Origin of the sequence: Cyanobium sp. Candia 9D4 (assembly GCF_024346155.1) — a bacterium.
Classification (GTDB): Bacteria; Cyanobacteriota; Cyanobacteriia; order PCC-6307; family Cyanobiaceae; genus Cyanobium; species Cyanobium minutissimum.
Genome location: NZ_JAGQCK010000002.1, coordinates 54180 through 110523 on the forward strand (window position 1 = coordinate 54180; position 56344 = coordinate 110523).

Below are 56344 nucleotides of genomic sequence, written 5' to 3' on the forward strand. Positions count from 1 at the left end.
CAGAGCAGATCCTTCACCTCCTCCTCGGGCAGTTCCACCGCCACCGCCAGTTCGCTCAGGGTGGGGGTGCGGCCGAGCTCCTGGCTGAGTTCCCGCTGGCCCTTCTTGAGCTTGTTGAGGGTTTCGGTGATGTGGATCGGCAGGCGGATGGTGCGGCTCTTCTCGGCGATCGCCCGGGTGATGCCCTGGCGGATCCACCAGTAGGCGTAGGTGGAGAACTTGTAGCCGCGGGTGGGATCGAACTTCTCGACGCCCCGCACCAGGCCGATGGTGCCCTCCTGGATCAGGTCCAGGAGCTCCATGTTCCGCTTGGTGTACTTCTTGGCCACACTCACCACCAGGCGCAGGTTGGCGGCCACCATGCGCTCCTTGGCGCGGCGGCCGGCGTGCAGGCGCTTGCGCAGCACCTCCGGGCGCAGGCCCGCCGCCGCCGCCAGTTCCTGCTGGCTGGGATCGGAGCCGCCGGCGCGCATCTTCAGCTCCTCGCGCAGCTCCTCAAGGGTCATCAGCTCCTGGACCTGGCGGCCCAGGGTGATCTCCTGCTCATGGCTGAGCAGCGGCACGCGGCCGATGTCCCGCAGGTAGGAACGGACCAGATCGCCGTCCACTGGCGGCATGGAGCGGCCGGGCGAGGCGCGGACCACGGCCTGGACCGTGTCGGACACCTGGAGCGTCTCGGCCATCTGGACCGTATCGGACGTCGAGGGCTGGGCGAAGGCGAGGGCGACGACCATGGATCCGATCCATAACTGTCTGTAAAGCGTAACATCACGAAGTGTGAACTCCTCTCAGAAACGGGAGTGGTCCAAAAGCCCGTTCCGATGGGGCCCATGGGGCGTCGCGGCCCCCAGCGCAGGCCCGGATCAGCCGCCGCCGAGCCGGGGCAGCAGCAGCTGGGCGGTCCTGAGGTAGATGAACACGCCCGCCACGTCGGTGGCCGTGGTGATGAAGGGGGCCGACATCAGGGCCGGATCCAGGCCGAGGCGGTCGAACAGCAGGGGCAGGGCCGCACCGGCGGTGGCGGCCAGGGTGGTGATGGCCACCAGGCTGATGCCCGCCGAGGCGGCCACCAGCGCACTGCCCCCCATGGTCCAGGCCCAGGGCACCACCACCACCGCCAGCAGCCCACCCAGCAGCGCCCCGGCCACCAGTTCCCGGCCGATCGTGCGCCATGGTCCCAGGGACTGCAGTCGCTGGGTGCTCAGACCCCGGATGACCACGGTGGAGCTCTGGGCGCCCACGTTGCCGCCGGTGCCGATCAGCAGCGGAATGAAGGCCGCCAGCAGCACCACCTGTTTCAGCACATGCTGCTCAGAGGCGATCACCGCCGATGTGCCGGTGTTGGCCACCAGCAGCACTAGCAGCCACACCACCCGGCGTCGCGCCACGGTGAACAGGTTGCTGCGGAAATAGTCGTCCTCGTCACCCGCCTGCACGGCGCCGGCGGCGTAGAGGTCGCGGGTGGCTTCTTGCTGGATGACGTCGATGACGTCGTCGACGGTGACGATGCCCACCAGGCGCTGCTCCCGGTCCACCACCGGCACGGCCAGGAAGTCGTAGCGCTGGATCACCCGGGCCACCTCCTCCTGGTCGGTGTCGGTGCTGACGCTCATCACCTCCCGGGTCATCACGTCCCCGAGTCGGTCCTCCGGATCGGCCGTCACCAGATCCCGCAGCGACAGCATGCCGCTGAGATGCCGGGAGGCATCGGTCACGTAGAGGCTGTAGATGGTCTCGGTGTCCCGGGCCCGACGACGCACGATGTCAAGGGCCTGCTGGGCGCTGTGGAATTCCTTGAGGTCGATGAACTCGGTGGTCATCAGGCGACCGGCGGTCTCGGCCTCGTAGCCGAGCATCTGGGCGGTGACCCGCCGCTCCGCCGGGCTCAGCTCCGCCAGCAGCCGCCGGACCACCTTGGCCGGCAGTTCGTCGAAGAGCCGCACCCGGTCGTCCGGGGACATCTCCTCCACCAGTTCCAGCACCTCGCCGGAGCGCAGCCGTTCCAGCAGGCTCTGCTGCACCGAGCCATCGAGGTACTCGTAGACCTCGATGGCCTCGTTCTTGGGCAGCAGCCGGAAGGCGAGGGCCTGGAGCGTGCGCGGCAGGGTGCCGATCGCCTCGGCGGAATCCACCGGCTGCACGGGTTGCAGCAGCAGCTTGGCGCCGTCGTAGTTCCCTGCCTGCAGCAGCCCCTCCAGCTGGCGGGCCACCACCTCGGCGACGGCGGAGGCCTCAGCCATCGCTCCTCGGATGCCGGTGGGTACGAGTGTATGGGCTGGGCCGCTAGGGTCCGCGGCGTTCTCCCCTTCCCAGGAACCCATGGCCGTGAACGTGAGCGACGTGGTGGTGCGTACCGCCGCCGGCCAGGAGCGCCGGCTCGGTGAGTGGGCCGGCCAGGTGCTGCTGATCGTCAACGTGGCCAGCCGCTGCGGCTTCACCCGTCAGTACGCCGGCCTGCAGGCCCTCCAGGACCGCTTCGGCCCCCGGGGCTTCGCCGTGCTCGGCTTCCCCTGCAATGACTTCGGCGCCCAGGAGCCGGGCACCCTGGAGGAGATCCAGCAGTTCTGCTCCACCACCTTCGGCGTCGGCTTCGAGCTGTTCGACAAGGTGCACGCCACCGGGACCAAGACGGCCCCCTACGACACCCTCACCCAGGCGGAGCCGGCGGGCGACGTGGCCTGGAACTTCGAGAAGTTCCTGATCGGCAAGGACGGCACCGTGGTGGCCCGCTTCAAGAGCGCCGTGGAACCGGACGGGGCCGAGCTGACCGCCGCGATCGAGAAGGCCCTGGCAGCCTGAATCAGCCGGGCAGCCAGCCCCGGCTGGCCCGGCCGTCGGCGGTGGAGGCCTCCACCCGCAGCCAGCGGCGCCCGCCGGGCTCCAGCCATTCCCGCAGCACCCGCAGCGGGGCGCCGGTTTCGAGGCGGACCAGCACCGGTGCCTGGCAGCGGGGGGCGCAGTGGAGGCCGAGGCTGCCGCTGCTGATCAGGGGCTCGGCCTGGCGCTCGCGCCGCCTCACCTCCGGCAGGCGTCGCTCGCCGCCGCCGGCGGGCAGGGTGGCGGGGGCCATCAGGGCGAATCCCAGAAGGGCGGCCCAGCGCCAGGCCGGCAGCGGCATCACAGGACGCGGGCGCATCAGATGTCGAGCTGGGCGAAATCCAGCTCGGCGCTGTGGGTCTCGATGAATTCCCTGCGGGGGGCGACCTTGTCGCCCATCAGGATCGTGAAGATGCGGTCGGCCTCGAGGGCATCCTCGATCTCGACCCGCTTCATCATGCGGGTCTCGGGGTCCATGGTGGTTTCCCAGAGCTGCTTGGGCATCATTTCGCCAAGGCCCTTGAAGCGCTGGATGTTGTAGTTGGCCTTCTCACCGAACCCTTCGAGCACCTTCTTGAGCTCGTTTTCGTTGTAGCAGTAGTTGTGGTTCTTGCCGCGCTCCACCTTGTAGAGGGGCGGGCAGGCGATATAGATGTAGCCACCCTCCACCAGCGCCTTCTGGTAGCGGTAGAAGAAGGTGAGCAGCAGGGTGCGGATGTGGGCGCCGTCGACGTCCGCGTCCGTCATGATGACAATGCGGTGATAGCGGAGATTCTTCTCCTCGAAGTCCTCCCCCTTGATGCCCAGTCCCAAGGCGGTGATCAGGGCCTGGATCTCGGTGTTCTTGTAGATCTTGGCGTCGTCGGTCTTCTCGATGTTGAGGATCTTGCCGCGCAGGGGCAGGATGGCCTGAAAGCGGCGGTCACGGCCCTGCTTGGCGGAGCCGCCGGCCGAGTCCCCCTCCACGATGTAGATCTCCGATTCGCTGGGGTCGCGGGAGCTGCAGTCGGCCAGCTTGCCGGGCAGGGTGGAGCTCTCCAGCACCGACTTGCGCCGGACCAGTTCCCGGGCCCGGCGGGCGGCCTCGGCGGCGTTGAAGGCCTGGATGGCCTTCTCAAGGATCAGGTCGATCACCTGGGGATTGAATTCCAGGTATTCGCCGAGCGCCTCGCCCACGGTGGTGTCGACGATGCCGCGCACCTCGGTGTTGCCCAGCTTGGTCTTGGTCTGGCCCTCGAACTCCGGATCCGGCACCTTCACCGACAGCACGGCGGTGAGGCCTTCGCGGATGTTCTCCCCGGCCAGGTTGGCGTCGGCGTCCTTGCGCTTGCCCCGCTTCTTGGCGAAGGTGTTGAGGGTGCGGGTGAGCACCGTCTTGAGGCCCTCGATGTGGGTGCCGCCGTCGACGGTGCGGATGTTGTTGGCGAAGCCCAGGATGCTGTCGGAATAGGCATCGACGCACCACTGCAGCGCCGCCTCCACCTGGACGCCGTCCTTGGTGGCGTTGACGTAGATGATCTCGGGATGGAGCGGATCCTTCTCCGCATTCATGTAGGCGACGTACTCCTTGATGCCGCCTTCGTAGTGGTAGATCTCCTCGTGGGCTTCCCCATCGGCGCCGGCGGCGGCGGAGCGTTCGTCGCGGAAGACGATGCGGACCCCGCCATTGAGGTAGGCGAGCTCCCGCAGCCGGGCCGAGAGGGTGTGGTAGTCGAACTCGATCCCGCCGCTGAAGATCTCGATGTCGGGCCGGAAGCGCACCGACGTGCCGGTGTGGGCATCGGGGGCGTCCTCGGAGGCGAGGGTGCCGATCGGCAGGCCGCGCTCGAACCGCTGGCGGTGGACCTGGCCCTGGCGGTGGACGGTCACCTCCACCCACTCACTGAGGGCGTTGACCACCGAGATGCCGACGCCGTGCAGGCCGCCGGAGACCTTGTAACCGCCGCTGCCGAACTTGCCGCCGGCGTGGAGCACGGTCAGCACCGTCTCCAGGGCGCTGCGGCCGGTGCGGGGATGAATGTCGGTGGGGATGCCGCGGCCGTTGTCGGTGACGCTGGCGGAGCCATCCCCATGCAGGGTCACCAGGATCTCGTCGCAGTGGCCCGCCAGGGCCTCGTCGACCGAGTTGTCGACGACCTCATAGACGAGATGGTGGAGACCCCGGGGCCCGGTGGTGCCGATGTACATGCCGGGCCGTTTGCGCACCGGCTCCAGGCCTTCCAGCACCTGAATCTGTTCGGCGCCGTAGGCCGCTTCGACTTTGATGGCGTCGCTCATTCAGAAAAGGGGCTCCCCAGGGGGCTGACAAGGGCGGCGAATCCCAGGGGCGGTGGGGCGGCAATGGGGCGAAGCGGCTCCCAAAGGACGCTGCGCAAAGGTCAATCTACCACCGCCGTCCCGGAGGGCCCCAGAGGCGCCTCTGAGCACCGATTCGGGCCGGGGGTGCAACCGCCCTCCGAGCCCGCCTCCGGCAGGATGGCCCGATCCCCCCGCCCAGGCCACCCGTGGCGCCCCTGGTGATCGCCCTGCTGGGCCCGACGGCCAGCGGCAAGACCGCCCTGGCGATCGAGCTGGCCGAAGCTCTCGACCTGGCCGTGCTTTCGGTGGATTCCCGCCAGATGTACCGCCACATGGACGTGGGCACGGCCAAGCCCAGCGCCGAGCAGCGGGCCCGGGTGCGGCACGAGCTGCTGGATCTGAGCGACCCCGACCGGCCCCTCACCCTGCAGGAGTTCACGGCCCTGGCCAGCGCCGCCATCGAAGCGGAGCATCGCCGCCGCGGCGTGGCCCTGCTGGTGGGGGGCAGCGGGCTCTACCTCAAGGCCCTGCTGGCCGGCCTGCGGCCGCCGGCGGTGCCGCCCCAGCCTGCCCTGAGGGCCCAGTTCGCCGCCCTGGGCCAGCCGGTCTGTCACCGGATGCTGCGGCAGGCGGATCCGGCGGCGGCCGGTCGCATCGCCGCGGCGGATGCGGTGCGCACCAGCCGGGCCCTGGAGGTGCTCTATGCCACCGGCAGGCCCCTGTCGGCCCAGCAGGGCCAGTCCCCTCCCCCCTGGCGGGTGCTGGAGCTGGGCCTGGATCCGGCCGATCTGCCCCAGCGCATCCACCGCCGCACCGCCGCCCTTTACGCCGGCGGGCTGGTGGAGGAGACGGCGCAGCTGGTCGAGCGCTTCGGGGCCGACTGCCCCCTGCTGGAGACGATCGGCTACGGCGAAGCCGCCCGGCTGCTGCGGGGGGAAATGGAGCCGGCGGCCGCCATCGCCCTGACGGAGCGGCGCACCCGCCAGTACGCCAAGCGGCAGCGCACCTGGTTCCGGCGCCAGCACCATCCCCTCTGGCTGACGGATGGCGTCGCGGGCCCGGCCTCGGAGGCGGATGTGCTTCAGCGTGCTCTGGGGGCGACCGCGGGCGGTTTAAGGTGAAGGACTAACCGCCCCTGTGAATGCCTCCCCGTCCCCGTTTTGATCGCCGTGCTCCCGTGCGGGAGCTGCCCAACATCAACGACCGCATCAGCTACCCCAACCTTCGTGTGGTGGATGCGGACGGCAGTCAACTGGGAGTCATCACCCGAGAGGCGGCCCTCGATGTCGCCCGCGACCGGGAGCTGGATCTGGTCCTGGTGAGCGAGAAGGCCGATCCGCCGGTCTGCCGGATCATGGATTACGGCAAATACAAGTTCGAGCAGGAGAAGAAGGCCAAGGAGGCCAAGAAGAAGTCGCACCAGACCGAAGTCAAGGAAGTGAAGATGCGCTACAAGATCGATTCGCACGACTACCAGGTGCGCATCGGTCAGGCGGTGCGCTTCCTCAAGTCCGGCGACAAGGTGAAGTGCACGGTGATCTTCCGGGGCCGGGAGATCCAGCACACGGCCCTGGCCGAGCAGCTGCTGTACCGCATGGCCAAGGACCTCGAGGAGAACGCCGAGATCCAGCAGCCCCCCAAGCGGGAAGGCCGCAACATGATCATGTTCCTGAGCCCGCGCAAGCAGGCGGCCGGCAAGACGGCGGCCGCCGCGGCCGGCTGACGCGCTGCAGCTGAGCCGCCCTCGGGCCGAGATCCCCCGGGCTCCTGGCCAGGTCCGATTCAGCCTCCCGCCTGGTGCCTTTCCGGTCCCAGCTGCTGCGCGAAGGTGTCCAGCAGCAGCGACCATCCCGCCGCCGCCGAAGCCGGGTGGTGGTCGGAGCGGGCCGCGCACATGAAGCCGTGCCCCCCCTCCAGCACCTCCAGCCGGTGCGGCCGCCGGGCCGGCGCGGCCGCGGCACGGGCGGCATTGGCCGCGGCCAGGGCCGTTTCGATCGCCGCCACGTCCGCGGCCGGGATCAGGGGATCCTCCCGGCCGCAGATGCACAGCAGGGTGCCGCCGATCGTCGGCACCAGCTCCAGGCTGGGGGGCCCGCCGCCGGGACGGCCCGAGGCCACGCCGGCCCCGTAGAAATCCACCGTGGCGGCCACCGCCGGCAGGCTGGCCGCGAGCAGGGCGACGTGGCCGCCGAAGCAGAAGCCCACGCACCCCAGGCCCGCGCCCGCGGCCTCGGGGGGCAGCTGGCTCCGCAGCCAGTCGGCGGCCAGGCCCACGTCGGCGAGCAGCGCTTCGGTGCGGGTGCGCTCCTTGTGGCTGCGCCCGAGGGCCAGCGCATCGGGGTCGTAGCCCAGCTCCAGATCGGGGGCGGTGCGGGCGAACAGGGGCACCGCCAGCGCCGCATACCCCACCGCCGCCAGCCGCTCCGCCACGCCCCGGATCCAGCCATTGAGGCCGAACACCTCCGGCAGCACCAGCACACCGGCCCGGGGCGGCCCGTCGGCGGGGCGGGCCCACCAGCAGCGCAGCGGCACCTGCTCCGGCCGCCGGGGGTCAAGGGTCTGCCAGGAGGCGACGCAGGCGGAAGGGGACAAACCGGCACAGGGCAACCGGCACATGGTCGTATGCCAACGAGGGAATTGTCACGGGGCCCAAAGCTCCTTAGGGTGGCGGCCAAGGACACCTTGGCCACACCGGCGTGCGTTTTCACATTCAGCAGGAGAGCGACATCCCGGCGTCGACCCAGCTGTACAACCAGATCTGCTTCGCCATCGCAGCCCGGCACTACCCGCCGGGCCACCGGCTGCCGAGCACGCGCCAGCTGGCCATGCAGACCGGCCTGCACCGCAACACCATCAGCAAGGTCTACCGCCAGCTCGAGACCGACGGCGTGGTGGAGGCCATGGCCGGCTCGGGGATCTATGTGCGCGACCAGCAGAACCCCCGCGAGATCAAGCCGCCGCCGGGGCTGCGCAGCAAGGCCCTGCCGGACATCGACCGGGAGGTGCGCCAAAGCGTCGACGGCCTGCTCAACGCCGGCTGCACCCTGCAGCAGGCCCGGGAGCTGCTCACCCGCGAGATCGACTGGCGGCTGCGCTGCGGCGCCCGGGTGCTGGTCAGCACCTCAAGGGAGGACATCGGCGCCTCGATCCTGATCGCCGAGGAGCTCAAGCCCAGCCTGGAGGTGCCCGTCGAGGTGGTGCCGATCGAGGAGCTCGAATCGGTGCTGGAGACCTCCAGCAAGGGCACGGTGGTCACCAGCCGCTACTTCCTTCAGGAGGTGGAGCAGATCGCCAAGGTGCACGGCGTGCGGGCGGTGCCGGTGGATCTCAACGACTTCGGCCACGAGCTGGGCATGCTCAAGGAGCTGCGGCCCGGCAGCTGCGTGGGCCTGGTGAGCATCAGCCCCGGCATCCTGCGGGCCGCCGAGGTGATCCTGCACAGCATGCGGGGCAACGAGCTGCTGGTGATGACGGCCAATCCCGACACCAGCAGCCGCCTGCTGGCCCTGCTGCGGGCCTCCAGCCACGTGATCTGCGACAAGCCCAGCCTGCCCCTGGTGGAGCAGACCCTGCGCCAGAACCGCGCCCAGCTGATGCGCCTGCCCATGGTGCACTGTGCGCAGAGCTACCTTGGCAGCGCCACCATTGACCAACTGCGCAAGGAGATCGGCCTCCTGGCGGCCTGACGGCGGGAATCCATGCTCGATGCACTCCGGGCCGACCTGGCCATCATCCGGCAGAGGGATCCGGCCGCCCGGGGCACCCTGGAGATCCTGCTCTGCTACCCGGGCTTCCACGCCCTGGAGCTGCACCGTGTCAGCCACCGCCTCTGGCAGATGGGCCTGCCCCTGATCCCCCGGCTGCTGAGCCAGCTGGGCCGCCTGCTCACCGGCGTGGAGATCCACCCGGGGGCCCGGATCGGCCGCGGGGTGTTCATCGACCACGGCATGGGGGTGGTCATCGGCGAGACCAGCGTGATCGGTGACAACTGCCTCCTCTACCAGGGGGTGACCCTCGGGGGCACGGGCAAGGAGCACGGCAAGCGCCACCCCACCCTGATGGACAACGTGGTGGTGGGGGCGGGGGCCAAGGTGCTCGGGGCCATCACCGTGGGCACCAACACCCGCATCGGCGCCGGCTCGGTGCTGCTGCGCAACGTCGGGGCCGACAGCACCGTGGTGGGCATCCCCGGCCGGGTGATCCACCAGGCCGGGGCCCGGATCGATCCCCTGGCCCACTCCGCCCTGCCGGATGCGGAGGCGTCCGTGATCCGCAACCTGATGGAGCGGATCGACAGCCTCGAGAACGACGTCAACCGGCTTCAGGCCTGCCTGCAGGAGGTGGCCGCCGGCCGGCCCCTGAAGGAGCCCTGCAGCGGCACGGCCCAGAACCTGCGCGACCGGGAGATCCTGGAGTTCCTCGGCGAAACCGCGAACGGCGAGGAGACGCCCCTCAGGCCGTGACCGCCTGGGGCACCTGGGGCTGGAACATGAACATCGAGTAGATCACGTTGCGCCGCATCTGGGTCATCATCTCCAGGAACATGTCGTAGCCCTCGTTCTTGTATTCGATCAGGGGATCCTTCTGGCCGTAGCCCCGCAGCCCCACCGATTCCCGCAGGGCCTCCATGGCCTGCAGGTGCTCGCGCCAGAGGGTGTCGATCTGCTGCAGGATAAAGAAGCGTTCCGCCTCCCGCATCAGGCCCGGCCGCATCTGCTCGATCTGCCCCTCCTTGATGTCGTAGGCATTGCGCATCTGCTCCTGCAGGAAGGCCTTGAGCTCCTCCATCGACAGACCGCTCACCTGATCCGGGGAGAGATCCGCCAGCAGGTAGATGAACTCCTTGACCTTCTCCACCAGGCGGGTGAGATCCCATTCCTCGGGCGGCAGATCCGGGTTGACGTAAGCCTCGACGATGTCGTCGATGGTGCGCTCGCCGTAGCCGATCACCTGCTGCTTGAGCTCCCGTCCCTCCAGCACCCGGCGCCGCTCGGTGTATACCGCCTTGCGCTGGTTGTTCATCACCTCGTCGTACTCGAACACCTGCTTGCGCATGTCGTAGTAGTACGTCTCCACCTTCTTCTGGGCCCCCTCCAGGGAGCGCGTCAGCATGCCCGATTCGATCGGCATGTCCTCCTCCACCCGGAAGGCGTTCATCAGGCCCGCCACCCGGTCGCCGCCGAAGATGCGCAGCAGGTTGTCCTCCAGGGACAGGAAGAAGCGGGTGCTGCCGGGGTCGCCCTGGCGGCCGGCCCGGCCCCGCAGCTGGTTGTCGACCCGGCGCGACTCGTGGCGTTCGGTGCCGATCACGTGCAGGCCGCCGGCGGCGCGGACCTGGGCCTCCTCCTGCTTCACCACCACGTCGTACTCGGCGCGCACCTGGGCGATCAGTTCCCGCAGCCGCTGGATCTGGGGGTCGTCGGTGGGGGCCTTCTCGGCGGCCTGGGCGATGCGGTCCTCGAGTTCGAGCACCGTGAGGGTGCGGTCTCCCCAGGCCGCCACCAGATCACGGGAGAAGCCGGCGAGGGCCTTCTCCGTTTCTTCGGAGAGACTGCAGGGATAGAGGTTGCCGATGGCGCGGGCCTCACTGGCCGGCCGGGAGCTGGGGGCCACGGCGCCGCCGAAGCCGGCCGGCGCCTCGGTGGAGCGCTGCAGGGGCACCGGCGGGCGATGGCCTTCCTCGGGGCGCACCAGCCGGGGCAGCAGCACTTCCCGCAGCTTGAGGCGGGCCATGTAGTCGCTGTTGCCACCCAGGATGATGTCGGTGCCCCGGCCGGCCATGTTGGTGGCGATGGTGACGGCACCGGCCCGGCCCGCCTGGGCCACGATCTCGGCCTCCCGCTCCACGTTTTCCGGCTTGGCGTTGAGGAGGTTGTGGGGGATCGCCTGCTCCTGCAGCAGGGTGGAAAGCAGCTCGGACTTCTCGACGCTGGTGGTGCCCACCAGCACCGGCCGGCCGCTCCTGTGCACCTGGGCGGTCTCGGCGGCCACGGCCTGCCATTTGGCCGTCTCGGTCTTGTAGACCTGATCGGGCCAGTCGGAGCGGGAGCGGACCCGGTTGGTGGGCACCACCGCCACTTCCAGCTTGTAGGTCTTCTCGAACTCCACTTCCTCGGTCTTGGCGGTGCCGGTCATGCCGGCGAGGCGGGGGTAGAGCAGGAAGAAGTTCTGGTAGGTGATGCTGGCCAGGGTCTGGGTCTCGGGCTGGATCGGCAGGGACTCCTTGGCCTCGATCGCCTGGTGCAGGCCATCGCTCCAGCGACGCCCCGGCATCACCCGGCCGGTGAACTCGTCGACGATCACCGCATCGGAGCCCCGCACGATGTAGTTGACGTCCTTGACGAACAGCTCCTTGGCCTTGAGGGCGTTGTTGATGAAGTGGGCCCAGGGGTCCTGGGGGTTGAAGAGGTCCTGGACGCCGAGCAGCTGCTCGGCCTTCTGGTAGCCCTCATCGGTGAGGGTGACGTTGCGCTGCTTCTCGTCGACCTCGTAGTCGCCCTCGGGATCGATGCCGTCCTTGCCCATTTCGGCGGCCCGCAACAGCTCGGCGGCGATCCGGGCCGCCTGCATGTACTTCTCCTGGGGCCGCTCGATCTGGCCGGAGATGATCAGGGGGGTGCGGGCCTCGTCCACGAGGATCGAATCCACCTCGTCGATGATGCAGTAGTGGAAGTCGCGCTGCACCACCTCGGCGATGTCACTCGCCATGTTGTCGCGCAGGTAGTCGAAGCCCAGCTCCGAGTTGGTGGCGTAGGTGATGTCGCAGGCGTAGTTGCGGCGCCGCTCCGGCGGGCTCATGTCCTGCTGGATCAGGCCGACGCTCAGCCCAAGGAAGCGATGGATCTGGCCCATCCACTCGGCGTCACGCCGGGCCAGGTAGTCGTTCACCGTGACCACGTGCACCCCGGCCCCCGTGAGGGCGTTGAGGTAGGCCGGCAGGGTGGCCACCAGGGTCTTGCCCTCGCCGGTCTTCATCTCGGCGATCTGGCCGTTGTGCAGCACCATGCCGCCGATCAGCTGGACGTCGAAGTGGCGCATGCCCAGCACCCGCTTGCCCGCCTCCCGCACCACCGCGAAGGCCTGGGGCAGCAGCTCATCGAGCAGGGCCTTGCGCCGGGCCGCCGTCTCGGGCTTCTCCAGTTTCTGGCGGAACTCGGCCGTCAGGCCCCGCAGCTCCTCGTCGCTGAGGGGCTCGATCTCCTCCTCCAGCAGATTGATGTCGGACACCAACGGCTGGTAACGCTTCAGCTTGCGGGCATTGGGATCACCCAGCAGCAGCTTGAGCATGGAAAGGGCCTGTCCGTAGTTGCTTACCCTACCATCGCAAAATGGTGACCGGCGGCGAAGAAGTGAGCTGCAGCAAGGGTTTTCAGCGCCCCTGCCGTCGGGGATCCGCACCCCGGCGCCGGCCGCAGAGCAGGATTCGCAGCTGATGCGTCCCACCCCGGTCCGTTGAGCAGCGCCCCCCCCAGGCCCGAGACCCCCTCCGTCGCCCCGATCCGGCTGGTCCGCCACGGCCGGCTGCGCCTGCGCCTGCGCTGGCAGCTGGCGGCCCTCGGCGCCCTGCTCGATGGCCACAGCTTCTGGGCCACCGGCCGCCGGCCCGCCCAGCTGGGGCGGATGCTCAGCGGCAGCCAGGTGGTGGTGAGCGCCTGGCAGGCGGGCACCCTGGTGGGCTTCGGGAGGGCCACCAGCGACGGGGTGTTCCGCGCCGTTCTCTGGGACGTGGTGGTGGCCGAGGACCAGCAGGGGCGGGGGGTCGGCCGGCGGATCGTCGAGGCGCTGCTGGCCAGCCCGCAGGTGACGGCGGCCGAGCGCGTCTACCTCATGACCACCACGGGGGAGGGCTTCTACGAGAGGCTGGGCTTCAGCCGGGTGGACAGCCAGCGGCTGATGCTGAAGACGATCGTGAAAAAGACAAGCGGATGAAGAGATTCGAACTCTCGACCCTCTCCTTGGCAAGGAGATGCTCTACCACTGAGCTACATCCGCAGGATCGGCCACTGCCGGGTTCCGCGCCGGGCGTTGCCGGCTGATCGAGCATGCCCCATGGGGTGCCCCTCGGTCAAATGGGGCGGCCGGGACCGGGTCCGGCAGCGCCCATAAAGTCGAGCGGAGGCGGAGGCGGCAAGGCATGTGGTGGCGGACTCCCTGGCTGAGACAGCGGCGGCTGCTGCTGGGGCTGGCCCTGTTCGACACCCTGCTGCTGCTGGGGACCTACAACACCCTGTTCCTGCAGCGGTTCGACCGCTGGGCGGGCATCACCGGCTCGATCGTGGGCCTGGCCCTGCTCTGGGTGGGAACCTCCTACCTGCTGGGGCGCTACTCCAAGCCCGACCAGGGGCAGCGGGATTCCCAGCGGCGACGGCTGGGCGCCACCGCCGTGGTCGCCCTGCTGGTGCTGGCGGTCGTCGTGGTGGGTCTCAACTGGGGCCTGAAGGTGGAGGATCCACGGACCTTCCGCAATTTCGTCCTTCCCCTGCTGGCGGCGGTCACGCTGGCGTCAGGGACGGCGCAGCTGCTGGTCACCCGGCTGCTGAGCCGGCGCCAGGCCTGGCTGCTGGTGGGGGAGGCGGCCGAACTGACGGTGGTGCAGCGGGAACTGGAACGGGACGGCGGCCAGAACCTGCTGGATCTCCATTACTGCGACTGCCGTGCCCTGGAGCCGTCCTTCGAGACCATCCTGCTGGCGGTTGACGGCATCGCCGTGAGCGAGGCGGCCGAACTGAACGATGCCCTGCTGCAGCGGCTGCTGGCGCGACGGGAACGGGGCGCCAGCGTCTGCAGTCTGGTCATCTGGGCCGAGCACCACCTCCAGCGGGTCCCGCCGGAGCTGTTCTCGAGCCGCTGGCTGCTGCAGGCCGACGGCTTCGAGCTGCAGCCCAACCGCTGGGGATGGCGGCTCAAGCGCATGGGGGATCTGATCGTCGCCAGCCTGCTGCTGATTCTCACCGCCCCGGTGCTGCTCGTCTCCGCCCTGGCGATCCGTCTCGAGGGCGGGGGGGGAATCCTCTACCGCCAGGTCCGGACCGGTCTCTACGGAGAGGCCATCGAGGTCTGGAAACTGAGGACCATGTGCGAGGAGGCGGAGGCACGGGGGGCCCGCTGGGCCAGCCGCAACGACCCCCGCATCACGCGGGTGGGGGCCCTGCTGAGGCGGCTGCGCATCGATGAACTTCCCCAGCTAATTGCCGTGCTCAAAGGGGAAATGAGCCTGATCGGCCCGAGGCCGGAACGGCCCGAGATCGAAGCCACCCTGGAGCAGCAGATCCAGCATTATCGGGTCCGCCACTGGGTGCGGCCCGGCCTCAGCGGATGGGCACAGGTTTGCTATCCCTACGGAGCCAGCATTGAGGACAGCCGGATGAAACTCAGCTACGACCTCTATTACCTGCGCAATGCCAGCCTGATGCTTGACACACTGATCCTGATCAAGACGATTCGCCTGCTGGCCAGAGCCCGGGGTGCCCAGCCGGTTGTGCATCACCGGGCCACCATGGCGAGGCTGAAGACCCTGCACTGAATCTCCGGTAGTGGGTGACCCATAGCCGCCTAGGATTCTTTCTCACGGGCCATGGTCTTTGGCGACTGTACTGATCACGGGAGGGGCTGGCTTCATCGGCAGTCACACCTGTCTGGTGCTGATCGGTGCCGGCCATGACCTGGTTGTCATCGACAACCTCCACAACAGCAGCCTCGAAGCACTCCACCGGGTGGCCGAACTGTGCCAACTCAGCCCCTGCCGGCACGCTGTTCACCAGGATTGGGTTCATCAGGCCTGGGAAAGCGCCGCGGGTGATCGCCGGCTGGTCTTCGTCCACGGCGACATCCGCAGCCCGGCGGCCCTCGATGGGGCGTTCGGCTGCAGCGGCAGTGGCGGGGGCGTGACCGCCGTCCTGCATTTCGCCGGCCTCAAGGCGGTGGGAGCCTCGATCCAGGAGCCGCTGAGCTACTGGCATGTGAACGTCGAGGGCACCCGCTGCCTGCTGGAGGCGATGGGACGCCACGGTTGCCGGACGATCGTGTTCAGCAGCACCGCAGCGCTCTACGGCTGCCCGGAGACTCTGCCGATCGGTGAGAACGCCGGCATTCAGCCAGCGAATCCCTACGGGCAGACCAAGGCGGCGGTGGAGCAACTGCTGGCCGACACGGCCGCCAGCGAACCGGGGTGGCGCGTGGCCAGGCTGCGCTATTTCAACCCCGTGGGAGCGCACCCCAGCGGACGCATCGGCGAAGACCCCAACGGGGTGCCCTCCAACCTGTTCCCGCTGATCACCCAGGTGGCCATGGGTCTGCGGTCCCACGTGCAGATCTTCGGCTGCGACTGGCCCACGCCCGACGGGACCGGCATCCGTGACTTCATCCACGTGATGGATCTGGCCGAGGGCCACAGGCAGGCCTTGGACGTGCTCCTGGCCTCAGGCGATCAGATCCTCACCCTCAATCTGGGCAGCGGCCAGGGACACTCCGTGCTGGAAATGATCGAGGCCTTCCAGCGGATCAACGGCTGTCCGGTGGCCTACGAGTTCGCACCGCGCCGGCCCGGCGATGTGGCCGAGAGTGTGGCCGACGCGACGGCGGCACGGCACCTGCTGGGCTGGTCCACCACCCGCAATCTCGAAGACATCTGCCGCGATGGCTGGGCCTGGCGACAGCAGAACCGGCACGGTTACCGCAGCTGCCGATAGAGCCACTTCTGCAGGGCCGCCGGCAGGAGGCGAAGGCCGAAGGCCGCCGCGGCCCACGCCAGGTTTGGCGCTGAGAACAACGCCAGCTCCCGCATCGCCCTGAGCCGCACATGCAGGTCGGCCCAGGCCTGTTGCCAGCCGCCACGGCGCCGAAAGAATCCGGAATCACGCTGGAAGTTCAGCAGCGGTTCGGGCAGGTTGGCGAACACGAAACCCGCCCCCGCCGCCGAGATCCAGAGGTGGTAGTCCTCCGTGCGTTTCACATCCTCCCTGTAGCGGAGCCCGGAGTCGAACACGCGGCGGCGCAGCATCACCGTGGGGTGGTTCAGGGGATTGCTGCGCGGCAGGGCGGCCACGATGGCGCGATGGCCGAGGGGCATGCACTTGAGCTGCAGATAGGCACCGTGCTCATCGACCTCATGGCAGGCCGTGCCGAGGATGTCGACCTCCGGGTGCTCCGCGAGGAAGCGGCGCTGGCGCTCCATCCTTCCGGGAAGGGATTCGTCGTCGGCATCCATCCGGGCGATCAGGCCGATGGCGGGATCACGCAGCACCTCCTCCAGCAGCTGGTTGAGGCCGTGGGCCAGCCCCCGGCCCTCGGCCGCCTCCCGGAGCACCAGCCGGGCCGGGGCGGCGGCGGCACGGAAACGCCCGGGATCGTCGAGGGTCCCGCCGTCCACCCGCAGAACCAGCAGATCGCCGGGGGCCAGGCTGGCGGCCGTGCTGCGGATGGCCCGCAGGGCCAGGGCGGTCGGGGTGTCCCCCCTCATGCAGAGCAGGGTCGCGATGGCCCCACTCACGGCGCCGAAGCGGACTGCAGCGGAAGCTCGATCTCCTCGTGGGCGGCCCGGGGGACGAAATCCTTCAGGGCCGCCACATCCACCCGCTGCCCGGCCAGGAAGCGCTCCAGCAGGGCCTCGCTGGAATAGTCATCGGAGGCGCCGGCCCGGTTGTCGAGGATCGTCTGCACCTTGTTGATCGGCGCGCAGAAGGCCACCGACCGGTCGAAGCAGAGCAGGTCGGGCTTGCCCAGGGCGAAGAGGGAGCTGGAGGAGGAGAGCACCTGCTCGAGGCGGTTGGGGTTGGCGTAGGGAAGGGTGCGCAGCAGCCCGATCAGATCGGCGAGGCGGTAGACGGAACTGGACACCTCGATCGGGTAGCCGAAGTCGCCGGTCTGGCCCACCCAGCGAAACCGCAGCCCCGACGCCACCGGCTGGAACTCCGGCAGGGGCTGGGCGCAGTTCATCGAGTAGCAGCGCGTGGTGTTGCGACCGACGCGCAGGGAGAAGCCGATGGCGGAGGGCTGCTGCTCGAGGGCTTCCGCGATCGACCGCAACGAAAAGGGCCGCACGAAGATGTTGTCGTCGACAAGAAACAGCAGCTGGTCACAGCGCGGACGCCAGGAGCGCAGCCGCAGCCGATCCAGGAGCCGGCGCCAGCGGGACGAAGGCGGGGGCTCCCGCAGACAGGCGAGCAGGTCCCGCCGGAAGGAGCGCTCCTCCACCCAGTCGATCAGCAGCCGGCCCCGGAACTCCTCCCGCAGCTGGGCGTACCCCCGGGAGAACGCCGCGGAACTGGCCCGGTAGAGCACCGTGATCGGGGTCTGCGCCGCCTCCCGGCAGTGCAGGGCGAAGGAGGCCAGGGTCCCCTGAAGCTGCAGCGGCCGGTCCTTGGAGAAGATGAGGGTGAGGACGCGCATCAGAGCTGGGGGGGGGCCGGGAACTGGTCGTGGATCGCCTCACCATCGAGCAGCGAGCGGTAGAGCCGTTCGTACTGGTCGGCGATGCGCTCCCAGGTGAAGTGGGCCTGCCAGGCCCGAAAGGCGGAGTCGGCCATCCGGCGGCGGCCGGCGGCGTCAGCCACCAGGGCCTCCAACCGCTGGCTACCGGCGGCCACATCGGCCCGCACGCTGCCTTCCCGGTCGGCGCAGCGCTCGCCGGGCAGCAGCTCCCCTCCCCCGGTCCAGGCGATGATCTCGGCCGCGTTGCCCACCGGCGTGACCAGGAACGGCGTGTGGGAGGCGGCGGCTTCGAACAGCACCAGGGGAGAGCACTCGATCCAGGAGGGGAACAGCAGCAGGTCGGCCTCGAGGAAGGCGCTCACCGTGTCCTCCCGGGAAAGGGCATGGCCGAGCACCTGGCGGCCGGCCGCCGCATTGCGACGCCGGTTGAGGCGCTTCATCACCTGCAGCTGGGTGGGGAAGGCCAGGGCCCGCAACCCCTTGCCCCGCAGCAGGTGGTAGAGGCCCCGGGCCAGCTGCCGCGGCGTCAGGGAGCGGGCCAGGGACTGGGAGAAATCCGGGCTGACCAGCAGCAGGGTGGCCTGCCGCAGCTGGGAACCGGAGAAGATCTCGAGGGCTTCAGCCTGCCCCTTGGCCACCGACAGGTAGCCGGAGACATGCAGGATCAGCAGGTCGTTCTCGGGAATCCCGAGCCGGGCCCGCAGGCCTGGATCGCGGGGGCGAACGAACTCTTCAGCCGCCGCCCCATTGGGAATGATGGCGATTCGGTCGACGCCCTCGCGGCGGGCGAAGTCGATGTCGCGGTAGGAGTCGGAAAGGAAGACGCAGGTGTCGTAGCTGCGCATCCATTCGCCCATGGCGGCGAAATAGGAGGCGAAGGTGGGATCCCCCAGGGCGGAGAAACCCGTGGGAACGAACACCTTGCGGGCCTTCAGCTGGGGCAGCAGCGGCAGCATCAGATCGGTGGCCCACTGCTGCGCCGCAAAGTTGACGATCACATCGGCATCGGAGGCGAGCAGATAGCGCTGGTAGCCGGAGACATCCCCCCAGACCCCCACCGCACTCTTGCCCTGCACATCGAAACCCCTGACCTTCACCCCCTCGATGCTGTCGCCGGTGCGCGCCGGGTCGGAGCGGGTGGCCACGGTGACGTCGTGGCCCCGGGCCACCAGCCGCTCGGAGATCTGCCGCACCACCTCCGACATGCCATGGCGGGCCGGCAGGTAGGACTCGACCGTATGGAGAATCTTCATGGGCCGGCGGGGCTGGGGCGAACCTACGCCGCAGCGGGGGCAGCGGCGTAGAGCAGGGTCATGCCCGGCAGGCTGAGCCCGGAATGCACCGCCTTGAAGCGGCCGGGACAGGCGGCCAGGGACTCCTCAACGGCCTGACGGGGCCCGACGTTGTAGCCGGACTGGGGGGACTGGAGGAAGGTGTCATGGAGCAGCAGCACCGGGTCTGGGACCGCCGCCAGGATCCCGTCGATCTCCCGCCTGACGCTGGCGTGGCTGTGGTCGCCATCGAGGAAGAAGAGGGGGGAGGGGGGACGCCCCGCCCGCTCCCAGAGGCCGAGGGAGGTGGTCAGGCCGTCCCCCTGGTGCAGTTTCACCCCCGCCAGGCCCCGCACCATGGCGCCCCGCTGGGCGTGGGGATGCTCCACGTGGTCGACATCGTCGGGAAGGTCGCAGGAATGGATGGTGGTGCGGATATGGAAATACTGGGCGATTTCATGGAAGATCCGCGCCGATTTGCCGATGTTGGTGCCCCACTCGAAGATCAGGGAAGGCTGAAATCGGCAGACCGTCGCCGTCATCAGCATCAGTTCCTGAAGGGGGAAGGGATGGACGCCGACCACGGGAACCAGGGTGCGGGCCACAAACGCCGAAGTCACCCAGCCGTCCACCTCAAATTCCCCACAGGCAGGATTGCGGGAGGGGTTGGCGGTACTGAGGAAGGGATCCAGGGATGTCGAACGTTCGGCGGAGGACCCGCGAAGATCCAGCAGCCGAGTAAGGAGTCCCATGGTGGTGAATCGGGCGGGCAGGGGTTGTCCTCAGGTGGCAGAGGACATCGTCAACGCATGATCCCACATCTCTGCGAGGCCCTGCTGGAGAGATACATCCGGACGCCATCCGGAAGCCAGGCGAAGCTTGCCGGCATCGAGCACATTGGCCTCCACATCGAATCGCCGTGAAGGCAGATGACGCACCTGGATGGAGTGGCCGGCCGCCTTAGCCAAGGGGCGCAGCATCGCCATCACATCCAGATTGCTGGCACCGATTCCGGTGCCGAGGTTATAGATCTCACCATCGCCTCCGCAATCCAGGGCCGCCAGAATCCCACTGGCCACATCCGTGACGTGAATGTAATCACGGATGGTTCCCGCCTCCCCATAGATCTCGATCTCTCGATGCGAAAGGATGGCGTCGATGGCGGCGGCGAGGAAACCCTGCCCGGTCCGGGAACGCTGCTGGACGCCGTAGGCGTTGGCCGGCCTCACCACCACCACCGGCAGGTCGCGGGTGTGATGGAACATCAGGGCGTAATGGTCGATGGTCAGTTTGGTGATCCCGTAGGGGCTGATAGGGGCCGTCGGGTGGGATTCCGGAATGGGCAGGGTGCAGGGGGGGCCGTAGACCGTGCCTCCGGAGGACACGAGCAGCAGACGGCGGACCCCCGCGGCCATCGCCTCCTCCAGCAATCCGACGCTTCCCGGCAGGTTGGCGAGCAGATCGAAGACGGGGTCGCCGTAACTGGTCTTGGGAACGGTGGCGTAGGCCAGATCGATCACTTCACAGCCCGGCTCCAGGATCTCCCGCATCTGGGCCCGGTTGCCGAGGTCGGCACAGCGGTAGGTGCAGCGCAGGGCGGCCGTGTGGGCACCGGGGGGACGCCGTCCCACGACGGTCACCTCACGGCCGGAGGCGATCAGGGCCTGGCTGACGAGGGAGCCGATGAACCCGGCTCCGCCGATGACGATGGTCTTCATTGCGGACCCCTGAGCCGTTGCGCCAGGCGCCAGAGGCGCTTGGCCAGATTCCGGAATGGTCCCGCGGTATGCAGAAGTTCATAAGCGGGAGACGCTCGAACCATCCAGGCCCCTTTCATGGCCTGGACGCGGGCAACGGCGTCCTGGCGGAGAGGCACTTGTGCTGCACCGGTGGACAGGTTCTGGATGGCCAGAAGCAGAACCTCCTGCATGCGGCCGAAGTCGAGGGGGGGCTGCAACGAAGAAGCGTCGCCATGGGTGAGCGCAGCGATGGCCTGCACAGAGGAATCATCATTGGGCAAGCCTGCAACAGCAGCAATGTTCTCCGCGCAGATCGTGATCAGGCGACTGCGAAATGGGGACGGGCCGACTCGAGACATGCTGCCGGGAATCTCCCGGTAGACGAGCAGCACCTGTCCAACGTTAGCCACGGAACCGATCCGAGAAAGGCGTGACCACAACTCATAGTCTTCCGGGGGCTGCCGGGCTGGGTCCGTCGTGTAGCCGCCGACCTGCTGAAGCGCGGAACGTCGCAGGAGAACAGAGCTATGGACAAACGGATTGTTGAACAACAACTGATAGCGCAGGGTTGGCTCGTCAACAGGATGGCGGTGAAACCGTTCCACGAGACGATCCACCTCCATGATCTGAGCCCATGAACCGACCAAGACACAGTCATGATGAGCATCCATGTGTGCGACCTGCAAGGCCAGACGATCTGGATGGGAGAGATCATCTTGATCCTGTCGGGCCACGTAGGTGCCACGGGCCAGGGAAATACCGTGGTTCAGGGTGCGGGCAAGTCCCTGATTGGCCTGCCGGAGAAAGCGAATGCGCTGATCATCAAACTCCTCGAGGACAGAGGCCGACCCATCAACAGACCCATCGTCAATAACGATTAACTCAAAGTCGGTAAACGACTGAGAAAGGATGCTAGAGATGGCAGCATGCAGGTAAGGAAGACCGTTGAAAACGGGCAAGACGACGGAAACACGAGGAGGAGGAGAAGTCATCTAACCCCCATGATCCGCAGACGCTAGGTCTTTGGTAGCCTTGACATGCCAGCCATAACAGCAGTAATCACAAGATCCTCGATCAAGAGAAGAACACATCTGCAGGAATCTCAGAATAGCGAGCATCGCCAAGCGGATACGCCACGATTCCTGCACAAGGGAGTAGGCCTTGGCCATCTGTGGCAGCCGCCTTATTTCCTGGGCAAGATACTCAAAGTAGTTTCCATTCGGTGTCATCTCAACGCAGCGAAAACCAAGATCCTCCAGATGCCTGGAATACCAGTTACGTGAGAAGCCAGTTGAAAAGAAATAGGGCGAAAAGTGCGTAAAGCTGCAGAATGGAGCCGTCAGGAGAAGCAGCCCTCCAGGCCGCAAGATACGAGCAAGCTCCGTGATGGCCGCTATAGGGTCGGGCAGATGTTCCAGGACCTCAGTACATAACACGACATCAAAAGAATCATTAGGTGCCGGAATTTCCACGATATCGCAGACATAATCCGTGGAACCATAGGTCCAGCTTTCAACATGACCCCCCTGGCCATCGCCCTTGCCGTCATAGGCCGCATTGTCCTGTGAGACGTATTGAAGATGCGAGCAGAATCTGCGATACTTCTGCTCGCCAGAGCCAGCGTCCAGTAATCGCGACATCGGTGGAACATCAGCAAGAACCGATTGGACCCACTGGTCACGGTTAATGGAATTTGTAGTGCCGACAATCAGATAGGGATCCTGGAGACGACGGGAAACTGAGATCCACTGCCGGAAAGAAGTCTGGGATTCTTTCCTGAATTGATTGCAAGCATAAAACTGACGGTCAAGACACCGCTTGAGCTGGACAACAGGAGATAAAACACGCTTCAGAGAGCTGGGGGTTGTCATGGATCAACCCAGGTCGCGGCGTCGACGAGGACGCTATTAATGAATGTATTGGCAAACAACATGTAGCCGTGCTGGCACAGATAGTCTGTCACACCCAAAGGTCGTCTGGTAGTACGAACTGTGCTGTACTCCAGGTCCTCCACACATAGGAGGGGAGGGCGAAAGCGTGTCATATCCCAGCTTGACAACACGTCAAGATCACCGCCCTCGACATCAATGCAAAGCAACTCAGGAACACCATTCAACTCAAATAGATGATCGAGGCAAATCGGCTCCACAGATATTTCCTCTACAACCGCAGCCCCTGGAGTCTTCAAGGCTCGTTTCAAAGCTTCGGGATCAAAAGTGCTGAGAGTCGAGGGCTCAAGCACATAGAAGGTCAGCGGATCCAGTCCCGCCGAAATGACGTTGGTCAGCACCTTATCGCGGGGGCGCGCAGCGGCGAACTCCTGGGCCAAAAAAGGGATCGGCTCAACACAGATACCAGCCGCACCTCTCTCATAAAAGAGATAGGAGTTGCTGTAATGAAAAGGATGATTGGCCCCAACGTCAAAGTAGCTTTGAATATCAATGCCACACTGACGCGCAACAAAATCAATAATTAAGTCTTCGCCACACTGGGAATAGCTTTCTCGTGCGTAAGGCGCAGAAGCAGTAGGAGTTGAAACTGTCTGGAGAGGATTCTGGCGATACTCAGGAATGATTGATTGCAAACGACGTCGTATTGCGCCAAGCATACAAGAACTTAGGCAAGAGCTTGATCCTTTGGAAGATCGAAAGCCGTGAAGCGCACAAGATTAGCACAATGCCATGCATAAGCCACGGCATAGGGTCGTAGTGCCTAGCCGTCGATCCAGCTGCACCCTTGATGGGGCGCACCAACTCATCAATACCGTAAGTCGCCAGGCACTCAGGCAGGAAATGAGATCTATAATTCAACAGGCTAGACATTATAAATGCAACGTCCATCCAGTCAAAGGAGAGGTTAAGCTCATTCCACTTACTGAGACTGGATCTCAGCAGGAGATCACGCCTATACATTCCATAAAAGTAGGAAGAGATCGGGACCTCCAGATATCGACATACATTCTCATAGCATGAACTACTGAACTGAACTTTCGGGAATGCGTGGGGGACCTCGGTAACCTCTGTAACATAGTTGTGGACTACGAAACCCCACCCGAGATAGTCCAGGCCCGGGAAATTGTCAAGGCATTCTAGACTTCTGGCAATCAGGCCTGGATCAAGTACATCATCATCTGCAAGCCACAGAAAGTGATCAGCCGAAGACTCAGCCACTAAGCTGAGAAAGTTATGTGTAGGGCCCAAGACCTTCTCTCGCTTTATATAGCGCATACACGGTATGCGGCTTCGCCACTCAAGATAGATATCTCGGGACTCCAGACCGTCAGAGTTATCCCCGATAAGCACCTCATCTGGTAAACACGTCTGACTTGCTATAGAGGCCAGCGCACGTCTCAACAGGATCGGCCGGTTTCGAGTGGGTATGCCAATGCAGATTGTCAAGAGTCGTTCGCCCTCACATGCCAATGATCCCACATCATATCAAAGGCATAAAATCGAGAGAGCTTAGAGTTTTGTTGTGACATAGGCGGCCAAGATCTCACGCGAGTGATGACATTCAAAGGTATCTATCGCAGAGGTGTACGAGAAGAACGACAAGGCTACGGTACTACCAGCAGCATCATTAGCCTTTCCATGAATAGTGGGGAACAACCATTTGAATATCCTGGCGTGAAACAGGAAGGGGAGGCCGCTCGGCATGCAGCATGCATTGGCAGGACACAAAAGTTACGTAGAGAGGTTAATGAGTAAGGCCAAGGCGAAGTATCAATGCTCCTGTAAGCGCTCACCACAACACTATCACTGACGCGGATAGGATCTGCTGCCAATAGGAGGGCGCAGGAGCCTGATTAAGGAAGGGCATGTAGCAGAAGAAAAATCCGGACAGAAACGAGTTTGATATTGTTCAGACAGCCTATTCTTCTCGTGAAAAGGCCAGGGATGAAGTGAGAATCAGAAAGAGTCGTAACCGAGGTCGTGCTGAAGACCAACCAAAAGAGAGGGATAGCAAACCAAAAGGCAGGCAAGCACCACAGATACCTAGTGCAGAGCTAGGGATAACGGGGACAAGAATGCGGTGCAGCAGTCGACTAGCGTGCATCTCGGTAATCGCAGATAGAAAATAGGGACACCATTGGCGAATTGTCATCACCTGAACCGGGAATGGAATACATGCATACGGGATTCGAGCCAGGATCAAGCAAACGCACTAATACACACGATGGAGAAAGATCCCAATTGCAATGAGTGTAAACCCTCAGGATCTCGGTTGGTCGAGATGTCTAAGCATGCATTAGCCCCTCGGCGCTGGGTTAGCGATTACACGCCTTGATCATGGGAGGACGTAGGACTAAGTTCTGCATCTGTCAAATAGCAGATGGTTGCGCCTGGCGGCATCCAGATATTGGCATCCGCGAGGATGGCTCTGGCATGGAGTGGATTCAAGCCAGGATAGATCCTACGAATCAAGTCAGGGCAATCCTCAGGCGCAAGGACAGCAACACCTAGGTAGTCCTGGCCTTGGAGATACTTGTTTCGATCCAGAAAACAGAGCGGTTTCTGATGAAGCCGAGAGGTGATCAATGCACCGTAAAAGCCAGCACCATAAATCGCTGTCGGTACATGTGCCTCAACGTGCTGATCAGCGTCAAGGGAACCCAGAGCCTTCGACCAGAAAGCCAGAGCATCAATGGCTTGAGTGATGTCTGAACCAATATCAGTCTGTGGACCACCACTGGACGAGGCAGAAACCACCGCCCGCTCCGCAATGACAACGTAGGCACCACGGAACAGCTCACGGGAGAGCGTATGCGCGACAAGACCAGCAAGCTCACATGTCCTCATCAGGCTCGAGGACGTGAAATGGTTGACATGATCCACCACCAGAAAGTCACCCGTGTTGCTCAGAGGATCGGGAACCGTGAAAAACACCTTGCCACCAGGAGCCAACAATTCAGCAAGACACTTCAGTGTTCCGATGGGATCGACAACATGCTCAAGCACAAAATGGGCCGTGACGAGGTCGAAGCGACCTTGCCAGTCTGCAGGAAGACGATGGGTTACCTGTTCGGTCGCGGGGACCCAACCCTGCCAGAAGCCAACGTAATCATCACTGACATCAAAGATGGAGGGACGCAGATCAGGCCTTGACTCCAGGAAGGTCCGCAGAGTTGTTCCCTTTGCGGCACCAAAATCGAGTACCCGTGCGTTCAGGGGCAGACCAATGGCCGCCAGCATCTCGGCTTGCCGCTGTGTACGAAAGACAGGCTGGCCATCACGGACCTCATAGAGTTGGTCGTGTTGATCCGATTGCAGCGAGATACGATACTGCGTATCATAGAATTCTTGGATCTTTGGCAAGTCTGGAGATTGCCCATGCCCACAGTTTCGACAGATATGGGTCTGGGTGGGAATCGCAAGATGTGTGGAGATAGAAGTAATCGCTGGCGCAGCAGCAGAGTAGTCAGGGGGCGAGAGAGTTGCGCCACAAATACGACACCGGATCATCATATTGCTTTCAGATCGCGACTTCTGCTTGATCAAGAATAGCACGGAAGTCTTGACCACCTGCAAAGGAGCCCTTCCAGCTGATCTTCACACCCAACGGATTCACAAAGTTGAAGTAACGGAATTGGATCGACCAGCGAGGATAGGCGTCGACATTCTCTCCAGACTGATGCAGTGTGAGAAAGTCCATCAGCAGCAGGTCTCCGGGCTCTGTAAGTGGAGATTGATGCTGGTACTTTGCCAGCCGCTCCGCCTCCCCGACAAGGCGAAGGGCATAGGCCCCCTGCTGAGCAGAATCCAATGCTGTTTGGACGGGAACGATGCCTTCACGATGGGATCCGACACAGACCTCTACGGGGCCAAGCGATGGTCGGATCGAGACAAGGGGTGTCCAATAGACAATGCCATCAAGGCTGCGCAACTGGGCAGGAAACTCCTGATGCCATGGAGCACGGAAGGTGGCCTCACCGGGACAATCGATGCGGATGCCATAGCCGCCAGCAGCCAGTCCGGGTATGGATCCTGAGCGAAGCTCACGAAACAAGCATGAATTCCGCATATCACTGACAAGCTGCATGAACTCCGGGATCTGCTTTACCGCGTCATACACTTCTCCCCCGTAGGCACGATCACGCCGAATCAGGGCCATGAACCCCTCAGTCATGGCGAGATCAGCAGTCTGCGTGGGGGCTTCAACCTGATACTTGATACACAAGAGTTCAATAATGGCTCTGATTCCTTCAAGGATCGGGGCGACTTGAGTTGATTGATCGTAGAAGCCCTTGAGGAGCAGAATTCCGCTATCCCGAAAAGCGTCTCTCTCCAGGTCCGTGACTAACGACATTCCAATCTCCTTAGATGCTCTCTCCAACCGACAGTGGCTGGGCGTAGATGCTGCAAGGCAATCGAGGGATCAACGGAGGAATAGAGGTCGAGATTGGCAACGTAAGGTGTAAAGAAGGCATCACCTTGATCCCACGGAACTGGATCATAAACCATATACTCCACGCCAATGGACGCAGCCTCAAAAGCCTTATGGCAAAGGTAAGCAGCGGCTCCATGAGCCGTAACGTAACGGGTTCCTCCAACCGCCTGCACCAAGCTGAGCACACGGTTCCAGGAGGTACCTTCCACACCCATGGCTGAGGACCTCATCCTCCTGGCTGGCAAAACTCCCCAACGCTCGGCGGGCATCTCAGCGCTGGCAATCAGCCGACCAACCATGGAACTGGAGACCATCGCCTCATCGAACAACTTGAGGGCCTGCTGCCGATAGGGTCGGGCCCGCAAGCTCTGTGACAACAGGGCGCGATGGGCCAGAAACAACTCCTCCCCCGGCAGCCCCAGATCCATGATCCGTGGAAACGATGCGCCACGCACCAAAGGGATTGTCATCCACTTGGTCGTCTGACCATATCTGACCTGCACTCGATTCGTAAATGAGCCCTTGGAGAACTGAGCATCATCCAGCCAGATCAGAACATCCGCCAAAGCCATCTGGGCCATGAAGCCGACCCAGGGGAAATACATCGGCTGACTGATGACAACCGTAGTCATCGTGCCTCCAGAAGAGACTCCATCATCGTGACATCATGATAATGAATACCATCAAAATAATGCTGCTTGAGATGGCCAACCATCCGATACCCAATCGAGGCGTAAAGGTGTAAGGCGATCTGATTATCCGACCTCACCTGCAGCATCAGCTTGCGAAGGCCCAAATGGACTCTCGACTCTTCCGCCAAGGCCACCATGGCGCGGCGGCCCCAGCCAGATCCTTGCCAACGGGGATGCAGGGCAATGCCCACCCAGGCGTACCGATCCAGACCATGGAGGTCAGTCAATTGCACAAAGCCCGCGGTGCTACGGCCATCCAGCTCGATCACCCGAAACCAGCCCATGGTTTCTCTTCGGCTGACCCAGGCCTGGACATCGACCGTCGCCTCAGGGTCAGGATGGGCCAGAAGTCGATGCTGCAAGGGGATGTCCGTGCGCAGCTCCCTGAGGACCTCTTCATCGGCGTGGGGGATATACCGACGCAATTGAAGGGTCATGATCGGCAGCGCAAGTAGCCACCGGGGGATGAGGAAAGGACGAGCTTTCCATTCAGGACCGGATCCGGCTCGAAGCGATCCTGCTCCTGCAGGTAGTCCCGTAAGGCCGACAGAGGTTCGTCTCCCTTGTACCAGATCTTGGAGCGCTTCTTCGGCGCCTGGTCCTCCTCCACATGGCCCACCAAGGTATCGGCAACCACCAGATAGCATCCCTTGGTCACCAACGGTCCATAGGCGCGGCACTCCTCAAGAACATGCTGGCGGCTGTGGTCACTGTCGAGAACCACCATCACGCTGGCCCCTTCAGGGATCAGACGACGGACCTGCTCAAGGGTTGGGATGTCAACCGAGCCCCCCTCGACCAGATCCACCCTGTGGGCCAATGGGTGGCTCTGAATCGCCTCGCGATTGTGCGGTCGAATGTCGATATCCACTCCGATGACCCTGCCATTGCCAAGAATCTCCAGGATTGAGGCCATGAACAGGACCGATCCACCCCTGGCGACTCCGGTCTCGATAATGATGTCGGGCTTGCTGTTCCAGATCACTTCCTGTGTGGCGAGGACATCGGCTGGCATCTGGATGATCGGGACACCCATCCACGTCCAGAGATAGGAGTAGTCGTAACGATCAAGTTCGGTGATCAGCGCAAGCGAATGGGAGAACGCCTCATGATCCTGTCCTAAAGCCAGGCAGTTTTGCTCTCTGGACTGCTCAAACTGCTGTCGGTCATCAGTCGTCATGGGGTCAGGATCGGTGATAAGGAGGACAAAGATGCAGAACAGGCGATTGGCGGATACCCCTATCCCGTCAGGTGCTGTTGCACGAGTTGATGAATACGCTCTGCGTCCTGCTGGGAAAAACCAGAGTAACTGGGCAGATTGATACTTCTCATATGAATTGTCTCGGAAAGAAAAGGCTGGGAAGAGGCCTTTCGCCCAGGAACAGACGTGGAACTTAGTGGCCAGAAAAAGACACGACCATCAATTCCATGCTCCTGAAACTGCTTCAGCAGTTGATCCCGGTCGAAGGCCACCGAATGGTCAACAACCATGGTCGGCATCCAATAACCATTGACCACGTGGGGCGGCTCCGGGTTCATCTTGACAGGGAGAGATGAAAAGAGCTTGTGGTAGCGGGAGAAAGTCTGACGCTTCTCATTGATGAGTTCATCAATTCGCTCCAGTTGCGCGCAACCTATGGCAGCCTGGATGTTGCTCATCTTGTACTTGAATCCCACCCGCTCAGGCCAGAACTGCCTGGGTTCACCTTTGGCACGGCCATGGTTGGACAAGGTGAGCACCTGTTCGTAGAGGTGACTGTCGTTGGTGACGAACATGCCACCTTCCCCGGTGGTCAGCGTCTTGGTGCCATGGAAGGAAAAAACACCGAAACGGCCCAGGCTTCCTGCCCTCCTGCCATGCCACTGGGAGCCAATCGCTTCAGCGGCATCTTCGATCACAGGGATGCCATAGCGCTCACCGATCTCCAGAAGACGATCCATTGCGCAGAGGTTGCCATACAGGTGAACCGCCACAATCGCCTTGGTTCTTGCCGTAATCCCCGCTTCCACCTGATCTGGGTCAAGGCACCAGGTATCGGGAAGAATGTCGACGAAGACCGGCTGGGCCCCCAGATGGACGATGGGCGCGGCCGTGGCCACCCAGTTGGTGTCCGCCATGATGACTTCGTCTCCAGGGCCGATCCCAAGGGCGTGCAAGCCCATGTGCAGCGCCCCCGTACAGCTGCTCGTAGCAAGGGCATGGCCGACGCCGAGGTGCTGACGAAAAGCCTCTTCAAAACGGACGATGTAGTCGTAGCAATGCTCACCCCAACCATTGCGGGCCGCATCCGTGGCGTAGGCCACCTCCAGCTCCGTGATCGACGGCCTTGTGTAGGGAATTCTGGGTAGGGAGAAGTCGTCCATGACTCAGATGGCCGAGAGGATGGGAATCGCCACCTTCACGGGTACGTCGATCCTGCCTCTGAGCTGGGCCTTCACTTCGCCCGCCAGGTTCCATGGAAGCACAAGGAGCTCATCAGGCTGCCGCTCCAGAAGATCATTAACATTAATGATGGGAATGTGGCTTCCTGGCAGCCATTTTCCAATCTTGCTCGGGGCTAGATCGGCCACCGCTTCCAGAAGGTCGCTGCGGATCCCGGCGAAATTCAGCAGGGTATTTCCCTTGGCCGCGGCACCATAGGCAAGCACCCGCTTGCCGGACCGGCGGGCAGCCAGCAGATACTCCATCAGCGCAAACTTGGCTTCCAAGGCGCGCTTCTGGCAGCGGTCGTAAGCGTCCAAGGACGTGAGCCCGGCTGTGGACTCCTCCGCAAGGACCCCCTCCACAGCCTGCCGTTCCTGCGGGGTCTGGGCAGCAGCCGCAGGATCTCCGCTACGGGCAAGCCATACCCTCAGGCTGCCGCCATGGGTGGTGATCTGCTCGGCGTCGAGCACCATCAGCCCGGCATCCTCCGCCATTCGCTGCAGAGTCGTGAGGCTCAGGTAACTGTAATGCTCGTGATAAATCGTGTCGAACTGGTTGCCGTCAAGCAATCGCAACAAGTGGGGAAACTCCACAGAGGCCACACCAGAGGGCTTGAGGACACGGCAGATGGCCGCGAGAAAATCATTGATATCTGGGACATGCGCGAGGACGTTGTTGGCGACCAACAGATCGGCCCGGAAACCCTGGGAAACCAGCTCGGCAGCAAAATCACCACCGAAGAATCGTTCGTGCGTGTCGATGCCCTTGCTCCTCGCGGCCTCCGCCGTGGCATGGGTAGGCTCGATACCGAGGCAGGGAATCCCTTGCGCCTTCACATACTGGAGCAGATAGCCGTCGTTGCTGGCCACCTCCACCACCAGACTGCTGGACCCCAGTGAAAGACGATCGACGGCCGCGTTGACGAACCGTTCCGCATGCTGACACCAGGTGATGGACGTGCTGGAAAAGTAGGCGTAATCTGCTGTGAACAATGCGTCAGCTGGTGCATGCATGGGCAGCTGCACGAGCCAGCAGTTCGAGCACACATACACCCTCAGGGGAAAAGTGACTTCCGGCAGACTCAGCTTGGCCTCGCACAGATAGGCATTGCTGGGCGGCTGATGGCCGAGGTCAATGACTTCATGCTCCAGTGGAGTCCCGCAATGTCGGCAGTGGTGGGTCACGGCAGGCTCTCCAGCAGGGGCAGCGACCGGTCACGCTCACTCAAGTCCCTGGGCTGCATCGGCCAGTCGATGCCGAGCTGGGGATCGTCCCATCGCACACCGGTCTCCTCCGAAGGGCGATAGGGAGCCCCGTGAAGGTAAAGCAAGGTGCTGTCAGGCTCCAGCACCTGAAACCCATGGGCACAGCCCGTAGGGATCAGCAGTGAGTTCCCGGCTTCGGCGCTGAGGTCCACCGCCACCCAGTGGCCACGCGTCGCGGAGCCCGGCCGCAGGTCAACGGCCACGTCCCAGACACGCCCCACCACGCAGGTGACCAATCGGACCTCCGGAGGCGCCCCCCGTTGGAGATGCAGGCCTCGCAGCGTTCCGGGGCTTGGGTTGTGGCTGAGATTCACCTGCTCGATCGGCCGATCCCCTCCCCAGAGCTGGCTCCAGTCCTCTCGCCGGAAGACATTCAGGAAGCGGCCACGGTGATCGCCATGCGGCCGGCGGCTGATCTCCACCACACCCTCAAGGGCCGTGGCGCGGTGGCTGGTCTCAGCCATCTCAGGCGAGAGCAGGCCGACGCAGCACGGTGAAGGCGTCGAGATCCTCCAGACCCCAGCCATCGGCAATGCCACTGAGGCGCTGAAACGCCACGTCCAGACCGGCCTCCTCTGCAAACCCACGCATCCGCTCGGCGGTCATGTCGCTGCGGTTGCCGGGATTGTGGGCCCAGTCGCTGTTAGGAGCCACCATCCCGTAGTTGGAGTGGTGCAGGAACGCACTGCCACCGGGTCGCAGGACGCGCGCAATCTCATGGACATAGGCCCGCACCACGGACGAATCGAAATGAACCATGGAATCAAAGGTATAGACAAGAGAATGGGAACTCGAATCGACCATTGAAAGCGAATCACCATCGGTAACGAAGTAGCGGAATTTGCAGCCGTCACGCTGCTCACCGAACCGCTCCCTGCAGGCCTCGATGCAATTGGGATTCACATCAATGAGCGTGATCGATCCAGCCAGCCTACGTAAATGCTCTGTATTGCGGCCATGGCCCGGAGCAAGCTCAAGAACGTCAGTGAAGTCAAGATCCTTGATGATGGGCCAGATCACCCCCTCCCACTGCTTCTGGATGTAAGGCTCAGCGTCCCGGTAATAGTTGCCTTCTGCATGGGCGTCACGACACTGGGCAATGGTTTTGAGACGAATCATCTCCAGTGCCACATCGCCGCAGACGGAAGCCGGATCCTCCTGATCCAGCCGCCCGGAAGCCTGCAGAAGATCAGCAGCCATTCGATTCTGAAGCTCCTCCTGGAAACAAAGAATCACGCCGCTGCGGTTGAGATCATGGGAAAGAACCTGTTCTCGCAGGCTGTCGGAAAAGTCAGCCTTGACAATCCCGATGAGATCAAGCCAGGGCACCAAGCGGCCTGGACTTTTCTGGACCCGCTCGATGGCCTGTCTCCTGGAGGACGGAGGACGACTGGCCGACGCTGCGGCGATACGACCCAACTTCCTCCGGATCCTGGCAGCCAGCGAACGCATCGAAATCCGATCCACGTCAGAACTCCATTCTCCCATGACATCTGCCCGGGTGCCAGACAGGAGCCATCAACTCATGCTCCAGTTCAGCTGAGGCCTGACAGCCCCTGGCACGAGATTGACAGCGCCATGCCGAGACTCATCGTGCAAGTCTTCGATCACCTGAAAGCAGAACTTATCTTGAACGTGGAAATGGATACAGAGAGGCATAGCCGTTGTCGCCGCAAAATTCACTGAATATGTACCTTCATTGAGAAATCGCTCTGGCAGCCAGACAGTCACCCGGTGTCTTCCAGGGGCTTGAGGCGACGGCTGGCGAGGACTCGTTACGAACGCACATTGCCCCCCGATAAAGAAGTGAATGTTGGGAATGACAGGTGCGGTCGATGGCTCAAGAAGTTCGTACGTCATTTCCAGACCAAACTCGCGATCGATATAGACAAAGCTGAGTTCGTTCCCGGTCCGGTCCACCAGCCTGGCGCCAAGCATGCGACAACAAGCGTCTCCAAGTGGATCAGCCGTGAGGTCCAGTACAGAACTTGCCGTCTCCTCGCTGCTGGCGAAATAGGAGGCCGTCACGGACTCCGTGGGGCCAATCTGGGTGACCCTGCCATTCTCCAGCAACATGCACGAATCGCAGAGACTGTTGACCGTGCTGAGGCTGTGGCTGACAAAGAGAACCGTTCGCCCCTGCCCGGTGACATCCTTCATCTTGCCGAGGCACTTCTTTTGAAACTGAAGATCACCCACGGCCAGCACTTCATCGATGATCAGAATGTCCGGCTCCAGGTGGGCGGCGACGGCAAAGGCCAGACGCACATACATGCCACTGGAATAGCGCTTTACCGGGGTATCAATGAAGCGATGCACCTCGGCGAAATCAACGATCTCATCGAAGACCCGGTCAATTTGCCGTCGCCGCATGCCCAGCAGCGTGCCGTTGAGGTAGATATTCTCCCGGCCGCTCAGCTCGGGGTGAAAGCCGGTGCCCACCTCCAGCAGGGAGCCCACCCGGCCGCGGATCTCGGCCATGCCGGTGGTGGGCTCGGTGATCCGTGACAGGATCTTCAGCAGGGTGCTCTTGCCCGCCCCGTTCCTGCCGATCACCCCGAACACCTTGCCGCGGGGGACCTCGAAATCCACATCCCGCAGGGCCCAGAAGATCTCACTGCTCATCCGCTGGCGTGGCCCCTTGGCTTGCCAAGGCCAGCGGCCCCGCGAGCCGCCCTTGGCGGCCTCGGAAGGTTCCACCGCGCCCAGATGATCAATCCTGTACGACTTACCCAGGGAGCGGACCGTGACGGCGATATCTGAAGTCGAAGTCATACGATATCGGCAAAGCCCCTTTCGATCTTCTGGAACACGGCCATGCCGATCACCAGAGAAGCGACAAGGCCGGACACCATGCTCGCCATCATGGTGACGGTGATCGGCACCCCACCCAGCACCGACCAGCGGAATCCTTCAATCAGTCCGACCGTTGGATTGAGGGAATACAGAAACTGCCATCGCTCAGGAATCAGCGAAGAGGAATAGACGATCGGCGTCAGATAGTTCCAGGCCTGCAGAGCGAATGGCACCGCATAGCCGAAGTCACGGTGATAGACATTCAGCGAGGCCACGATCAACGTCAGACCCAGGCCCATCAGGAAGGCCGCCAGCAGGAAGAAAGGGGCGGCCAGCAGATGCCAGCCCAGACCCACGCCGAAGAGGGCCAGCAGCACCACCAGGACCCCAAGGCTGACCAGACCATCGACGACCACCGACCCCATCGAGGCCAGGGGAATGATCAGGCGAGGGAAATAGATCTTCGACAGCAGGCCGGAATTGGCCACCAGACTGGTTCCAGCCCTGCCGATCGAGTTGCTGAACAGCCCCCAGGGAATCAGGCCCGTGAACACCATCAGCAGATAGGGCTGGCCATTGCTGGGCAGTCGGGCGAAGTTGCCGAACAGCACGGCAAAGATCACGGCCGGCACCAGCGGCTGCAGGATCACCCAGACCGCTCCGAGGCTCGTCTGCTTGTAGCGCAGCTTGATATCGCGAAGAGCCAGGAAATACAGGAGATCGCGATATTCGACGATCTCCTTCCATTCGAAGAATGAAAAGCGGCGCCTGGGCTGAATGCGAGTGACGCTCATATGGCGGGACTGGGTGATCAGGGGAGGCTGTCACGCCGTCACCCTGTCGACCTCAGACCACCAGCAGGCTCATGCCCCAGTTGACCAGCACCAGGGCCACCCAGGCGGCACCGCCGATCAGGATCAGGCGGTTGGAGCGGCCGCTGTCCTCGGTGCTCGCGTAGAGCACCGGCACCGCCACGATCAGGGCGAAGGACATCACCACCAGGGCCAGAACGGTGAGGGTGTTGAGGATCTGCATGGGGCAGGAAGGCTCGGGGCCGGATCAGGCAGCGTGGGCGATCCTGCCATGCAGCGCGGGGCCCTGCCCGCCGCCGGAGCCATCCTTCACACGTTGTCGGGCGCGAACAGATCCCCGGCGGCCGCCAGGGCCCCCAGACCGGGGGCGGCGGCGTCCTTGGGGGCCAGCAGGGGCTGGTGGGGCGCCGGCAGCTCTCCCAGGGGCCAGTCGATGCCGATGGCCGGGTCGTTCCAGGCCAGGGAGCGCTCGCACTCCCGGCTCCAGTAGCCGGCGGTCTTGTACTGCACCTCCGCCACTGCGCTCAGGGTCAGGAAGCCGTGCGCAAAGCCCACCGGCACCCAGAGCTGGTGCTGGTTGTCGGCGCTGAGCCGCTCGCCCACCCACTGGCCCAGGGTCGGGGAGTCCCGGCGCAGGTCGACGGCCACATCGAACACCTCCCCGACGGTGCAGCGCACGAGCTTGCCCTGGGGGTGCGGCGCCCGCTGGAAATGCAGGCCCCGCAGCACCCCCTGCACGGAGCGTGAATGGTTGTCCTGCACGAACTCGGGGGCGTCCGCGTCCTCCTTGCCGAGGGCCTCGGCGAAGCGGCGCCGGTTCCAGCTCTCGCTGAACCAGCCCCGCTCATCGGCGTAGACCGCCGGGGTGAGCAGCAGGGGGCCGTCGATGGCCAGGAACTGAACGTTCATCGTTGGGGCTCCAGGGCCTGGTGGTCGCTGGCGGCCTCCTGCAGCAGGCGCAGCAGGTAGTCGCCGTAGCCGGATTTCTTCAGGGGCAGGGCCAGCCGCTCCAGCTGGCCGTGGTCGATCCAGCCCAGGCGCCAGGCCACCTCCTCCGGGCAGCCCACCTTGAGGCCCTGGCGCTTCTCGAGGGTGCGGATGTAGCTGGCGGCCTCGTGCAGGGAGTCGGGGGTGCCGGTGTCCAGCCAGGCCATGCCGCGGCCCATCAGCTCCACCCGCAGCAGGCCTTCATCGAGGTAGAGCTGGTTGAGGTCGGTGATCTCCAGCTCGCCCCGCGGCGAGGGACGCACCCGGCGGGCCCGCTCCACCACGGTGTGGTCGTAGAAGTACAGGCCCGTGACCGCATAGCGGCTGCGCGGCTGGGGCGGCTTCTCCTCGATGCTCAGCACCCGGCCATCGCCGCTGAACTCCACCACCCCGTAGCGCTCCGGATCGCTCACCGGGTAGGCGAACACCGTGGCCCCGGGCCGCTCGCCGTTGGCCCCCTGCAGCTGGGGGATCAGGTCGTGGCCGTGGAACAGGTTGTCCCCGAGCACCAGAGCCGCCGGTGCGCCGTCGAGGAACTCGGCGCCGATCAGGAACGCCTGGGCCAGCCCATCAGGGCTCGGCTGCACCGCATAGCGGATCTCCATGCCCCAGCCGGATCCGTCCCCCAGCAACCGCTCGAAGGCCGGCTGGTCGGTGGGGGTGGTGATCACCAGCACCTCGCGGATGCCCGCCAGCATCAGGGTGCTGAGCGGGTAGTAGATCATCGGCTTGTCGTACACCGGCACCAGCTGCTTGCTGACGGCGGTGGTGAGGGGGGCCAGGCGCGTGCCGCTGCCCCCCGCCAGGATCAGTCCCTTGCGGTTCATGGCGTCGGCTGCGGCAGCGCAGCCATCAGGCTGCCCATCTCCAGGGCCTGGAGGCCGTAGCTCCAGCCCAGGTTGCTCTTGATGCCGGCCCGCTCCAGCGCCTGCTGCAGGGTGTCGGTGGTGAGCACCCCGAAGATCACCGGCACACCGGTGTCGCGGGCCACGGCGGCCACGCCTTTGCTCACCTCGGCCACCACCACATCGAAGTGGGGGGTGTCGCCCCGGATCACGGCCCCCAGCGTGATGACCACCTGGTAGCGGCCGCTGGCGGCGAGCCGCTGGGCCACCAGGGGGATCTCGAAGCTGCCCGGCACCCAGGCCACGTCGAGCTGGGTGCTCTCGGGGCTGACGTCGATGCCGTGGCGGGAGAGGGAATCCAGGCAGCCGCTGAGCAGCTTGCCGGTCACCAGATCGTTGAAGCGGGCGATCACCAGACCGATCCGCAGACCGGCGACATCGGTGAAGCGACCTTCGAAAACCGTCAAGGGGTCAGACCACGAACAAGCTCATGCTCCAGTTGAGCAGCACCAGGGCCGACCCGGCCAGCCCCCCGGCCCGGTCCCCCTACGATCGGGACGCTCCTGACGGCGCACCCATGGCCAGGGAAGTCCAGCAGCAGCTCTCGCTCGCGGACGATCCGGCCCTGCAGGGGGACCTGTTCGGGGGCGCACCCGAGCCGGTGGCCTCTCCCTTGCCGGCGTCGGTGTCGGCGTCAGATGCCGACGAGGGCGCCCCGGACGACCAGGCCCTGCTGGCCGATGCCAGCGCCCGGCCCCGCCCCCGCCGCCAGCGGCCTGCGTCGGCCCCGGCCGCCTCCGCCCCCGAGTCCGACGGCGAGCAGGCCGGTGACCCGAGCGGTGGCGACCACAACGGCGCACCGGCGGCGCCCGGCGACGCCGGCCCGGAGCCCGATGGCGACCTGCCCCGCTGGCACCACCATTCCCTGGTGGACCCGGCGGCGCTCACCCCGGTGCTGCGCCACTACGTGGAGCTGAAGGCGGCCCATCCGGACCGGGTGCTGCTCTACCGGCTCGGCGACTTCTACGAATTCTTCTTCGAGGACGCGATCCTGCTCTCGCGTCTGCTGGAGCTCACCCTCACCGGCAAGGACGCCGGCAAGGCCCTGGGCCGGGTGCCGATGGCGGGCATCCCCCACCACGCCGCCGAGCGCTACTGCGCCGACCTGGTGCGCCGCGGCCTCAGCGTGGCCCTCTGCGACCAGCTGGAGGCGACCCCCGCCAAGGGGGCCCTGCTGCGCCGTGGCATCACCCGGGTGCTGACCCCCGGCACGGTGCTGGAGGAGGGCATGCTGGCGGCCCGCCGCAACAACTGGCTCTGCGCCGTGGTCCTCGACGGCGACGGCAGCCACGCCGGCCGCTGGGGCCTGGCGGTCGCCGACGTCAGCACCGGCGAGTTCCGGGTGACCGAGCGCACGGGCAGCGGCAGCCTGCACCAGGAGCTGCTGCAGCTGGAGCCCGCCGAGGTGGTGTGGCCCGGCCCGGAGGAGGCGCCGCCCTGGTGTCCCGAGGGGCTGAGGCTCACCGCCCTGGCCCGCACCCCCTTCGACGCCACCGAAGCCGCCGCCCTGCTGCGCCGCCGCTTCCGCCTGGCCAGCCTCGATGGCCTGGGGCTGGGGGAGGCACCCCTGGCGCTGCGGGCCGCCGGGGGCCTGCTGGCCTACCTGGACACGACTCAGCCGGCGCCCGAACCCGCCCCGGCGACAGCGACGGAGGCCGCCGCGGCCATCCCGCTGGAGATGCCCCGGCTCTGGCATGCCGGCGACCAGCTGGTGCTCGACGCCCAGACCCGCCGCAACCTGGAGCTCACCCGCACCCAGCTGGGCGGCGCCCTGCAGGGCTCCCTGCTCTGGGCCCTCGACCGCACCGCCACCGCCATGGGCGGCCGCTGCCTGCGCCGCTGGATCGAGGCCCCCCTGGTGGACCGCGCCGCGATCCTGGAGCGGCAGGAGGCGGTGAGCGAGCTGGTGGCGCAGCGGCCCCTGCGGCTGGGGCTGCGCCGGTTGCTGCGGCCCATGGGGGATCTGGAGCGGCTGGCGGGGCGGGCCGGCGCCGGCAGCGCCTCCGCCCGCGACCTGGTGTCCCTGGCCGATGGCCTCGAGCGGCTGCCCCGCCTGGCGGCCCTGGTGGCGTCCTGCCGCAGCGGTCCCCTGGCGGCCCTCAAGGGTCCCTGGCCCGAACTGGCCGCCCTGGCCGAGGAGGTGCGCCACCACCTCATCGACACGCCGCCCCTGTCGCTGAGCGAGGGGGGGCTGCTCCACGACGGGGTCGATCCGGTGCTCGACGGCCTGCGCAACCAGCTCGACGACCAGGAGGCCTGGCTCTCCCGGCAGGAGGCGATCGAGCGGCGGGCCAGCGGCAACCCCAACCTGCGCCTCCAGTACCACCGCACCTTCGGCTACTTCCTGGCGGTGAGCCGCGCCCGGGCCGCCGCCGTTCCGGACCACTGGATCCGCCGCCAGACCCTGGCCAACGAGGAACGCTTCGTCACCCCGGAGCTCAAGGGCCGCGAAGGCCGGATCCTGCAGCTGCGAGCCCGGGCCTGCCAGCGGGAGTACGAGCTGTTCTGCGAGCTGCGCCGCCGGGTGGGGGAGGCGGCGGGCCCCGTGCGGGCGGCCGCCCGGCGGGTGGCGGAACTCGATGCCCTGGCCTCCCTGGCGGAGGTGGCGGCCACCGGCGGCTACTGCCGGCCCGAGCTCAGCGAGGGGCGCGAGCTGGTGATCGAGGCGGGTCGCCATCCGGTGGTGGAACAGCTGCTGGTCGACGCCTCCTTCACCGCCAACGACCTGCACCTGGCGGCCCCCGGCCCCGACGGCGCCCCGGCGCCGGACCTGATCGTCCTCACCGGCCCCAATGCCAGCGGCAAGAGCTGCTATCTGCGCCAGAGCGGCCTGCTGCAGCTGATGGCCCAGATCGGCAGCTGGATCCCGGCCCGCTCCGCCCGACTGGGCATCGCCGACCGCATCTTCACCCGGGTGGGGGCGGTGGACGACCTAGCCAGCGGCCAGTCCACCTTCATGGTGGAGATGGCCGAGACCGCCAACATCCTTCACCACGCCAGCCCCCGGTCCCTGGTGCTGCTCGATGAGATCGGCCGGGGCACGGCCACCTTCGACGGCCTCTCGATCGCCTGGGCCGTGGCCGAGCACTTGGCCGAGGGCATCGGCGCCCGCACGATCTTCGCCACCCACTACCACGAGCTCAACGAGCTCGCCGAGCTGCTGCCCAACGTGGGCAACGCCCAGGTGCTGGTGGAGGAGACCGGCAACGACCTGGTGTTCCTGCACCGGGTCTGCCGGGGGGGCGCCAGCCGCAGCTACGGCATCGAGGCCGCCCGGCTGGCGGGGGTTCCCGCCTCGGTGGTGCTGCGGGCCCGCCAGGTGCTGGGCCGCATCGAGGCCAACAGCCATGTGGCGGTGGGGCTTCAGGGCGGCGGATCCAGAGCGGCCTGATCCAGCCAGGCCCGCCGCAGCAGGGCGTTGGCGGCGGCACCCACCAGGCCGGCGCCGCCCTTGCTGCCCTCCAGGCGGATCTGGGGGAGGGTGCTGGCGGCGAGATGGCGCTTGCTCTCGGCCACCCCCACGAACCCCACCGGCATGCCGATCACCAGGGCCGGCGCGGCGACCGTTCCGGCCTCCACCAGCTCCAGCAGCCGCTCCAGGGCCGTGGGGGCGCTGCCCACCAGCACCACCGCTCCGGGGTGCTCCACCAGCGCCCGCTCCATGCCCGCCGCCGCCCGGGTGCCGCCAAATGGTGCCACCGACGGCGCCCAGGCCAGCACCGACAGCACCGGATTGGCGAAGGTGCGCCGGGCCATGGGGGCCACGGCCGCCGCGGCCATGGCCGTGTCGGTGAGGATCGGCACACCGGCCGCCAGGGCCTGGAGGCCGGCAGCGCAGGCCCCCGGACCCATACGCAGATCCGGCGCCAGGGCCAGGTCGCCGCTGCTGTGCACCAGGCGTTCGAGAACCTCCTGCTCCACCCCCTCCAGGCCGGTGGGCCCCAGCCAGCCGCGGATACGGCGCACGCTCTCCCGGAAGATCGGATGGTCGAGGGAGGCCGCGGAGCCGGAAGAATCGAAGCTGTCCATCGCCTGCGGCGCCCCGGGGTGCAGAACCTCCCCCGGCGCCCGGCGCGGCCTGCAGCCCGGAAGGGGAGACGGCGAGGCTACGGGAGGCGCCGGTCGGGGCGGGGCGCCGCAGGGGCGAGACCTCAGCCATGCCGATGGGCTTGGCCCTTGCCGGGGCCGGGAGAGGGGCCCAGGGACCGGAACAGAGCCAGGCGAAGGGGCAAGGACAGGGGCAGTCGTTCTCCACCGAATCCGAGACCTGTACATTGTGTACAGATTCCGATATCGGCCCCGCGACCCATGCACACCCTCGGCGTGCTCGAGGCCAGGAAGCGTTTCCCCGAACTGCTCGATCGGGCCCGCGACGGCGAGGAGACCCTGATCGCACGCCATGGCCACGCGGTGGCTGCCCTGGTCCCCCTGTGGCGACGCCACCGTGCCCAGCGCCAGGCCCTGCTCGCCCTCCAGGGCAGCGGCCGCGACTGCTGGCCGGACCACCGGCCGCCCCCCGCCGGCAGCGGCGGGCCCATCGAGCCCTTGGACGGCGGCGCCACCCTGGTCCTCGGGTCGGCCGTGGCCGTCGACGCCACGGTGCTGATTCCCTGGCTGCGCGGCGACGCCTCAAGCCGCCGGCACGAGCCCCTGATCGCCGCGATCGCCGCTGGCCACTGGCGCGGGGTCCTGAGCATGGCCACCCTGAGGACGCTGGTGGAGGGGCCCCTGCTCCAGGGGGACGAAGCCCTGGCGGCCCGCTACGAAGCCGTGTTCAGTGATCCTGCGGCCTGGACCCTGGTGAGCCTCACCCCCCAGGTGGCCCTGGCGGCGGCGCGCCTGCAGCGGCCCGGCAGCGGGCCGGCCCTGGGGCCCGGTGGCGCCCTGGAGCTGGCCTCGGCCCTGCATGGCGGCGCCACGGCGATGATCAGCCGGGACCCCCGCCTGCTCGCCTCCCTGCCGGCCCCGACGCGGCCGCCTCTTCCCTGATGCCCATTCACCTCTACTGGGGCGACGACGAGGCCGCCCGGCAGCGGGCCCTGGCGGCGCAGATCGAGGCCCTGGTGGATCCCACCTGGGCCGCGATCAACCTCAGCCGCCTGGACGGGGCCGATGCCGGCCAGGCGGCCCGGGCCCTCGAGGAGGCCCGCACCCCCCCCTTCGGCGCCGGGGCCCGGGTGGTGGTGCTGCAGCGCAGTCCCTTCTGCCAGGCCTGCCCGGCGGAGCTGGCCGCCCAGCTGGAGGCCGCCGTCGAGCTGATCCCCCCCGACGGCCACCTGTTCCTGGTCAGTGAAGGCAAACCGGACGCCCGGCTGCGCACCACCAAGCGTCTGCGGACCCTGGCCGAAGAGCAATCCTTCACCCTGCCGCCGATCTGGGATGGAGCCGGGCAGATCGAGCGGGTGCAGAGCGCCGCCCGGGACCGGGGCCTGACCCTGGCACCGGCGGCGGCCGAGGCCCTGGCCGAGGCGATCGGAAGCGACGGGATGCGACTGGCCAGCGAGCTGGAGAAGCTGGCCCTTCATGCCGGCGGTGGCGGCGGTGGTGGCAGTGGCGGCGGTGGTGGTGGCCCGATCACGGCCGAGGCGGTGGCCGCCCTGATCGGCGGCCAGGTGACCAGCAGCCTGGCCGTGGGCGATGCCCTGCTGGCCCAGCACCCCGCCGAGGCCATCGCCCTGGTGGAGGCCCTGCTGGAGGTGGGCGAGCCCGCCCTGCGCATCGTGGCGGCCCTGGCCAGTCAGATCCGGGGCTGGCTGTGGGTGTGCCTGCTGGAGCGCAGCGGCGAGCAGGACGTGGCCGTGATCGCCAAGGCCGCAGGGATCGGCAATCCCAAGCGGATCTACGTGATGCGCAAGCAGATCCGCGGCCGCAGCCCCGACCAGCTGCTGGCCCTGCTGCGCCGCCTGCTCGATGTGGAGGCGGCCCTCAAGCGCGGTGCCGACCCCGGTGACGCCTTCCGGGACGGGTTCCTGCTGGCCGCCCTGGCGCAGCCCGGGAGCGGCCCGCGTCGATAATCGGGCCCGACGCGCCAGCGACGAGCCCATGGCCCTGCTGATTCAGAAGTTCGGGGGGACCTCGGTGGCGGACACCGAGCGCATCCGGGCGGTGGCCCGCCGCATCGCCGCGAGCCGTGAGGAGGGCCACGAGCTGGTGATCGTCGTGTCGGCCATGGGCCACACCACCGACCAGCTGACCGGCATGGCCACCAGCCTCTGCAGCGATCCGCCCCGCCGCGAGATGGACATGCTGCTGGCCACGGGCGAGCAGGTGTCGATCGCCCTGCTGTCGATGGCCCTCCATGCCGAAGGCGTGCCCGCCGTCTCGATGACCGGCACCCAGGCCGGGATCATCACCGAATCGGCCCATGGCCGGGCCCGGATCCTGGAGGTGCGCACCGAGCGACTGCGCCGCCTGCTGGAGGACGGCCACGTGGTGGTGGTGGCCGGCTTCCAGGGCACCAGCAGCGGCCATGCCGGCACCCCGGAGATCACCACCCTGGGCCGGGGCGGCTCTGACACCTCCGCGGTGGCGCTGGCGGCCGCCCTCGGCGCCGACGGCTGCGAGATCTACACCGACGTGCCCGGGGTGCTCACCACCGACCCCCGCAAGGTGAGCGACGCCCAGCTGATGGAGAGCGTCAGCTGTGACGAGATGCTGGAGCTGGCGAGCCTCGGGGCCGCGGTGCTCCACCCCCGGGCCGTGGAGATCGCCCGCAACTACGGGGTGCCACTGACGGTGCGCTCCAGCTGGAGCCAGGCCCCCGGCACCCGGCTCACCAGCGGTCCGGCCCGCCCGATCGGCAGTGAGGGGCTGGAGCTGGGCCGGCCCGTGGACGGGGCGGAGCTCGAGGCCGACCAGGCGGTGCTGGCCCTCTCCCACGTGCCCGACCGGCCGGGGGTGGCCGCCACCCTGTTCGAGGCCCTCGGCGCCGCCGGCCTCAACGTCGACCTGATCGTCCAGGCGATCCACGAGGGCGCCAGCAACGACATCGCCTTCACCCTGGCGGCGACGGAAATGGAGCGTGCCCGCCAGGTGTGCCAGGAGGTGCTGGCGGCGATGGGGGCCGATGGGGCCCAGCTCTCGGCCGAGGCGGGCATGGCCAAGCTCAGCATCGCCGGGGCCGGCATCCTCGGTCGCCCAGGGGTGGCGGCCCGGCTGTTCGACACCATGGCCCGCCTCGGCATCAACCTGCGCCTGATCGCCACCAGCGAGGTGAAGGTGAGCTGCGTGGTGGATGGCCAGCTGGGGGCCCGGGCCCTGCGGGCCGCCGGCGAGGCCTTCGAGCTCTCCGACCAGCAGCTGCGCCACGATCCGCCCCCCTGCCACCTCGGGGACCCGGCGGTGCGGGGGGTGGCCCTCGACCGCGACCAGGTGCAGGTGTCGGTGCGGCGGGTGCCCGACCGGCCGGGGGTCGCCGCGGCCATCTGCCGGGCCCTGGCCGATGCGGGCATCAGCCTCGACGCCATCGTGCAGTCGGAGCGCACCCACGGCGGCCCCGAGGACCGGCGGCGCGACATGAGCTTCACCCTGCGGCGCGACGACCGGCCGGCGGCGGAGCGGGCCCTGGCCCCGATCCTGCGCCAGTGGGACGGCGCCGGCTTCGAGGAGGGCCCCGCCATCGCCAGGGTCAGCGCCGTGGGGGCCGGGATGGCCTGCACCGCCGGCACGGCGGCGCGGATGTTCCGTTCCCTGGCCGACGCGGGCATCAACATCTCCCTGATCGCCACCAGCGAGATCCGCACCAGCTGCGTGGTGGCGGAGGCCGATGGCGTGCGCGCCCTGCAGGCAGTGCACCAGGCCTTCGGCCTCGGCGGCGCCGAGCGGCACGCGGCCGAGGGGACGGAAGCGCCAGCCTGACCGCGGCTTCCTAGTCTTGGGGCCCCGCCAGGAACGGGACATGTTGGTTCGGTTCTGGGGAACCCGCGGTTCGATCGCCAAGCCCGGCCCGGACACCTTCCGCTTCGGTGGCAACACCTCCTGCGTGGAGGTCCGCTCCGATGCCGGCACCCTGCTGGTGATCGACTGCGGCACCGGTGCCCACGGCCTGGGCCAGGCCCTGATGCAGGAGCGTCCCGACGGCATGGAGGGGTCGCTGCTGATCAGCCACACCCACTGGGACCACATCCAGGGCTTTCCCTTCTTCGCCCCCTTCTTCGCCCCTGGCCACACCTGGGATGTCTTCGGGCCGAGCGGCCTCTCGGGAAGCCTGCGCAGCGTGCTCTCCGGCCAGATGCAGCACGCCTACTTCCCCGTCACCCTCGAGCAGTTCGCCGCCACGATCCGCTACCACGACCTGCACGAGGGCACGTTCCGGATCGGGGATGTGACGATCACGACCCATCTGCTCAACCATCCCGCCCTCACCCTGGCCTACCGGCTGCAGGCGGACGGGGCCACGGTCATCTACTGCTGCGACCACGAACCCCACGACCCCGCCCTGGCCAGCGGCCTCGGTCCGCTCTCCGGCCAGGACCTGCACTACGCCGCGTTCATCGAGGGGGCCGACCTGGTGATCCACGACGCCCAGTACACCGCCCTGGAGTTCCCGGCCAAGCTCGGCTGGGGCCACAGCTCGGTGGAGTACGCCGTGCGCCTCTGCGAGGAGGCCGGGGTGGCCCGGCTGGCGCTCACCCACCACGACCCCCTGCGCAACGACGCGACCATCGACCTGATCCTGGCCGGTGTGCGCGCCGATCTGGCCGCGCGGGGCAGCCCCCTGGAGGTGCTGGCGGCTGCGGAGGGCCTGCTGCTGCACACCACTGCCCGCACCCCGGAGGCCGGCAACGGCGCCCCGCCGGCCGAAGCGGGGAACGACCCCGCCACCGGGGCCCTCAGCGACGATCCCGGCGGGCCTCCGGCCCTGGTCTGGGTGACGGACCGGGATCTGGAGGCGGCCCTCATCACCGCCCTGCGCCTGGAGGGCCTGCCCTTCCATGTCTGCGGCGGCGAAGCCGATCTGCGGCAGCGTCTCGAGCGCGAAGGAGCCTCCCTGCTGCTGCTGGAGCAGGCGCTCCCCGTCCGCGATGGCCCCGCCCTGGTCCGCAGGCTGCGGGAGACCCCGGCCACGGCGGCAGCCGAGATCCCCGTGGTGATGCTGGCGGCCGTGGAGGAGCAGGCCCGCCACGACGACCCCCTGGTCAGCGAGTGGCTGGTGCTGCCGGTCTCCGAGAGCTACCTGCGGGCCCGGCTCCGGGCCTGGAGCCTGCGCACCCCCTGCCGCTGGGAGCGGGCCCGCCCCCCCCAGGACGAGGACGGGCGCCTGCGGCGGCTGGCGGAGCTGGGCCTGCTGGACACGGAGCGGGAGGAACGCTTTGACCGGCTGACCCGGATCGCTGCCGCCGCCTTCGATGTGCCGATCGCCCTGATCAGCCTGATCGATGCCGAGCGGCAGTGGTTCAAGTCCAGCCATGGCCTGGCCACCTGCCAGACCTCCCGCGACCTGGCCTTCTGTGCCCATGCCATCAGCCAGCGGTCGGACCTGCTGGTGGCGGACACCTGGCTCGACGAGCGCTTCGCAGAGAATCCCCTGGTGCTGGGGGAGCCCCGGATCCGCTTCTATGCGGGCTCGCCCCTGATCCTCGACGACGGCACCTGTCTGGGCACACTGTGTCTGATCGACACCCGCCCGCGTCAGCTCAGCGGCGCCGAACTCTCCCTGCTCCACGACCTGCGCGACCTGGTGCTTCTGGAGCTGTCCCCCCAGCCATGGCCCGTCGCCCTCCACCATTCCTGAACTGGCTGGCCGGTATTCTCCTGCTGCCGGTCCTGGGCAGCTGCCAGGGCGCGGCCGTCTCCGCCCCGGTGCGCAGCGTGCCGGTGGTGGGTGGCCTCGAGCACCCCTGGGCCGTGGCCTGGCTGCCGGGGGGCGACCTGCTGATCACGGAGCGGCCAGGCCGGCTGCGCCTGGTGCGGGGCGGCGTGCTGCAGGCCGAGCCGATCCGCGGCGTGCCGGAAGTGCTGGCCGCCGGCCAGGGGGGCCTGCTGGATGTGGCCGTCCATCCCGACTTCGCCACCAACCGCTGGATCTATCTCACCTATGCGGCCGGCAGCGCCGACGCCAACCACACCCGGCTGGCCCGGGCCCGCTTCGACGGCCGTGCCCTCAGCGATCTGCAGGTGCTGTACGCGGTGCCGCAGCGCAAGAGCGGCGCCCAGCACTTCGGCTCCCGCCTGCTCTGGCTCCCGGATCGCACCCTGCTGCTGGCGATCGGAGACGGGGGCAATCCCCCGATCGAACTGGAAGGGCAGCTGATCCGCACCCAGGCCCAGAACCCGCTCAGCGCCCTGGGCAAGGTGCTGCGCCTCAACGACGACGGCACCCCGGCCCGGGGCAATCCCTTCGCCGGCCAGCCCGGCGCGCTGCCGGGGCTGTGGAGTCTCGGGCACCGCAATATCCAGGGAATGGCCCTCGATCCCCGCACGGGCCGGGTCTGGGCAAGTGAGCACGGCGCCCGCGATGGCGACGAGCTCAACCGGATCGAGGCCAGCGTGAACTACGGCTGGCCGCGGGTGACCCACAGCCGCGAGTACTTCGGCCCGCCGATCGCACCGGCCACCAGCGCCCCGGGCCTGCGGGATCCGGTCCTCGTCTGGACGCCCGCCATCGCCCCCTCCGGCCTGGCGGTCTACGACGGCGATCGCTATCCAGGCTGGCGCGGTGATCTCTTCGCCGGCGGACTGGTGTCCCGGCAGGTGCATCGGCTGCGCCTGGATCCAGCGGGATCGGTGACACCCCAGCAGGAGATTCCCATCGGCGCCCGGGTGCGGGACGTGCGCCAGGGCCCGGACGGCTACCTGTACGTGCTCACCGACGGGGCCGGTGATGGCCAGCTGCTGCGCCTGGAACCGATCGGAGCGCCCTGAAGTTCGGAGCGTCCTGACGTCTGGATTAGCGTTCGATCTCCCTGGAACCCTCTCCATTCACATGGGCCGTCAATTCCCATGAACCGACCCGAGGAGATCGCCGAGGGCCTGGCGAAGGGTGAGTTCTTTCTGGAGTATCTGCCCATCCTGTCCCTCCCGGATCTCCGCTGCATCGGAGCCGAAGCCCTGATCCGCTGGCGGCGGGCCGATGGCTCTCTGGTCATGCCTGGGGAGTTCATCCCGTCCCTGGAGTCCACCCCAGCCTCGGGTGTGCTCACCTACTGGGTGATCGAGACCGCGGCGGCCGAACTCAAGGACTGGTTGCGGCGCCATCCCGACGTGCATCTCAGTCTCAACGTTCCACCGGAGATCACCGGACGGGGCGGGGTCTATTACGCCGCGATGAAGGCCGGCCTGGTTGACATGATTCCCCAGCTGATCCTGGAAGTCACCGAGCGGGGGCTTCCTGATGCCCTGGGCCTGGCCGGCATGTTCCAGGCCCAGCAACTGGGCATCAAGATGGCGCTCGATGACGTCAGCCTGCTGCGGGGCGCCAATCTCGCCATCCTCAGCCGTTGTCCTTTCGACATCATCAAGGTGGATCGCACGATGGTGGCCATGATCACCCCGGAGACGCCCAATCCGGAGTGGCTGGAGGGACTCACCGCCCTGATCCGCTCGTCCCGGCTGATGGTCATCGCCGAAGGGGTCGAGACGGACCAGCAACTCCAGGTGCTGAGGCAGGCGGGGGTCCAGGCCGTCCAGGGCTTCCACCTGTCCCCTCCAATCTCCGCCGAAGCCCTGATCGCCTTCCATCAGCGGACCGATGGTCCGGAGGACACCAACGGGGACCTCCAGCCGTGAAGTAGGAAAGGGCGACATTCACGCAGGATTCCCATGGCCCGGCGCGCCGCCGCTTCCTTCCTGAGCGACTTCAAGGATTTCATCAACAAGGGCAACGTGGTCGACCTGGCCGTGGCCGTGGTCATCGGCGGTGCCTTCGGCAAGGTGGTGGATGCCATCGTCAGCCTGGTGATGACCAGCCTGCTGGAGCCGGCCCTGAAGGCGGCTCAGGTGGAGGCGATCAACGCCTGGCCCGCCGGTGCGGTGATCGTGGCCCTGATCAACTTCCTGGTGATCGCCTTCGTGGTGTTCCTGATCGTGCGGGCGATCGAGGCGATGAAACGCCAGGAGGAGGCCCGGGCCGCCGATGCCGGGCCCGATCCCCAGGCCGAACTGGCGGCCGCCGCCAACCGTCTGGCCGAAGCTCTGGAGCGCCGCGGGCTCTAGGCCCGCGAAGGCGGCGGGGGGCCTAGGCCGCGGGCCGTCCCACCAGCTTGTGGCGCAGGTTCTTGATCCGGTCCCGCAGGTTGGCCGCCTCCTCGAACTCCAGGCTCTTGGCCGCCGCCTTCATCTTCTCCTCCAGCTGGGTGATCAGCTCGGGCAGGGCATCAAGGGGCACCTCGTTCTGCTCGGCCTGCTCGGCGGCCACCTCCAGCTGGTCGTCGCTGAGCCGGCGGGACAGCTCCAGGAAGGAGAGGATGGAATTGCCCGCCCGCTTGCCGGCGGGGGTGGGGGTGATGCCATGGCGTTCGTTGTAGGCGTGCTGGATCACCCGACGGCGCTCGGTCTCGGAGATCGCCTTGGCCATCGAATCGGTGAGGTTGTCGGCGTAGAGGAGGGCCACCCCGTCGATGTGGCGCGCCGCCCGGCCGATGGTCTGGATCAGGGAGCGCTCCGCCCGCAGGAAGCCCTCCTTGTCGGCATCGAGGATCGCCACCAGGGACACTTCGGGCAGGTCGAGGCCCTCCCGCAGCAGGTTGACGCCCACGAGCACGTCGTAGGCCCCGTTGCGCAGATCCTGGATGATCTCGATCCGCTCGATCGAATGGATCTCCGAGTGCAGATAGCGCACCCGCACCCCGTTCTCGGCCAGGTAGTCGGTGAGGTCTTCGGCCATGCGCTTGGTGAGGGTGGTGACCAGCACCCGCTCCTGGCGATCGGCCCGCAGGCGGATCTCGCCGAGCAGGTCGTCCACCTGGCCCTCCGAGGGGCGCACCTCCACGATCGGGTCGAGGACGCCGGTGGGGCGGATCACCTGCTCCACCACCTGGCCCTTGCTCTGGGCCAGCTCCCAGGCCCCGGGGGTGGCCGAGACGAAGATGGTCTGGCGGGCCTTCTCCCAGAACTCGTCCCCCTTGAGGGGCCGGTTGTCGGCGGCGCTGGGCAGCCGGAAGCCGTGCTCGATCAGCACCTGCTTGCGGCTCTGGTCACCGTTGTACATGGCCTGGAGCTGGGAGCAGGTCACGTGGCTCTCATCCACCACCAGCAGCCAGTCGTCGGGGAAGTAGTCGATCAGGCACTCGGGCGGGGTGCCGGCCTGCCGGCCGGCCAGGTGCCGGGCGTAGTTCTCCACCCCGTTGCAGTAGCCCACCTGCTCCAGCATCTCCAGGTCGTAGGTGGTGCGCTGCTCGAGGCGCTGGGCCTCCAGCAGCCGCCCCTGGCCGTTGAGCACGTCCAGCCGTTCGCGCAGTTCGGCCCGGATCGCCTGAATCGCCCCCTGCAGCCGTTCCTTGGGGGTCACGAAGTGCTTGGCCGGGTAGATGTTGATCGACTCCAGGCTCTGGAGGATCTCGCCGGTGGTGGGATCGACGTAACGGATCGCCTCCACCTCGTCGCCGAACAGCTCGATCCGCACCAGCCGGTCTTCGTAGGCCGGACCGATCTCCAGCACATCGCCCCGCACCCGGAAGCGACCGCGGCTGATCTCGATGTCGTTGCGGGAATACTGGTTGTTGACCAGACCCCGCAGGGAGCCGCGCAGTTCGAGCTTGTCGCCCACCTCGAACTTCACAGCAGCCTTGAGGTATTCCGAGGGGATGCCGAGGCCGTAGATGCAGCTGATCGAGGCCACCACAATCACATCGCGCCGTTCGAACAGCGACCGGGTGGCAGAGTGCCGCAGCATGTCGATCTCTTCGTTGATCGAGGCGGTCTTGGCGATGTAGGTATCCGAGACGGGAACGTAGGCCTCGGGCTGGTAGTAGTCGTAGTAGGAGATGAAGTATTCGACGGCATTGTTGGGGAAGAACTCCCTCAGCTCGTTGCAGAGCTGGGCCGCCAGGGTCTTGTTGTGGGCGAGCACCAGCGTGGGGCGCCCCGTGCGGGCGATCACGTTGGCGATCGAGAAGGTCTTGCCGGTGCCGGTGGCACCGAGGAGGGTCTGGAAGCGTTCGCCCCCGTCGACGCCCTTCACCATCGCTTCGATGGCGGCGGGTTGGTCGCCCTTCGGTTCGTAGGGGGCGTGAAGCTGGAATGGCATCGGACCATTCTGGCGGTCACCCGAGGGGAACGCCCCGGCGGGGAAAACCGATCAGCCCACCCCGGAGGCCGCCGCCATCGCCCGGGTCAGGGGCACATCCAGACCCATCCAGCCCAGGACAAGGCTGCTCAGCACGCTGTAGGCCAGGGCCCCGAGGATGGCGCTGATCAGACCGTTCTGGAGACGGAACCCGTTGATCAGCCAGGCGGCCAGGCTGAACAGGATGATCGTGATCAGCCAGTTGAACAGGAACGACACCGGGCTGATCAGGCCCCCGAGCGAGGAGACGAACCAGACCGGTCCCAGCAGGAGCTTCAGGGGGAGCACCAGCAGGGTGCCCAGCAGGGCGATGACGATCGCCGACAGCAGGGCCGCCGAGAAGCTCGCCAGCTCCACCCCCAAGGGCAGTCGTGCCACCAGCAGCAGAATGAGGGCCCGGATCGGCCATTGCAGGAGCCAGGTCAACGAGCCCATGGGAAGCGGTGCCGCAACCCGATCAGCTTACCGAGTCTGTTCGTTTTGAACCATCGACGCCAGGGGCAGGGCCTCCCGCAGGGCACGCACCACGGCCACCATGGCGAGCTCATCGTCGAGGCGGTTGACGGCGGAGCCGACCCCGACGCCGGCGGCGCCGGCGGCCAGGGCCATCGGCACCGTGACGGCCGAGAGCCCGGAGGCGCACAGCACCGGAACGGCCACCGCCCGGCTGATGGCATGGGCCGCCGCCAGGGTCGGGGCGGCCTTCTCGATCAGGCCCAGGGCGCCGGGGCTGAGGGGACGGGCGCTGGTGCCGCCCTCGGTCTGGATCAGATCGGCGCCGGCGGCCACCAGCTCCACCGCCAGCCGCTCCTGCCCATCGAGGGGAAGGGTGTGGGGCACGGTGACCGAGAGGACCGTCTCCGGCAGCAGCGCCTTGGTGCGGCGGGTGAGCTCGAGCACTTCGGCGGCACCGAAGACCCGCCCCTGGGGATAGAAGCTGTCGTAGTTGCCGATCTCCACCATGGCGGCACCGGCCTCCACGGCCGCCGGGAACAGGAGCGGATCCACCGCCGAGACGCAGACCGGCAGCCCCGGAGCCAGCGCCACGGCCAGGCGCACCAGGGTGGGGTCACAGGCCAGATCCACCAGATCGGCGCCGCCGGCGGCGGCGGCCCGGACCACCCGCTGCACCCGGACCGCGTCGAAGTTGTCGAGGCCGGCGATGACCTTCAGCGCCCGCCCCTGACGGATCGCCTGCTGCAGGGCGGTGGGCAGGCTGGAGAGGCGGGTCATCGGCGGATGGAAAGACGCAGACGGTGATTCTCCCACCCGACCCAAGCCGGACGCCGCGCCCCTGGGGACGCGACCAGACGCGCCTGCACCGGCATCTGCTGCGGCGACCCACCCTGCTGCCGGCGGGGGGGTCGCTGCTGGTGGCCGTGTCCGGCGGCCAGGACTCCATGGCCCTGACCACCCTGCTGCTGGACCTCCAGCCCCTGCACGGCTGGCGGCTGCAGCTGTGGCACGGCGACCACGGCTGGCGCCAAGAATCGGCCCGCCAGGCCGCGGACCTGGCCCGGTGGGCCCGGAGTCAGGGACTGGACCTGAAGCTCGACCGGGCCGATCCGGCCCCCGGCAGCGAGGCCGCCGCCCGGGAGTGGCGCTACGGCTGCCTGGCCGCGGCGGCCCTCCAGGGGGGCTGCACCCATGTGGTGACGGGCCACACCGCCAGTGACCGGGCCGAGACCGTGCTGCTCAACCTGGCCCGCGGCAGCCACCTGCGCGGCCTGGCCAGCCTCGGGGCCAGCCGGCCCCTGGCCCCGGCCGCCGGCCCCCTGCGGCTGGCCCGGCCGCTGCTGATCTTCGACCGCAGCGACACCGGCCGGCTCTGCCGGGAGCGGGGCCTGCCCGTCTGGACGGACAGCAGCAACGGGGATCTGCGCTTCGCCCGCAACCGGCTGCGGGCCGACGTGATGCCGGTGCTGGAGGCCCTCCATCCCGGGGCCAGTCGGCGGATCAGCGCCCAGGCGGAACGTCTGGAGGCGCAGGCCGAGGCCGAGGCGGACCTGCTGGACCTGGCCCTGGAGGGCCTCCGGCAGGGCGAGTGCCCCGCCCGGCTGCCGCGCCGCCGCCTGGCCGGCCTGGCCCCGGCCAGCCAGCGACGGCTGCTGCACCACTGGCTGCGCCGGCACCTGGGGCGGGAGCCGGGATCGGGGAACCTCGAAACCCTGGTGGATCGGCTGGTCCGGGGGGGGGACACGGGCCGGCTGGATCTGCCCGGAGGATGGCAGCTGCACTGGGATCACAGCACACTGTGGGTCCGCTCACCCGACCCGCTCCATGGCCGAGACCAGCGCCAATGACGCCGCCCAGCGCTATGCGGTGATCGAGCAGGCCTACTCCAGGGAGAAGTGGGCCACGGTGCTGGCCGATGGGGCCGAACTGCTGCAACAGCTGCAGCCCTCGGACAATCCCCAGCTCACCGGGCTGAAGCTGCGGCTCCAGCTGCTGCTGGGTCATACCCAGCTCTACGGCTACGGGGACAAGGCCACGGCCGCAGGGTACTACGGGACGGTGGCGGAGCAGAGCGGCGAGGCTGCCCTCACCAGGATCGCCGAGCAGGGACTCAAGCAGTGCGCGATCGATGAGGCCGGCGCCACTCCGACCCCGGGGTCGGCCGTGGCGGACATCGGCACCCCCGGTCCGGAGTTCCTGGTCGCAGGGGCCGCAGGCTCGGCGTTCACCGCGCAGGCGGTCACCGGCCCGGCGGCCCCCTGGCTGACCACGGCGCCGGCGACAACCGCCCCGGCGGCAGCCGCCGCCCCAGCCACCGCCGCCGACCTGGAGCCGGCAACGGCGGGGGAGGAGGCTCCGGCGGGGTCGCCGGCCCCCACGCCGGCCGCTCCCTGGGCCGAGCCCTCGCTGATTCCGGAGGTGGTGGAGGAGCCCGAACTGATCGAGCTGCACCAGGCGGATCCGGCCCTGGCCGACGACGTGGAGCTCAGCTGGCAGGAATCCACCCGCGCCACGGCGGCGCCGGTGGACAAGGAGGACGAGGAGCTGCTCAGCGGCCTGATGCTGGTCAGGGTCCGCTGAGCCCACCCCCGGGCGATCAGCTCGCCGCGGCAGCCGAGCGGCGGCGACGAACGCGACCGGTGGGTTCCGGCTCCTCGACGGGGGCCTTGCTGGCGGCGGCCACCGGGGCCGGAGCTGCGGTGCTGGCCGTGGCCGCCGCCGGGGCGGCCGAAGCTGCAGCGGTCACCAGCTGGCGCTGGGGCACGGCGGCGGGCTGGCGCCCACCCCCATCCCGGCGGCCGCCGCGGGGCGCCGGACGGGTGTCCGGTTCGGCATCGGCCCGGCCCTTGTAGGCCGGGGTGCCGGCCGGCGCGGGCTGCACCAGGCAGATGATCAGCGGGTCCACCTGCAGCTCGCGGCGCAGGCGGCGCTGCAGGCCCACCTCCACCTCCCGCTGCACACCCACCCAGTCGACATCGGGGGCCTTGCCGCCGGTGTTGCGGGCCAGCTGGTTCCAGCGGTTCTCCAGCACCCAGGTGATCTCCCGCTCGGCCCAGACCGAGAGCTTGCGGGCATCGGCGGCCGTGACCACACCGCGCAGGTTCACCCGTGGCGGCGCCGCCATCACACCGTCGGTGGTGATGACCGCCAGCAGGGTGATGACGCCGTCCTCCGCCAGCTGCTGGCGCTCCTTGAGCACCCGGGCATCGACGATGCCGTTGCGGGAGGCGTCGAGCAGCTCGATGCCGGCCTTCACCGGCTCACCCTTGTGGATGGTGTCGGGGGTGAGCTCGACCACATCGCCGTTGTCGATGATCAGGATGTGATCGGCCGGGATGCCCATCGACTGGGCCGTCTTGGAATGGCAGACCAGCATGCGGTGCTCGCCGTGCACGGGCACGAAGAATTTCGGCTTGGCCAGCGCCAGCATCAGCTTGTGGTCCTCCTGGCAGCCGTGGCCGGAGACGTGGATGCCCTCGCCCTTGCCGTAGACCACCTTGGCGCCCATCATCATCAGCCGGTCGATGGTGTTCACCACCGAGATGGTGTTGCCGGGAATCGGGCTGGCGGAGAAGATGATCGTGTCGGTGGACTTCACCTGAACCTGGGGATGTTCGCCGCGGGAGATGCGGCTCAGGGCCGCCAGCGGTTCGCCCTGGCTGCCGGTCATCAGCAGCAGGGTTTCCCGGTCGGGCAGGTCGCGGATCTGCTTGATCGGCACGAACAGATCATCGGGGGCCCGCATGTAGCCGAGTTCGCGGGCCTTGGCGATCACGTTGAGCATGGAGCGGCCCAGCAGCCCCACCTTGCGGCCGTTCTTCATCGCCAGTTCCAGAATCATCGACACCCGATGAATCGAGCTGGCGAAGGTGGTGATGATCACCCGGCCTTCGGCCTGGCTGATGTGGCGATCCAGGTTCGGGAACACGGCCCGCTCCGGCGGGGTGAACCCGGGGATCTCGGCGTTGGTGGAATCGCTGAACAGGCACAGAACGCCCTGCTCGCCGTAATGGGCCAGGCGTTGCAGGTCGAAGGCCTCCCCGTCCACCGGGGTGTGGTCGAACTTGAAGTCACCAGTGAAGATGACCACGCCGACGGGGGTGGTGATGGCCAGCGTGAAGCTGTCGGCCATCGAGTGGGTGTTGCGGATGAACTCCACCTTGAAGTGCTGGCCCACATGCACCACATCCCGCGGACCCACCGTCTGGATGGTGGTGCGGTCGGTGACGCCCGCCTCCTCCATCTTCCCCTGCAGCATCGACATGGCCAGGCGGGGGCCGTAGATGATGGGGATGTTGAAGTTCTTGAGGTGGTGCGGGATGCCGCCGATGTGATCTTCGTGGCCGTGGGTGACCACCATGCCGCGGATGCGCTTCTGGTTCTCGCGCAGGTAGCTGGTGTCGGGCATCACCACGTTGACGCCATGCATGCCATCGCTGGGGAACGCGAGACCGGCATCGACGAGCATCAGCTCATCGCCGTATTCGAAGACGCAGGTGTTCTTGCCGATCTCGTGCAGGCCGCCCAGCGGAATGACACGCAGGCCCTGGTGCTTGGCTTTGGCGCCGTTGCCGGAGCGGACGATGGGATTGGAGTTCTGACTGGACATGTAGGGAAGGACTCAGGGGGGTGATGAAAGGAAACGTGGAGCGGAAGCGGAGGTGACTCTGGACATCAGCCTTGGCGTCAGGTGGGACGCAGGGCAGCCAGGATCGAGGAAAGGCGCTGTCGCACGGCGGTATCGGCGGAAAGCAGGGGAAGTCGGGGGGCACCCACCGGCCAGCCGCAGATCTCCAGGGCGGCTTTGACGGGGATGGGATTGGTGGTACAGAAGAGGGCCC

The 56344-nt window shown here is 66.8% G+C and carries 54 protein-coding genes and 1 tRNA gene (2 of these 55 only partly in view); 18 read left to right on the top strand and 37 right to left on the bottom strand.

Features of this window, described 5'->3' with window-relative positions; all coding sequences use genetic code 11:
• Window positions 1-617: the 5' portion of an RpoD/SigA family RNA polymerase sigma factor gene (locus tag KBZ08_RS04840; protein WP_254972343.1), read on the bottom strand. It extends 337 nt beyond the left edge of the window; the window shows 617 of its 954 coding nt (coding positions 1-617); the start codon lies at window positions 615-617; its stop codon lies off the left edge, out of view.
• Window positions 618-863: 246 nt separating this feature from the next.
• The gene (gene mgtE, locus KBZ08_RS04845) at window positions 864-2240 is read right to left on the bottom strand and encodes a magnesium transporter (RefSeq protein ID WP_106222010.1); all 1377 of its coding nucleotides are present in this window, start codon (window positions 2238-2240) and stop codon (window positions 864-866) included.
• A gap of 79 nt (window positions 2241-2319) precedes the next feature.
• Here mgtE and KBZ08_RS04850 point away from each other — a divergent pair, with 79 nt between their 5' ends.
• Entirely contained in the window at window positions 2320-2799 is a 480-nt protein-coding gene (locus tag KBZ08_RS04850) for a glutathione peroxidase (RefSeq protein WP_254971799.1), read from the top strand.
• A gap of 1 nt (window position 2800) precedes the next feature.
• Here the strand turns inward: KBZ08_RS04850 and KBZ08_RS04855 are convergent, their stop codons facing one another.
• Together KBZ08_RS04855 and gyrB are read right to left on the bottom strand one after the other, a co-directional pair.
• Window positions 2801-3136: a hypothetical protein gene (locus KBZ08_RS04855; RefSeq protein WP_219904330.1), complete on the bottom strand. Its 336-nt coding sequence runs from the start codon at window positions 3134-3136 to the stop codon at window positions 2801-2803.
• Window positions 3136-5094 carry a DNA topoisomerase (ATP-hydrolyzing) subunit B gene (gene gyrB / locus KBZ08_RS04860; protein WP_254971801.1) on the bottom strand — a complete coding sequence of 653 codons (1959 nt, stop codon included), beginning with the start codon at window positions 5092-5094 and terminating at the stop codon, window positions 3136-3138. The genes KBZ08_RS04855 and gyrB overlap by 1 nt, the downstream gene beginning before the upstream one ends.
• A gap of 206 nt (window positions 5095-5300) precedes the next feature.
• On the opposite strand from gyrB, the gene miaA reads away from it, so the two are divergent.
• Window positions 5301-6236, top strand: coding sequence for a tRNA (adenosine(37)-N6)-dimethylallyltransferase MiaA (gene miaA / locus KBZ08_RS04865; RefSeq protein WP_396122386.1), 936 nt, complete (start codon window positions 5301-5303; stop codon window positions 6234-6236).
• 20 nt (window positions 6237-6256) lie between these two features.
• On the top strand, window positions 6257-6838 hold the full coding sequence (gene infC / locus KBZ08_RS04870) for a translation initiation factor IF-3 (RefSeq protein ID WP_015109796.1): 582 nt from the start codon (window positions 6257-6259) through the stop codon (window positions 6836-6838).
• Between the two features lie 59 nt (window positions 6839-6897).
• Here the strand turns inward: infC and KBZ08_RS04875 are convergent, their stop codons facing one another.
• A complete protein-coding gene (locus KBZ08_RS04875) occupies window positions 6898-7707 on the bottom strand; it encodes a dienelactone hydrolase family protein (RefSeq protein ID WP_254971803.1) in 810 nt (269 codons plus the stop codon).
• Window positions 7708-7811: 104 nt separating this feature from the next.
• Here KBZ08_RS04875 and KBZ08_RS04880 point away from each other — a divergent pair, with 104 nt between their 5' ends.
• Both KBZ08_RS04880 and cysE read left to right on the top strand, forming a co-directional pair.
• The gene (locus KBZ08_RS04880; protein WP_015109798.1) at window positions 7812-8801 is read left to right on the top strand and encodes a GntR family transcriptional regulator; all 990 of its coding nucleotides are present in this window, start codon (window positions 7812-7814) and stop codon (window positions 8799-8801) included.
• Window positions 8802-8813: 12 nt separating this feature from the next.
• Complete coding sequence (cysE, locus tag KBZ08_RS04885; protein WP_254971805.1) at window positions 8814-9578, top strand: serine O-acetyltransferase; 765 nt, start codon at window positions 8814-8816, stop codon at window positions 9576-9578.
• Here cysE and secA read toward each other — a convergent pair.
• The gene (gene secA, locus KBZ08_RS04890) at window positions 9568-12402 is read right to left on the bottom strand and encodes a preprotein translocase subunit SecA (protein ID WP_254971806.1); all 2835 of its coding nucleotides are present in this window, start codon (window positions 12400-12402) and stop codon (window positions 9568-9570) included. The two genes, cysE and secA, sit on opposite strands and share 11 nt — an antisense overlap.
• A gap of 165 nt (window positions 12403-12567) precedes the next feature.
• On the opposite strand from secA, the gene KBZ08_RS04895 reads away from it, so the two are divergent.
• The gene (locus KBZ08_RS04895) at window positions 12568-13044 is read left to right on the top strand and encodes a GNAT family N-acetyltransferase (protein ID WP_254971808.1); all 477 of its coding nucleotides are present in this window, start codon (window positions 12568-12570) and stop codon (window positions 13042-13044) included.
• On the opposite strand, the gene KBZ08_RS04900 is transcribed toward KBZ08_RS04895, so the two are convergent.
• Window positions 13036-13107, bottom strand: a tRNA-Gly gene (locus KBZ08_RS04900). The genes KBZ08_RS04895 and KBZ08_RS04900 overlap by 9 nt on opposite strands.
• A 142-nt stretch (window positions 13108-13249) precedes the next feature.
• Here KBZ08_RS04900 and KBZ08_RS04905 point away from each other — a divergent pair.
• Window positions 13250-14638 (top strand): exopolysaccharide biosynthesis polyprenyl glycosylphosphotransferase, encoded by a 1389-nt coding sequence (locus KBZ08_RS04905; RefSeq protein ID WP_254971810.1) that lies wholly within the window; start codon window positions 13250-13252, stop codon window positions 14636-14638.
• A 58-nt stretch (window positions 14639-14696) separates the two neighbouring features.
• A complete protein-coding gene (gene galE / locus KBZ08_RS04910) occupies window positions 14697-15803 on the top strand; it encodes a UDP-glucose 4-epimerase GalE (protein WP_254971812.1) in 1107 nt (368 codons plus the stop codon).
• Here galE and KBZ08_RS04915 read toward each other — a convergent pair.
• The 24 genes from KBZ08_RS04915 to ribH form a co-directional block, all read right to left on the bottom strand.
• Window positions 15785-16603 carry a glycosyltransferase gene (locus tag KBZ08_RS04915; RefSeq protein WP_254971815.1) on the bottom strand — a complete coding sequence of 273 codons (819 nt, stop codon included), beginning with the start codon at window positions 16601-16603 and terminating at the stop codon, window positions 15785-15787. The two genes, galE and KBZ08_RS04915, sit on opposite strands and share 19 nt — an antisense overlap.
• Window positions 16600-17502 carry a hypothetical protein gene (locus tag KBZ08_RS04920; RefSeq protein WP_254971817.1) on the bottom strand — a complete coding sequence of 301 codons (903 nt, stop codon included), beginning with the start codon at window positions 17500-17502 and terminating at the stop codon, window positions 16600-16602. The genes KBZ08_RS04915 and KBZ08_RS04920 overlap by 4 nt, the downstream gene beginning before the upstream one ends.
• Window positions 17502-18797 carry a glycosyltransferase family 4 protein gene (locus KBZ08_RS04925; RefSeq protein WP_254971819.1) on the bottom strand — a complete coding sequence of 432 codons (1296 nt, stop codon included), beginning with the start codon at window positions 18795-18797 and terminating at the stop codon, window positions 17502-17504. Before KBZ08_RS04925 ends, KBZ08_RS04920 begins: the two co-directional genes overlap by 1 nt.
• Window positions 18798-18820: 23 nt before the next feature.
• Entirely contained in the window at window positions 18821-19567 is a 747-nt protein-coding gene (locus KBZ08_RS04930) for a class I SAM-dependent methyltransferase (RefSeq protein ID WP_254971821.1), read from the bottom strand.
• Window positions 19568-19597: 30 nt separating this feature from the next.
• Window positions 19598-20533, bottom strand: a complete 936-nt coding sequence (locus KBZ08_RS04935) for an NAD-dependent epimerase/dehydratase family protein (protein WP_254971823.1) — start codon at window positions 20531-20533, stop codon at window positions 19598-19600.
• Window positions 20530-21546: a glycosyltransferase family A protein gene (locus tag KBZ08_RS04940; RefSeq protein ID WP_106222040.1), complete on the bottom strand. Its 1017-nt coding sequence runs from the start codon at window positions 21544-21546 to the stop codon at window positions 20530-20532. Before KBZ08_RS04940 ends, KBZ08_RS04935 begins: the two co-directional genes overlap by 4 nt.
• Window positions 21547-22425 (bottom strand): class I SAM-dependent methyltransferase, encoded by an 879-nt coding sequence (locus KBZ08_RS04945; RefSeq protein WP_106222042.1) that lies wholly within the window; start codon window positions 22423-22425, stop codon window positions 21547-21549.
• Window positions 22422-23162: an FkbM family methyltransferase gene (locus tag KBZ08_RS04950; protein ID WP_254971827.1), complete on the bottom strand. Its 741-nt coding sequence runs from the start codon at window positions 23160-23162 to the stop codon at window positions 22422-22424. The genes KBZ08_RS04945 and KBZ08_RS04950 overlap by 4 nt, the downstream gene beginning before the upstream one ends.
• A complete protein-coding gene (locus KBZ08_RS16585) occupies window positions 23119-23985 on the bottom strand; it encodes a glycosyltransferase family 2 protein (RefSeq protein WP_396122371.1) in 867 nt (288 codons plus the stop codon). The genes KBZ08_RS04950 and KBZ08_RS16585 overlap by 44 nt, the downstream gene beginning before the upstream one ends.
• A gap of 843 nt (window positions 23986-24828) precedes the next feature.
• Window positions 24829-26061, bottom strand: a complete 1233-nt coding sequence (locus tag KBZ08_RS04955) for a methyltransferase domain-containing protein (protein ID WP_254971830.1) — start codon at window positions 26059-26061, stop codon at window positions 24829-24831.
• Window positions 26027-26860 (bottom strand): phytanoyl-CoA dioxygenase family protein, encoded by an 834-nt coding sequence (locus KBZ08_RS04960; protein WP_106222050.1) that lies wholly within the window; start codon window positions 26858-26860, stop codon window positions 26027-26029. Before KBZ08_RS04960 ends, KBZ08_RS04955 begins: the two co-directional genes overlap by 35 nt.
• Window positions 26851-27573, bottom strand: coding sequence for a WbqC family protein (locus KBZ08_RS04965; protein ID WP_254971831.1), 723 nt, complete (start codon window positions 27571-27573; stop codon window positions 26851-26853). Before KBZ08_RS04965 ends, KBZ08_RS04960 begins: the two co-directional genes overlap by 10 nt.
• Complete coding sequence (locus tag KBZ08_RS04970; protein WP_254971832.1) at window positions 27570-28070, bottom strand: GNAT family N-acetyltransferase; 501 nt, start codon at window positions 28068-28070, stop codon at window positions 27570-27572. Before KBZ08_RS04970 ends, KBZ08_RS04965 begins: the two co-directional genes overlap by 4 nt.
• Window positions 28067-28813 carry a cephalosporin hydroxylase family protein gene (locus tag KBZ08_RS04975; protein WP_254971834.1) on the bottom strand — a complete coding sequence of 249 codons (747 nt, stop codon included), beginning with the start codon at window positions 28811-28813 and terminating at the stop codon, window positions 28067-28069. Before KBZ08_RS04975 ends, KBZ08_RS04970 begins: the two co-directional genes overlap by 4 nt.
• Before the next feature lie 59 nt (window positions 28814-28872).
• A complete protein-coding gene (locus tag KBZ08_RS04980) occupies window positions 28873-29997 on the bottom strand; it encodes a DegT/DnrJ/EryC1/StrS aminotransferase family protein (RefSeq protein ID WP_254971836.1) in 1125 nt (374 codons plus the stop codon).
• Window positions 29998-30000: 3 nt separating this feature from the next.
• Complete coding sequence (locus KBZ08_RS04985) at window positions 30001-31242, bottom strand: class I SAM-dependent methyltransferase (RefSeq protein ID WP_254971838.1); 1242 nt, start codon at window positions 31240-31242, stop codon at window positions 30001-30003.
• Window positions 31239-31787, bottom strand: coding sequence for a dTDP-4-dehydrorhamnose 3,5-epimerase family protein (locus KBZ08_RS04990; RefSeq protein ID WP_094584248.1), 549 nt, complete (start codon window positions 31785-31787; stop codon window positions 31239-31241). The genes KBZ08_RS04985 and KBZ08_RS04990 overlap by 4 nt, the downstream gene beginning before the upstream one ends.
• Window position 31788: 1 nt before the next feature.
• The gene (locus tag KBZ08_RS04995) at window positions 31789-32652 is read right to left on the bottom strand and encodes a class I SAM-dependent methyltransferase (protein ID WP_254972344.1); all 864 of its coding nucleotides are present in this window, start codon (window positions 32650-32652) and stop codon (window positions 31789-31791) included.
• Window positions 32653-32841: 189 nt separating this feature from the next.
• Window positions 32842-34023 (bottom strand): ABC transporter ATP-binding protein, encoded by a 1182-nt coding sequence (locus KBZ08_RS05000; RefSeq protein ID WP_254971840.1) that lies wholly within the window; start codon window positions 34021-34023, stop codon window positions 32842-32844.
• Between the two features lie 71 nt (window positions 34024-34094).
• Entirely contained in the window at window positions 34095-34913 is an 819-nt protein-coding gene (locus KBZ08_RS05005) for an ABC transporter permease (RefSeq protein WP_254971842.1), read from the bottom strand.
• Window positions 34914-34965: 52 nt separating this feature from the next.
• A complete protein-coding gene (psbZ, locus tag KBZ08_RS05010) occupies window positions 34966-35154 on the bottom strand; it encodes a photosystem II reaction center protein PsbZ (protein ID WP_094584244.1) in 189 nt (62 codons plus the stop codon).
• An 86-nt stretch (window positions 35155-35240) separates the two neighbouring features.
• Entirely contained in the window at window positions 35241-35840 is a 600-nt protein-coding gene (rfbC, locus tag KBZ08_RS05015; RefSeq protein WP_254971844.1) for a dTDP-4-dehydrorhamnose 3,5-epimerase, read from the bottom strand.
• Window positions 35837-36745, bottom strand: a complete 909-nt coding sequence (gene rfbA / locus KBZ08_RS05020; RefSeq protein WP_254971845.1) for a glucose-1-phosphate thymidylyltransferase RfbA — start codon at window positions 36743-36745, stop codon at window positions 35837-35839. Before rfbA ends, rfbC begins: the two co-directional genes overlap by 4 nt.
• Window positions 36742-37230: a 6,7-dimethyl-8-ribityllumazine synthase gene (ribH, locus tag KBZ08_RS05025; RefSeq protein ID WP_094584241.1), complete on the bottom strand. Its 489-nt coding sequence runs from the start codon at window positions 37228-37230 to the stop codon at window positions 36742-36744. The genes rfbA and ribH overlap by 4 nt, the downstream gene beginning before the upstream one ends.
• 110 nt (window positions 37231-37340) lie before the next feature.
• On the opposite strand from ribH, the gene mutS reads away from it, so the two are divergent.
• The gene (gene mutS, locus KBZ08_RS05030) at window positions 37341-40214 is read left to right on the top strand and encodes a DNA mismatch repair protein MutS (RefSeq protein WP_254971847.1); all 2874 of its coding nucleotides are present in this window, start codon (window positions 37341-37343) and stop codon (window positions 40212-40214) included.
• Here mutS and KBZ08_RS05035 read toward each other — a convergent pair.
• Complete coding sequence (locus KBZ08_RS05035) at window positions 40187-40852, bottom strand: precorrin-8X methylmutase (protein ID WP_254971850.1); 666 nt, start codon at window positions 40850-40852, stop codon at window positions 40187-40189. The two genes, mutS and KBZ08_RS05035, sit on opposite strands and share 28 nt — an antisense overlap.
• 279 nt (window positions 40853-41131) lie before the next feature.
• On the opposite strand from KBZ08_RS05035, the gene KBZ08_RS05040 reads away from it, so the two are divergent.
• From KBZ08_RS05040 to mscL, 7 genes are all read left to right on the top strand, one after another.
• Window positions 41132-41812 carry a type II toxin-antitoxin system prevent-host-death family antitoxin gene (locus KBZ08_RS05040; protein ID WP_254971852.1) on the top strand — a complete coding sequence of 227 codons (681 nt, stop codon included), beginning with the start codon at window positions 41132-41134 and terminating at the stop codon, window positions 41810-41812.
• Entirely contained in the window at window positions 41812-42837 is a 1026-nt protein-coding gene (holA, locus tag KBZ08_RS05045) for a DNA polymerase III subunit delta (protein WP_106222081.1), read from the top strand. Before KBZ08_RS05040 ends, holA begins: the two co-directional genes overlap by 1 nt.
• 28 nt (window positions 42838-42865) lie before the next feature.
• Window positions 42866-44680 carry an aspartate kinase gene (locus tag KBZ08_RS05050; protein ID WP_254971855.1) on the top strand — a complete coding sequence of 605 codons (1815 nt, stop codon included), beginning with the start codon at window positions 42866-42868 and terminating at the stop codon, window positions 44678-44680.
• A gap of 40 nt (window positions 44681-44720) precedes the next feature.
• Window positions 44721-46556, top strand: a complete 1836-nt coding sequence (locus tag KBZ08_RS05055) for an MBL fold metallo-hydrolase (RefSeq protein WP_254971857.1) — start codon at window positions 44721-44723, stop codon at window positions 46554-46556.
• Complete coding sequence (locus KBZ08_RS05060; RefSeq protein WP_254971859.1) at window positions 46529-47686, top strand: PQQ-dependent sugar dehydrogenase; 1158 nt, start codon at window positions 46529-46531, stop codon at window positions 47684-47686. Before KBZ08_RS05055 ends, KBZ08_RS05060 begins: the two co-directional genes overlap by 28 nt.
• Before the next feature lie 78 nt (window positions 47687-47764).
• A complete protein-coding gene (locus KBZ08_RS05065; protein WP_254971861.1) occupies window positions 47765-48550 on the top strand; it encodes an EAL domain-containing protein in 786 nt (261 codons plus the stop codon).
• A 33-nt stretch (window positions 48551-48583) separates the two neighbouring features.
• Complete coding sequence (gene mscL, locus KBZ08_RS05070; protein WP_106222091.1) at window positions 48584-48976, top strand: large conductance mechanosensitive channel protein MscL; 393 nt, start codon at window positions 48584-48586, stop codon at window positions 48974-48976.
• Window positions 48977-48998: 22 nt separating this feature from the next.
• Here the strand turns inward: mscL and uvrB are convergent, their stop codons facing one another.
• The 3 genes from uvrB to KBZ08_RS05085 are packed head-to-tail and all read right to left on the bottom strand — an operon-like array spanning window position 48999 to window position 52280.
• On the bottom strand, window positions 48999-51008 hold the full coding sequence (gene uvrB, locus KBZ08_RS05075; RefSeq protein ID WP_254971865.1) for an excinuclease ABC subunit UvrB: 2010 nt from the start codon (window positions 51006-51008) through the stop codon (window positions 48999-49001).
• Between the two features lie 51 nt (window positions 51009-51059).
• Window positions 51060-51482, bottom strand: a complete 423-nt coding sequence (locus tag KBZ08_RS05080; RefSeq protein ID WP_106222095.1) for a phage holin family protein — start codon at window positions 51480-51482, stop codon at window positions 51060-51062.
• A 27-nt stretch (window positions 51483-51509) separates the two neighbouring features.
• Window positions 51510-52280, bottom strand: a complete 771-nt coding sequence (locus KBZ08_RS05085; protein WP_254971868.1) for a DUF561 domain-containing protein — start codon at window positions 52278-52280, stop codon at window positions 51510-51512.
• A gap of 23 nt (window positions 52281-52303) precedes the next feature.
• On the opposite strand from KBZ08_RS05085, the gene tilS reads away from it, so the two are divergent.
• A complete protein-coding gene (gene tilS / locus KBZ08_RS05090) occupies window positions 52304-53350 on the top strand; it encodes a tRNA lysidine(34) synthetase TilS (RefSeq protein ID WP_254971869.1) in 1047 nt (348 codons plus the stop codon).
• Window positions 53328-54083 (top strand): hypothetical protein, encoded by a 756-nt coding sequence (locus KBZ08_RS05095; protein WP_254971870.1) that lies wholly within the window; start codon window positions 53328-53330, stop codon window positions 54081-54083. Before tilS ends, KBZ08_RS05095 begins: the two co-directional genes overlap by 23 nt.
• 16 nt (window positions 54084-54099) lie before the next feature.
• On the opposite strand, the gene KBZ08_RS05100 is transcribed toward KBZ08_RS05095, so the two are convergent.
• Window positions 54100-56112, bottom strand: coding sequence for a ribonuclease J (locus tag KBZ08_RS05100; RefSeq protein ID WP_254971871.1), 2013 nt, complete (start codon window positions 56110-56112; stop codon window positions 54100-54102).
• Between the two features lie 77 nt (window positions 56113-56189).
• Window positions 56190-56344, bottom strand: partial view of a 4-hydroxy-tetrahydrodipicolinate synthase gene (gene dapA / locus KBZ08_RS05105; RefSeq protein ID WP_106222103.1) — the final stretch only. The gene runs 775 nt beyond the window's last position; the window shows 155 of its 930 coding nt (coding positions 776-930); the start codon falls outside the window, past its right edge; its stop codon occupies window positions 56190-56192.

Bases quoted from the DNA above. Each gene is read 5' to 3' on its own strand.
- mgtE (WP_106222010.1), bottom strand. From the start codon at position 2,240: ATGGCTGAGGCCTCCGCCGTCGCCGAGGTGGTGGCCCGCCAGCTGGAG.
- KBZ08_RS04850 (WP_254971799.1), top strand. From the start codon at position 2,320: ATGGCCGTGAACGTGAGCGACGTGGTGGTGCGTACCGCCGCCGGCCAG.
- KBZ08_RS04855 (WP_219904330.1), bottom strand. From the start codon at position 3,136: ATGCGCCCGCGTCCTGTGATGCCGCTGCCGGCCTGGCGCTGGGCCGCC.
- gyrB (WP_254971801.1), bottom strand. From the start codon at position 5,094: ATGAGCGACGCCATCAAAGTCGAAGCGGCCTACGGCGCCGAACAGATT.
- infC (WP_015109796.1), top strand. From the start codon at position 6,257: ATGCCTCCCCGTCCCCGTTTTGATCGCCGTGCTCCCGTGCGGGAGCTG.
- cysE (WP_254971805.1), top strand. From the start codon at position 8,814: ATGCTCGATGCACTCCGGGCCGACCTGGCCATCATCCGGCAGAGGGAT.
- secA (WP_254971806.1), bottom strand. From the start codon at position 12,402: ATGCTCAAGCTGCTGCTGGGTGATCCCAATGCCCGCAAGCTGAAGCGT.
- KBZ08_RS04905 (WP_254971810.1), top strand. From the start codon at position 13,250: ATGTGGTGGCGGACTCCCTGGCTGAGACAGCGGCGGCTGCTGCTGGGG.
- KBZ08_RS04920 (WP_254971817.1), bottom strand. From the start codon at position 17,502: ATGCGCGTCCTCACCCTCATCTTCTCCAAGGACCGGCCGCTGCAGCTT.
- KBZ08_RS04925 (WP_254971819.1), bottom strand. From the start codon at position 18,797: ATGAAGATTCTCCATACGGTCGAGTCCTACCTGCCGGCCCGCCATGGC.
- KBZ08_RS04930 (WP_254971821.1), bottom strand. From the start codon at position 19,567: ATGGGACTCCTTACTCGGCTGCTGGATCTTCGCGGGTCCTCCGCCGAA.
- KBZ08_RS04935 (WP_254971823.1), bottom strand. From the start codon at position 20,533: ATGAAGACCATCGTCATCGGCGGAGCCGGGTTCATCGGCTCCCTCGTC.
- KBZ08_RS04940 (WP_106222040.1), bottom strand. From the start codon at position 21,546: ATGACTTCTCCTCCTCCTCGTGTTTCCGTCGTCTTGCCCGTTTTCAAC.
- KBZ08_RS04945 (WP_106222042.1), bottom strand. From the start codon at position 22,425: ATGACAACCCCCAGCTCTCTGAAGCGTGTTTTATCTCCTGTTGTCCAG.
- KBZ08_RS04950 (WP_254971827.1), bottom strand. From the start codon at position 23,162: ATGCTTGGCGCAATACGACGTCGTTTGCAATCAATCATTCCTGAGTAT.
- KBZ08_RS04960 (WP_106222050.1), bottom strand. From the start codon at position 26,860: ATGTCGTTAGTCACGGACCTGGAGAGAGACGCTTTTCGGGATAGCGGA.
- KBZ08_RS04965 (WP_254971831.1), bottom strand. From the start codon at position 27,573: ATGACTACGGTTGTCATCAGTCAGCCGATGTATTTCCCCTGGGTCGGC.
- KBZ08_RS04970 (WP_254971832.1), bottom strand. From the start codon at position 28,070: ATGACCCTTCAATTGCGTCGGTATATCCCCCACGCCGATGAAGAGGTC.
- KBZ08_RS04975 (WP_254971834.1), bottom strand. From the start codon at position 28,813: ATGACGACTGATGACCGACAGCAGTTTGAGCAGTCCAGAGAGCAAAAC.
- KBZ08_RS04980 (WP_254971836.1), bottom strand. From the start codon at position 29,997: ATGGACGACTTCTCCCTACCCAGAATTCCCTACACAAGGCCGTCGATC.
- KBZ08_RS04990 (WP_094584248.1), bottom strand. From the start codon at position 31,787: ATGGCTGAGACCAGCCACCGCGCCACGGCCCTTGAGGGTGTGGTGGAG.
- KBZ08_RS05005 (WP_254971842.1), bottom strand. From the start codon at position 34,913: ATGAGCGTCACTCGCATTCAGCCCAGGCGCCGCTTTTCATTCTTCGAA.
- psbZ (WP_094584244.1), bottom strand. From the start codon at position 35,154: ATGCAGATCCTCAACACCCTCACCGTTCTGGCCCTGGTGGTGATGTCC.
- rfbC (WP_254971844.1), bottom strand. From the start codon at position 35,840: ATGAACGTTCAGTTCCTGGCCATCGACGGCCCCCTGCTGCTCACCCCG.
- rfbA (WP_254971845.1), bottom strand. From the start codon at position 36,745: ATGAACCGCAAGGGACTGATCCTGGCGGGGGGCAGCGGCACGCGCCTG.
- mutS (WP_254971847.1), top strand. From the start codon at position 37,341: ATGGCCAGGGAAGTCCAGCAGCAGCTCTCGCTCGCGGACGATCCGGCC.
- KBZ08_RS05035 (WP_254971850.1), bottom strand. From the start codon at position 40,852: ATGGACAGCTTCGATTCTTCCGGCTCCGCGGCCTCCCTCGACCATCCG.
- KBZ08_RS05040 (WP_254971852.1), top strand. From the start codon at position 41,132: ATGCACACCCTCGGCGTGCTCGAGGCCAGGAAGCGTTTCCCCGAACTG.
- holA (WP_106222081.1), top strand. From the start codon at position 41,812: ATGCCCATTCACCTCTACTGGGGCGACGACGAGGCCGCCCGGCAGCGG.
- KBZ08_RS05050 (WP_254971855.1), top strand. From the start codon at position 42,866: ATGGCCCTGCTGATTCAGAAGTTCGGGGGGACCTCGGTGGCGGACACC.
- KBZ08_RS05055 (WP_254971857.1), top strand. From the start codon at position 44,721: ATGTTGGTTCGGTTCTGGGGAACCCGCGGTTCGATCGCCAAGCCCGGC.
- KBZ08_RS05060 (WP_254971859.1), top strand. From the start codon at position 46,529: ATGGCCCGTCGCCCTCCACCATTCCTGAACTGGCTGGCCGGTATTCTC.
- KBZ08_RS05065 (WP_254971861.1), top strand. From the start codon at position 47,765: ATGAACCGACCCGAGGAGATCGCCGAGGGCCTGGCGAAGGGTGAGTTC.
- mscL (WP_106222091.1), top strand. From the start codon at position 48,584: ATGGCCCGGCGCGCCGCCGCTTCCTTCCTGAGCGACTTCAAGGATTTC.
- uvrB (WP_254971865.1), bottom strand. From the start codon at position 51,008: ATGCCATTCCAGCTTCACGCCCCCTACGAACCGAAGGGCGACCAACCC.
- KBZ08_RS05080 (WP_106222095.1), bottom strand. From the start codon at position 51,482: ATGGGCTCGTTGACCTGGCTCCTGCAATGGCCGATCCGGGCCCTCATT.
- KBZ08_RS05085 (WP_254971868.1), bottom strand. From the start codon at position 52,280: ATGACCCGCCTCTCCAGCCTGCCCACCGCCCTGCAGCAGGCGATCCGT.
- KBZ08_RS05095 (WP_254971870.1), top strand. From the start codon at position 53,328: ATGGCCGAGACCAGCGCCAATGACGCCGCCCAGCGCTATGCGGTGATC.
- KBZ08_RS05100 (WP_254971871.1), bottom strand. From the start codon at position 56,112: ATGTCCAGTCAGAACTCCAATCCCATCGTCCGCTCCGGCAACGGCGCC.